This window comes from Enterococcus sp. AZ095a (genome assembly GCF_050546735.1).
Classification (GTDB): Bacteria; Bacillota; Bacilli; order Lactobacillales; family Enterococcaceae; genus Enterococcus_D; species Enterococcus_D entomosocium.
Genome location: NZ_CP172953.1, coordinates 2,111,372 through 2,167,853, shown reverse-complemented (window position 1 = coordinate 2,167,853; position 56,482 = coordinate 2,111,372). Strand labels below are relative to the sequence as shown.

General features: G+C 43.5%; 59 protein-coding genes, 1 tRNA gene and 3 other annotated features (2 of these 63 cut by a window edge). Of the genes, 51 read left to right on the top strand and 9 right to left on the bottom strand.

Annotated features, from left to right (window positions below; all coding sequences use genetic code 11):
* Positions 1–310: the 5' end (the start) of a helix-turn-helix domain-containing protein gene (locus IGJ26_RS10065; RefSeq protein WP_086299351.1), read on the bottom strand. The gene continues 881 nt to the left of window position 1, outside the view; 310 of the gene's 1,191 nt are visible here — the first part of the coding sequence; the start codon lies at positions 308–310; its stop codon lies beyond the left edge, outside the window.
* 167 nt (positions 311–477) lie between these two features.
* Between IGJ26_RS10065 and IGJ26_RS10060 the strand changes: the two genes are divergently transcribed.
* Positions 478–1,644 (top strand): glycerate kinase family protein, encoded by a 1,167-nt coding sequence (locus IGJ26_RS10060; RefSeq protein ID WP_086373064.1) that lies wholly within the window; start codon positions 478–480, stop codon positions 1,642–1,644.
* A gap of 69 nt (positions 1,645–1,713) precedes the next feature.
* On the opposite strand, the gene IGJ26_RS10055 is transcribed toward IGJ26_RS10060, so the two are convergent.
* Complete coding sequence (locus IGJ26_RS10055; protein WP_008378531.1) at positions 1,714–2,052, bottom strand: RidA family protein; 339 nt, start codon at positions 2,050–2,052, stop codon at positions 1,714–1,716.
* Between the two features lie 269 nt (positions 2,053–2,321).
* Between IGJ26_RS10055 and IGJ26_RS10050 the strand changes: the two genes are divergently transcribed.
* On the top strand, positions 2,322–4,886 hold the full coding sequence (locus tag IGJ26_RS10050) for an HAD-IC family P-type ATPase (RefSeq protein ID WP_008378529.1): 2,565 nt from the start codon (positions 2,322–2,324) through the stop codon (positions 4,884–4,886).
* Between the two features lie 16 nt (positions 4,887–4,902).
* Here the strand turns inward: IGJ26_RS10050 and IGJ26_RS10045 are convergent, their stop codons facing one another.
* A complete protein-coding gene (locus IGJ26_RS10045) occupies positions 4,903–6,354 on the bottom strand; it encodes a helix-turn-helix domain-containing protein (protein ID WP_005235280.1) in 1,452 nt (483 codons plus the stop codon).
* A gap of 812 nt (positions 6,355–7,166) precedes the next feature.
* Positions 7,167–7,379 (top strand) — a binding site (T-box leader).
* Positions 7,380–7,445: 66 nt separating this feature from the next.
* Positions 7,446–7,691: a binding site (T-box leader), on the top strand.
* Between the two features lie 58 nt (positions 7,692–7,749).
* Here IGJ26_RS10045 and trpE point away from each other — a divergent pair.
* Genes trpE through trpA form a run of 7 tightly spaced genes read left to right on the top strand, consistent with a single transcriptional unit; the run spans position 7,750 to position 14,159 of the window.
* Positions 7,750–9,156 (top strand): anthranilate synthase component I, encoded by a 1,407-nt coding sequence (gene trpE, locus IGJ26_RS10040; RefSeq protein ID WP_008378527.1) that lies wholly within the window; start codon positions 7,750–7,752, stop codon positions 9,154–9,156.
* On the top strand, positions 9,137–9,733 hold the full coding sequence (locus tag IGJ26_RS10035) for an aminodeoxychorismate/anthranilate synthase component II (protein ID WP_005235288.1): 597 nt from the start codon (positions 9,137–9,139) through the stop codon (positions 9,731–9,733). The genes trpE and IGJ26_RS10035 overlap by 20 nt, the downstream gene beginning before the upstream one ends.
* Positions 9,733–10,767 (top strand): anthranilate phosphoribosyltransferase, encoded by a 1,035-nt coding sequence (trpD, locus tag IGJ26_RS10030; protein WP_430599587.1) that lies wholly within the window; start codon positions 9,733–9,735, stop codon positions 10,765–10,767. The genes IGJ26_RS10035 and trpD overlap by 1 nt, the downstream gene beginning before the upstream one ends.
* A gap of 26 nt (positions 10,768–10,793) precedes the next feature.
* On the top strand, positions 10,794–11,552 hold the full coding sequence (gene trpC, locus IGJ26_RS10025; RefSeq protein WP_194199660.1) for an indole-3-glycerol phosphate synthase TrpC: 759 nt from the start codon (positions 10,794–10,796) through the stop codon (positions 11,550–11,552).
* The gene (locus tag IGJ26_RS10020; protein WP_008378521.1) at positions 11,549–12,196 is read left to right on the top strand and encodes a phosphoribosylanthranilate isomerase; all 648 of its coding nucleotides are present in this window, start codon (positions 11,549–11,551) and stop codon (positions 12,194–12,196) included. The genes trpC and IGJ26_RS10020 overlap by 4 nt, the downstream gene beginning before the upstream one ends.
* Positions 12,193–13,386, top strand: coding sequence for a tryptophan synthase subunit beta (gene trpB / locus IGJ26_RS10015; protein WP_016613400.1), 1,194 nt, complete (start codon positions 12,193–12,195; stop codon positions 13,384–13,386). The genes IGJ26_RS10020 and trpB overlap by 4 nt, the downstream gene beginning before the upstream one ends.
* Positions 13,383–14,159 (top strand): tryptophan synthase subunit alpha, encoded by a 777-nt coding sequence (gene trpA / locus IGJ26_RS10010; protein WP_086299357.1) that lies wholly within the window; start codon positions 13,383–13,385, stop codon positions 14,157–14,159. The genes trpB and trpA overlap by 4 nt, the downstream gene beginning before the upstream one ends.
* 151 nt (positions 14,160–14,310) lie before the next feature.
* Here the strand turns inward: trpA and IGJ26_RS10005 are convergent, their stop codons facing one another.
* Positions 14,311–15,168 carry a PhzF family phenazine biosynthesis protein gene (locus IGJ26_RS10005; protein ID WP_086299358.1) on the bottom strand — a complete coding sequence of 286 codons (858 nt, stop codon included), beginning with the start codon at positions 15,166–15,168 and terminating at the stop codon, positions 14,311–14,313.
* Between the two features lie 114 nt (positions 15,169–15,282).
* On the opposite strand from IGJ26_RS10005, the gene IGJ26_RS10000 reads away from it, so the two are divergent.
* On the top strand, positions 15,283–15,606 hold the full coding sequence (locus IGJ26_RS10000) for a hypothetical protein (RefSeq protein WP_016613398.1): 324 nt from the start codon (positions 15,283–15,285) through the stop codon (positions 15,604–15,606).
* Between the two features lie 39 nt (positions 15,607–15,645).
* On the opposite strand, the gene IGJ26_RS09995 is transcribed toward IGJ26_RS10000, so the two are convergent.
* From IGJ26_RS09995 to IGJ26_RS09985, 3 genes are all read right to left on the bottom strand, one after another.
* The gene (locus IGJ26_RS09995; protein WP_101699160.1) at positions 15,646–16,068 is read right to left on the bottom strand and encodes an HIT family protein; all 423 of its coding nucleotides are present in this window, start codon (positions 16,066–16,068) and stop codon (positions 15,646–15,648) included.
* Between the two features lie 340 nt (positions 16,069–16,408).
* Positions 16,409–16,482: transfer RNA gene (locus IGJ26_RS09990), tRNA-Arg, on the bottom strand.
* 145 nt (positions 16,483–16,627) lie between these two features.
* The gene (locus IGJ26_RS09985) at positions 16,628–17,326 is read right to left on the bottom strand and encodes an O-methyltransferase (RefSeq protein WP_008378512.1); all 699 of its coding nucleotides are present in this window, start codon (positions 17,324–17,326) and stop codon (positions 16,628–16,630) included.
* Positions 17,327–17,901: 575 nt separating this feature from the next.
* Here IGJ26_RS09985 and IGJ26_RS09980 point away from each other — a divergent pair.
* The 4 genes from IGJ26_RS09980 to leuD are packed head-to-tail and all read left to right on the top strand — an operon-like array spanning position 17,902 to position 22,433.
* The gene (locus tag IGJ26_RS09980; protein WP_016612263.1) at positions 17,902–19,422 is read left to right on the top strand and encodes a 2-isopropylmalate synthase; all 1,521 of its coding nucleotides are present in this window, start codon (positions 17,902–17,904) and stop codon (positions 19,420–19,422) included.
* Entirely contained in the window at positions 19,419–20,483 is a 1,065-nt protein-coding gene (gene leuB, locus IGJ26_RS09975; protein ID WP_194199658.1) for a 3-isopropylmalate dehydrogenase, read from the top strand. Before IGJ26_RS09980 ends, leuB begins: the two co-directional genes overlap by 4 nt.
* Positions 20,464–21,846 (top strand): 3-isopropylmalate dehydratase large subunit, encoded by a 1,383-nt coding sequence (gene leuC, locus IGJ26_RS09970; RefSeq protein ID WP_005235315.1) that lies wholly within the window; start codon positions 20,464–20,466, stop codon positions 21,844–21,846. Before leuB ends, leuC begins: the two co-directional genes overlap by 20 nt.
* A complete protein-coding gene (gene leuD, locus IGJ26_RS09965) occupies positions 21,846–22,433 on the top strand; it encodes a 3-isopropylmalate dehydratase small subunit (protein ID WP_005235316.1) in 588 nt (195 codons plus the stop codon). Before leuC ends, leuD begins: the two co-directional genes overlap by 1 nt.
* A gap of 17 nt (positions 22,434–22,450) precedes the next feature.
* Here the strand turns inward: leuD and IGJ26_RS09960 are convergent, their stop codons facing one another.
* A complete protein-coding gene (locus IGJ26_RS09960; RefSeq protein WP_008378509.1) occupies positions 22,451–23,104 on the bottom strand; it encodes a uracil-DNA glycosylase in 654 nt (217 codons plus the stop codon).
* A 169-nt stretch (positions 23,105–23,273) separates the two neighbouring features.
* Positions 23,274–23,344, top strand: a sequence feature (ribosomal protein L21 leader region).
* Positions 23,345–23,363: 19 nt separating this feature from the next.
* On the opposite strand from IGJ26_RS09960, the gene rplU reads away from it, so the two are divergent.
* The 37 genes from rplU to IGJ26_RS09775 all read left to right on the top strand — a co-directional run bounded on the left by rplU (position 23,364) and on the right by IGJ26_RS09775 (position 55,915).
* Positions 23,364–23,672, top strand: coding sequence for a 50S ribosomal protein L21 (gene rplU / locus IGJ26_RS09955; RefSeq protein ID WP_430599584.1), 309 nt, complete (start codon positions 23,364–23,366; stop codon positions 23,670–23,672).
* A gap of 26 nt (positions 23,673–23,698) precedes the next feature.
* Positions 23,699–24,043 carry a ribosomal-processing cysteine protease Prp gene (locus IGJ26_RS09950; RefSeq protein WP_005225752.1) on the top strand — a complete coding sequence of 115 codons (345 nt, stop codon included), beginning with the start codon at positions 23,699–23,701 and terminating at the stop codon, positions 24,041–24,043.
* 12 nt (positions 24,044–24,055) lie between these two features.
* The gene (gene rpmA / locus IGJ26_RS09945; RefSeq protein WP_003126181.1) at positions 24,056–24,349 is read left to right on the top strand and encodes a 50S ribosomal protein L27; all 294 of its coding nucleotides are present in this window, start codon (positions 24,056–24,058) and stop codon (positions 24,347–24,349) included.
* Positions 24,350–24,458: 109 nt separating this feature from the next.
* On the top strand, positions 24,459–24,923 hold the full coding sequence (locus IGJ26_RS09940) for a GNAT family N-acetyltransferase (protein ID WP_005235322.1): 465 nt from the start codon (positions 24,459–24,461) through the stop codon (positions 24,921–24,923).
* A gap of 463 nt (positions 24,924–25,386) precedes the next feature.
* On the top strand, positions 25,387–26,322 hold the full coding sequence (gene phnD / locus IGJ26_RS09935; protein ID WP_005235326.1) for a phosphate/phosphite/phosphonate ABC transporter substrate-binding protein: 936 nt from the start codon (positions 25,387–25,389) through the stop codon (positions 26,320–26,322).
* 95 nt (positions 26,323–26,417) lie between these two features.
* On the top strand, positions 26,418–27,206 hold the full coding sequence (gene phnC, locus IGJ26_RS09930; protein WP_005235328.1) for a phosphonate ABC transporter ATP-binding protein: 789 nt from the start codon (positions 26,418–26,420) through the stop codon (positions 27,204–27,206).
* A complete protein-coding gene (gene phnE, locus IGJ26_RS09925) occupies positions 27,203–27,985 on the top strand; it encodes a phosphonate ABC transporter, permease protein PhnE (RefSeq protein ID WP_005235330.1) in 783 nt (260 codons plus the stop codon). Before phnC ends, phnE (IGJ26_RS09925) begins: the two co-directional genes overlap by 4 nt.
* Positions 27,982–28,773: a phosphonate ABC transporter, permease protein PhnE gene (phnE, locus tag IGJ26_RS09920; RefSeq protein ID WP_016612248.1), complete on the top strand. Its 792-nt coding sequence runs from the start codon at positions 27,982–27,984 to the stop codon at positions 28,771–28,773. Before phnE (IGJ26_RS09925) ends, phnE (IGJ26_RS09920) begins: the two co-directional genes overlap by 4 nt.
* Positions 28,774–28,918: 145 nt before the next feature.
* On the top strand, positions 28,919–29,827 hold the full coding sequence (locus tag IGJ26_RS09915) for a diacylglycerol/lipid kinase family protein (protein WP_194199657.1): 909 nt from the start codon (positions 28,919–28,921) through the stop codon (positions 29,825–29,827).
* Between the two features lie 97 nt (positions 29,828–29,924).
* On the top strand, positions 29,925–30,458 hold the full coding sequence (locus IGJ26_RS09910; RefSeq protein ID WP_194199656.1) for a GNAT family N-acetyltransferase: 534 nt from the start codon (positions 29,925–29,927) through the stop codon (positions 30,456–30,458).
* 230 nt (positions 30,459–30,688) lie between these two features.
* Positions 30,689–33,463 (top strand): sigma-54-dependent transcriptional regulator, encoded by a 2,775-nt coding sequence (locus IGJ26_RS09905; RefSeq protein WP_051013021.1) that lies wholly within the window; start codon positions 30,689–30,691, stop codon positions 33,461–33,463.
* Positions 33,464–33,691: 228 nt separating this feature from the next.
* Positions 33,692–34,186, top strand: a complete 495-nt coding sequence (locus IGJ26_RS09900) for a PTS system mannose/fructose/N-acetylgalactosamine-transporter subunit IIB (protein WP_026008065.1) — start codon at positions 33,692–33,694, stop codon at positions 34,184–34,186.
* 68 nt (positions 34,187–34,254) lie between these two features.
* Entirely contained in the window at positions 34,255–35,247 is a 993-nt protein-coding gene (locus tag IGJ26_RS09895) for a mannose/fructose/sorbose PTS transporter subunit IIA (RefSeq protein WP_194199655.1), read from the top strand.
* Between the two features lie 30 nt (positions 35,248–35,277).
* Positions 35,278–36,081 (top strand): PTS mannose/fructose/sorbose transporter subunit IIC, encoded by an 804-nt coding sequence (locus tag IGJ26_RS09890; protein WP_008378492.1) that lies wholly within the window; start codon positions 35,278–35,280, stop codon positions 36,079–36,081.
* A gap of 20 nt (positions 36,082–36,101) precedes the next feature.
* Positions 36,102–37,013, top strand: coding sequence for a PTS system mannose/fructose/sorbose family transporter subunit IID (locus IGJ26_RS09885; RefSeq protein ID WP_005235347.1), 912 nt, complete (start codon positions 36,102–36,104; stop codon positions 37,011–37,013).
* 116 nt (positions 37,014–37,129) lie between these two features.
* Entirely contained in the window at positions 37,130–37,495 is a 366-nt protein-coding gene (locus IGJ26_RS09880; protein ID WP_005235348.1) for a DUF956 family protein, read from the top strand.
* A gap of 74 nt (positions 37,496–37,569) precedes the next feature.
* Positions 37,570–37,809, top strand: coding sequence for a GlsB/YeaQ/YmgE family stress response membrane protein (locus IGJ26_RS09875; RefSeq protein ID WP_005225767.1), 240 nt, complete (start codon positions 37,570–37,572; stop codon positions 37,807–37,809).
* Positions 37,810–38,023: 214 nt separating this feature from the next.
* Positions 38,024–39,088, top strand: a complete 1,065-nt coding sequence (locus IGJ26_RS09870) for a M24 family metallopeptidase (RefSeq protein WP_430599583.1) — start codon at positions 38,024–38,026, stop codon at positions 39,086–39,088.
* A 209-nt stretch (positions 39,089–39,297) separates the two neighbouring features.
* Positions 39,298–39,723, top strand: coding sequence for an Asp23/Gls24 family envelope stress response protein (locus tag IGJ26_RS09865; RefSeq protein ID WP_005225770.1), 426 nt, complete (start codon positions 39,298–39,300; stop codon positions 39,721–39,723).
* Positions 39,716–40,180, top strand: a complete 465-nt coding sequence (nusB, locus tag IGJ26_RS09860; protein WP_005235350.1) for a transcription antitermination factor NusB — start codon at positions 39,716–39,718, stop codon at positions 40,178–40,180. Before IGJ26_RS09865 ends, nusB begins: the two co-directional genes overlap by 8 nt.
* A 293-nt stretch (positions 40,181–40,473) precedes the next feature.
* The gene (locus IGJ26_RS09855; RefSeq protein ID WP_005235351.1) at positions 40,474–41,325 is read left to right on the top strand and encodes a bifunctional methylenetetrahydrofolate dehydrogenase/methenyltetrahydrofolate cyclohydrolase; all 852 of its coding nucleotides are present in this window, start codon (positions 40,474–40,476) and stop codon (positions 41,323–41,325) included.
* The gene (xseA, locus tag IGJ26_RS09850; RefSeq protein WP_194199654.1) at positions 41,326–42,678 is read left to right on the top strand and encodes an exodeoxyribonuclease VII large subunit; all 1,353 of its coding nucleotides are present in this window, start codon (positions 41,326–41,328) and stop codon (positions 42,676–42,678) included.
* Positions 42,659–42,880 (top strand): exodeoxyribonuclease VII small subunit, encoded by a 222-nt coding sequence (locus tag IGJ26_RS09845; protein ID WP_005235356.1) that lies wholly within the window; start codon positions 42,659–42,661, stop codon positions 42,878–42,880. Before xseA ends, IGJ26_RS09845 begins: the two co-directional genes overlap by 20 nt.
* Positions 42,877–43,773, top strand: coding sequence for a polyprenyl synthetase family protein (locus IGJ26_RS09840; protein WP_005235358.1), 897 nt, complete (start codon positions 42,877–42,879; stop codon positions 43,771–43,773). Before IGJ26_RS09845 ends, IGJ26_RS09840 begins: the two co-directional genes overlap by 4 nt.
* Complete coding sequence (locus IGJ26_RS09835; RefSeq protein ID WP_016620449.1) at positions 43,770–44,591, top strand: TlyA family RNA methyltransferase; 822 nt, start codon at positions 43,770–43,772, stop codon at positions 44,589–44,591. Before IGJ26_RS09840 ends, IGJ26_RS09835 begins: the two co-directional genes overlap by 4 nt.
* A gap of 97 nt (positions 44,592–44,688) precedes the next feature.
* Positions 44,689–45,138, top strand: coding sequence for an arginine repressor (gene argR / locus IGJ26_RS09830; RefSeq protein WP_005235362.1), 450 nt, complete (start codon positions 44,689–44,691; stop codon positions 45,136–45,138).
* 15 nt (positions 45,139–45,153) lie between these two features.
* A complete protein-coding gene (gene recN, locus IGJ26_RS09825; protein ID WP_087663984.1) occupies positions 45,154–46,827 on the top strand; it encodes a DNA repair protein RecN in 1,674 nt (557 codons plus the stop codon).
* Positions 46,828–46,923: 96 nt separating this feature from the next.
* Positions 46,924–47,655: an alpha/beta hydrolase gene (locus IGJ26_RS09820; protein WP_008378480.1), complete on the top strand. Its 732-nt coding sequence runs from the start codon at positions 46,924–46,926 to the stop codon at positions 47,653–47,655.
* Between the two features lie 399 nt (positions 47,656–48,054).
* A complete protein-coding gene (locus tag IGJ26_RS09815) occupies positions 48,055–48,909 on the top strand; it encodes a phosphate ABC transporter substrate-binding protein PstS (RefSeq protein WP_008378479.1) in 855 nt (284 codons plus the stop codon).
* Positions 48,910–49,006: 97 nt separating this feature from the next.
* Positions 49,007–49,927: a phosphate ABC transporter permease subunit PstC gene (pstC, locus tag IGJ26_RS09810; protein ID WP_005235375.1), complete on the top strand. Its 921-nt coding sequence runs from the start codon at positions 49,007–49,009 to the stop codon at positions 49,925–49,927.
* Positions 49,927–50,811, top strand: coding sequence for a phosphate ABC transporter permease PstA (pstA, locus tag IGJ26_RS09805; protein WP_008378478.1), 885 nt, complete (start codon positions 49,927–49,929; stop codon positions 50,809–50,811). Before pstC ends, pstA begins: the two co-directional genes overlap by 1 nt.
* A 13-nt stretch (positions 50,812–50,824) precedes the next feature.
* On the top strand, positions 50,825–51,631 hold the full coding sequence (gene pstB, locus IGJ26_RS09800) for a phosphate ABC transporter ATP-binding protein PstB (RefSeq protein WP_005225783.1): 807 nt from the start codon (positions 50,825–50,827) through the stop codon (positions 51,629–51,631).
* 31 nt (positions 51,632–51,662) lie between these two features.
* Positions 51,663–52,421, top strand: coding sequence for a phosphate ABC transporter ATP-binding protein PstB (gene pstB, locus IGJ26_RS09795; RefSeq protein WP_005235379.1), 759 nt, complete (start codon positions 51,663–51,665; stop codon positions 52,419–52,421).
* 11 nt (positions 52,422–52,432) lie between these two features.
* On the top strand, positions 52,433–53,110 hold the full coding sequence (gene phoU, locus IGJ26_RS09790) for a phosphate signaling complex protein PhoU (RefSeq protein ID WP_008378477.1): 678 nt from the start codon (positions 52,433–52,435) through the stop codon (positions 53,108–53,110).
* A gap of 525 nt (positions 53,111–53,635) precedes the next feature.
* Positions 53,636–55,198, top strand: a complete 1,563-nt coding sequence (liaX, locus tag IGJ26_RS09785) for a daptomycin-sensing surface protein LiaX (RefSeq protein ID WP_016612240.1) — start codon at positions 53,636–53,638, stop codon at positions 55,196–55,198.
* 49 nt (positions 55,199–55,247) lie between these two features.
* A complete protein-coding gene (locus IGJ26_RS09780) occupies positions 55,248–55,556 on the top strand; it encodes a PspC domain-containing protein (protein ID WP_086332457.1) in 309 nt (102 codons plus the stop codon).
* Positions 55,556–55,915: a phage holin family protein gene (locus IGJ26_RS09775; protein ID WP_005225788.1), complete on the top strand. Its 360-nt coding sequence runs from the start codon at positions 55,556–55,558 to the stop codon at positions 55,913–55,915. The genes IGJ26_RS09780 and IGJ26_RS09775 overlap by 1 nt, the downstream gene beginning before the upstream one ends.
* Positions 55,916–55,978: 63 nt before the next feature.
* Here the strand turns inward: IGJ26_RS09775 and IGJ26_RS09770 are convergent, their stop codons facing one another.
* Positions 55,979–56,482 carry the 3' end of a M3 family oligoendopeptidase gene (locus tag IGJ26_RS09770; RefSeq protein WP_194199653.1) on the bottom strand. Its footprint extends 1,197 nt past the window's final position, so only the last 504 of its 1,701 coding nucleotides appear in the window; its start codon lies beyond the right edge, outside the window — the gene reads right to left on this strand; its stop codon occupies positions 55,979–55,981.

The window sequence follows — 56,482 nt, the reverse complement described above, 5'->3', positions numbered from 1 at the left end:
GTTTGGTAAAACTTTGAGCAAGAGCGAGAACTTCCGTTGGTGTTTTTGTTTGGAAGGCGTCTTTTAATAATTGGTAGATTCGCTGGATCTCTTTAGGTGATAGCTGCGAATCTAAAATCAATAATTCATCGACGCTGCAATCAAAATACGCCGCTAATAAGGGCAGTGAAGTGATATCTGGATACGTCTGTCCCGTTTCCCATTTTGAAACGGATGCTTTTGACACGTTCATAAATGCTGCTAATTCTTGCTGCGTAACGCCTCTGTGTTTTCTTCTCCGGGCGATTTCCTCGCCAATTGGTAAGTCCATAGTACACCTCCGATAGGTTTGTTTGATATACTTCTATCATAAGAGGAGAAGGGATAACTTACAATGGATTACTAGTTAACTTTTGGTTGATTTGATTAACCATAGGTTGATTATTAACGTAGGTGCCCCCATCTCTGACAAAGAGATGATCTAGAAGGAGAGGCAGAATGATGAAAATTATAGCAGCGATTGATTCCTTCAAAGGAAGCGCCACTTCCGCAGAATTAAATCAAGCGGTCTTAAGCGGGTTTTCAGACCAGTGGGAAAAATGTAGTATTCCCATCGCTGATGGGGGAGAAGGCTCGATGGCAGCAGTTTTTGCTGCGTTTGGAGGCAATTACGAAACGGTTCCAGTGACCGACCCATTAGGTGGTAAGTTGCAAGCCCGTATGTTGGTCACAAAAATCAATGAAGAAAAAATCGCTTTGATTGAATCTGCGGAAGTGATCGGATTGCAACTCGTGGAACCTAGTGACGAGACCACCCGCAATAGCTCTTCTTTTGGTTTAGGCCAAATGGTCTTAGCAGCTTGCAGACAAGGAGTGAAAAAAATTTACCTGACCCTTGGCGGTAGCGGCACTTCTGATGGGGGCGTAGGCTTTTTACTTGCGTTAGGAGCAACCATTCAAAGAAACGTGCGAATGGAAAACAATCCTTTGCTACAGGCAGAATCTCTGGAGCTCAGCCAGTTGAACCCTCTGCTTGCACAAATTGACCTGTTTGCTTTAGCCGATGTAACAAATCCTTATTCAGGTGAACAAGGATTTGCGTCAGTTTTTGGTTCACAGAAAGGGGCAACCAAAGAAACGATCCAGCAGTTGGATCAACAAGCAAAGCGTTTGGCTGAACACATCAAGCGGACCACGGGGATCGATTTGGAAGTCCCTGGTGCTGGTGCAGCTGGGGGCCTTGGTGGTGCGGTTTATTTGGCAGGTGGTCAGTTGGTTCCGGGATTTTCGACGATTGCTTCCTTGATTGGATTTGAGGAAAAAATCAAAGGAGCAGACTTATTGATCACAGGTGAAGGTCGTATCGATGGCCAAACAGCTAGGGGGAAAGTACCCTATGGTGTCGCTTTGATCGCTCAAAAACGCCAACTCCCAATTGTTGCAATCTGTGGCTCCCGAACCGAACGTCTCGGTGAACTGTCGCAATTGCTTCCAACAGTCTTCAGTATCCAACAAGGACCAGTTTCCTTGGCAGAAGCGATGGAAAAAAAGCGAACCTTGATTAATGCTCAACAGATTGCTCAAGCCATCGCCGGCTTTGTGGAGCAGTGGCAAAAAAAGACCGGATCAGCTCCTTCAGAAGTCACTGATTTTCCAACCAAATAAGAAGCAAACACCAAAAAACTTCGTAGGGAAGGCAATCGCCAGTACGAAGTTTTTTGGTGTTGCGCCTTTTTAAGCCAAGGTGGCTTGTGCTTCAATCTCCACTTTAAATTCAGGGGCAACCAAGCCGGCAACGATGACGAGACTCATGGCCGGTTTGTTTTCTGCCAAAATGGTTGTGAATGCCGTACGGACAGCAGCTAAGTAAGCAGCATCCGTTAAAAAGACGGTCATCTTGACCACTGATGACCAAGACAGTTGATTGGCTGATAAATGCTCTTCGATTTTCTTCAAAACGATGGCTGTTTGCTCTTGCGGGTCCTCAGGTGTGGCTCCGTCTTGTGACGGCGTTTGACCAGAAATGAAAAGAAAAGGTCCCTGCGTGATTTTTGTATCGGTATAGATTGCCATTAATTTGGCTCCTTTCTTCTATCTTACCTTTGGATGATAGGGACAGATAGCAATTGATTGGGTGTGTCTTAGTTTACTTGATTACACCTGCAAAAACAATCAACAAACGTTTTCTGTTGGTTTTGTGAAACCACGGGACGAAGCCGCCCTTCCCCTTTAATAAAAACACTCATTTTTTTCAGGCTCCACTGAAATTATCGCCAGAATTTTATGGTTTTAATGTCTTATACTATGTTCAGATCAAATAAATAAACAAGGAGGAAAAAAATATGAATTGGTACAAAAACACAACAGAAGAACTATTACATACGTTGCAAACAACACGGCAGGGCCTTTCCTCCGAAGAACGCAACCAGCGTTTAGCAAAGCAAGGTGAAAATAAAATTACTGAGGCTGCGCAGATCCCTACATGGAAGAAAGTCGGCAAGCATTTTACAGACTTACTGATGTTGGTCTTAATCGTCGCAGCCGTTTTAAAAGGGGTTTCGGGTGATTATATCGAAAGCGGCATTATTATGGCGGTCGTCGTCATCAATGGATTAGTCGGCTACTGGCAAGAGCGTAAAGCCCAAGAGTCACTGGATGGGTTGAAGCAATTCATGGGGCAAGAAGCAACAATTTATGTTCATGGCCGCAAGAAGAAAATTGCTGTTTCTTCCTTAGTAAACGGAGATTTAGTCGTTTTAGGACCAGGAGATGTCGTACCAGCAGATATGCGCTTGATCGAAACCCATGATCTTGTGATTGAAGAGTCTATCTTAACCGGCGAATCTGAGCCAGTTCAAAAAATGACCGAACCCATTACTCAAGAAAGTACGATTGGTGACCAGCGGAACATGGCGTTTTCTGGTACCCATGTAGAAAGCGGAACTGCCAGCGGGATCGTCGTTGAAACAGGAGACGATACACAAATCGGCCAGATCAATCAAGCAATTCAGTCTGTGAAAGCGCAAGAAACCCCGTTGATCAAAAAAATGAAGCAATTGAATCACCAAATCTTTAAAGGCATTATCGGATTAGTGATTTTCTTGATCTTCTTTACTACCTTCCGCTACGGCTTTGATCTTGATCTCTTGTTCTCATCAGGTATCGCATTAGTTGTAGCAATGATTCCTGAGGGCTTGCCAGCCGTGCTGACCATGATTTTATCGATGGGTGTCAAGGAAATGTCTGAGGAGCAAGCAATCATCAAAACGATGCCATCAGTGGAGACACTAGGTGCCATGACGGTGATTTGTTCAGACAAAACAGGAACCTTGACCAAAAATGAAATGACGGTCGTCGATGTCTTAGTTGAGTCAAACGTGGATAAAGCAACGGCGCTTGATATCATGGCAAATTGTCAAGATTTGAAGCAAGACGAAGGACAAAAGGCGGCTGAACTCGTTGGAAACCCAACCGAAAAAGCCTTGTTACAATACGCAGAATTAGCGCAGCAACCATTGCGTAAAACAGTCGATAAAATTCCTTTTAGTTCCTCTTACAAGTACATGGCAACACGCCATCAAAATCAAGAAGAGCCGAATGACTCGGTAGTGTTTGTCAAGGGTGCGCCCGAAGTGTTGCTTGAGAAAAGCCAACTGACTTCAGATCAAAAGCAATGGTGGTTAGATGAAAGTGCAAAATTAGCAGCGAAAGGGCAGCGACTGATCGGCTTTGCGCATCTGACGCTGTCGGCACAGGAGTCCTTGTCCCACGAAGCACTCATCAATTTAACCTTTGTTGGGATCGCTGGCATCATTGATCCTCCGAAAGACAGTGCCATCAAAGCGGTAAAAGAGTGCTTGCAAGCGGGCATCCAAGTCAAAATGATCACAGGAGATCATGGCAAGACCGCTCAAGCTATCGGCAAGCAAATTGGATTGAAGCACACGAATCACGTGTTGGAAGGGCTGGAAATCGATCTGCTGTCTGAGGAGGAGTTGCAGCAAGCAGTCCAAAAGACAGATATCTTTGCTCGAACGACCCCAGAGCATAAATTACGGATCGTTAGTGCTTTGCAGGCGAATGAAGAGATTGTCGGAATGACCGGCGATGGTGTAAACGATGCACCAGCGCTGAAAAAAGCCGACATTGGGATCGCTATGGGGATCAAAGGCAGTGAAGTAACCAAGCAAGCAGCCGATATGGTTTTGGCAGACGATAATTTTCATACGATCGCCAATGCCGTCCGAGTGGGTCGACGGATCTACGATAATTTGAAGAAAACCATCAACTTCTTCTTACCAACGGCTGTTGCACAAGGATTGATCGTTATTGCGGCACTCTTGTTGAACCGACCACTGCCACTGACACCTGTACAAATTTTATGGGTAAATATGGTGACAACCATCACGCTTTCTTACGCACTCGGTTTTGAGAAGGCAAGTGCGGATGTCATGAATCGACCACCACGGCCAATCAAAGAAGGTATCTTATCTTGGTACAGTCTGTTCCGCATCTTCTATGTCTCGCTGTTAATCATGATTCCTTCCTACGTCTTAGCGATTCAGTTTGAAGGAACGGTCCTTCAACAAAGCATGCTACTGCAAAGTATCGTCTTTGCTCAAGCAGTCTACTTACTGAACTGTCGTGAGCTGGTAAAGCCGGCGTTGAATCGCCAACTCTTTGCCAATAAAGCACTCTTAGTCTCCCTGGCACTACTGATTGTATTGCAGGCAGCGATTTTCCTAACACCTATCGGACACCAGCTTTTAGGGATTGGTTCTTTGACGCTGATGCAGCAGTTGAGCATTGCAGCCAACGGGGCACTTCTTTTCACAGTCGTCGAAGGTGAGAAATTTATTACAAACAAGCTGCAAGGACGTCAAAAAGCTGCCCCAGTGAAACAATAAAGGCAGCTTGATGATTCTAGTGATAACTTAAATAATAGGTTTGAATGAGCTCAGTCACTTGATTGAGCTCATTTTTGGTCGGTACCATCGATAAATAAAAGACTGGGACAGGGGCATCATCTAATGGGAAGTTTGACAAAACAAAATCAACGTCGGTTGCCGATAGCCCTTCTAGTTGACCTGGTTCGATCGCCGATAGTAGAATACGTGCTCCGAGAAAGTCATTCAATTCTTGCATAAGGTAAGCTTTCCATGCTGGCTCCCCTTGAAAGATAAAGTATCCCTTTGCCCGGATAGGGTTGATTTGTAAAATAGCCTGTTGGATCAACAAGGTGGTGGTTGACCATAAAGGAAAACTCGTTTCCCTTTGACTGTTTGTCTGTTCTTCTAAAAAGTCATGGATCGTTGCTTCTATCGGTAGCGAATAGGGCTGATTCAAGCGCTGGATCTCGTGAAATTCTAACCCAAACCATTCTGAGAGTTTGGCAGACTCTTGCGTTTTGATCAAGAGCAGCAACAGATTCTCAATCAGCTGCGTCCCGCTAGCGAGAGGTAGCTGCAACGAGCGGGCTAATTGTTCGACAAAATGGGTCGTTTTATCGTGAATGGTTTGATACGTTTCAAGAGTCGCTTGAATCGTTTGGGACCAATCGTTATTGTAGTTCCAGCTTTCTAAAAAACAGTAGAAGCTAAAGAAGTGTTCGCTGCATTCTAAATATACGCCTTCTTTTTGGTAGAGATAACTTAATGGCTGTTGGAAAAGACCGTAGAGGGGATCATCCCCATTAAATTCGAAGGAATCCATGCGGCAATTGGCCTTGATACGGATTGTATTGATAAAAAACCAGCAAGTACCGAAGATTTGTTCTACGTCGATTTGGAGTTTATCTTTGCCCAGACGCTGTAAAAAATGTTGATAGTGGGACTCATGAATTGTATATTCCTCAAAAAAGTAATTGTTATGGGTATAAGGCAGTAAAAGTCGATGGAAAAAGACCCGAATATTGATCTCACTTCCTTCAAAGCGGATCACGCGATTTGTGATGCGAATCCGTAAGGAAAAATCCGTCAAACTTTTATTTAATTTTGTAATATGCCGCCGCAAAGTTTCATAGGAAGTTCCTGCTTGGCCAAGAATTTCTTGCGTGCTAAGTTCGCTGGAAAAAAGCAATGCTTTCATTAAAGAAACACCGATCGATTGAGGGAAAAACGTTTCCCATAGCTGACTCATCAACAATGGCCCATCATGGGTCAAAGCAAAGCCATTACTGGCGGCTTCAATCTGCCAACCTTCGGGTAATTGTTGACGAATATAGGTTATATCAGAAAAAACCGTTCGTTCCGTCGTATCGATCAATTTTGCTAGTTGCTTGGCAGTGATCATTTTGTGATTCGCCAGTTGTTCCAAGAGAAGGATCTGACGTAATAAATCCTTCTCGGTAATGATTTTTTTCATCATCCCATCCATGACAAAAACTTCCTTTCTGAGTCTTTCGTGTTCTTTTTGATTTTATACGAAAAAGGCAAGTTTTGCTATTTCCAATTCACCGAATGATGTTTTTCTATTAAAAAAGATGGAATGGGTATCCTTCTGAGTAACTGTCTAAAGGAATGAGGTTTTTTATGTGTTTTAACGGTTAGAGGTCTATCATATGTTCGTATTTCTTCATTCGCAAATACAAAGAATAACTTTCTTTCGATAATTTTATTTTTGAGGAAAAAAGACTCTTTTTGCGAGAGGCGTAGAGTTTTCGATGGAGAGCAGAGTCGATGATCCATTCAATTTCTGCTTGTTCTTCCTCTGATAAATCGGCATTTTTCTCATTGGATTGAATGAGAGAGTAAGTAAATTCTAAGCAGCTCATTTTATAAATAAAGGTGGAGAAATATAATTTGTCTATGTGCATTTAATCACCCTTTCTTATATCCGGTTCAATCATATAGAATAATATTTTGAATAACAATTCTGTTTTTTCATGATGTCATGAAAATTTTGGGTAAATGTCGATTTTTTGGTAAAAGATAGCGAATATTTCGTAGCTTGATCTTCACGAAAGGGTTATAAAAAAACAAATATTATTTAAATGAATCAGCAACTATAATTAAGTAATCTGAAAGAAGTGAAGGGCATTTTTGGCCTAAAGAATGTGTCGTCATTTTGGTTAAGACAAACCGTTGCAGGATGTTTTCTTGTTTTGTCAAAAGGAGTCAAAAAAATAAAATTCGCTTTTTCCTGTTGACAGATCAACAAAAGCCGCGTAATATAGCTACCAATAACTCATTAAGACTAAACAAAAGAGAAGTATGAGGACGTTCGTCTTGCAGAGAGCTGATGGTGGTGCAAATCAGCAGATTGACGCTTCAGAAATGGACTTTTGTGTCGAAAGGCTGAAATCAGTAGGCTTTTTCCGGGAACTCCCGTTACAGAGAACGATCGTTGATAGACGATCTAGAGAACCAATTGAGGTGGCACCGTGAGTAATCGCCCTCAGGCAGACAAGTTTGTTTGCCTGAGGGCTTTTTTGTTTTTCTTGCCCTTCAACCAATAAAAAAATAAACGTAAAATCAAACTAAGAGAAGTACTTGAGTCTTTTTTGGTTACAGAAAGTCGGCGGTGATGAGAGTCCGGCACCAAGAAATCAAGGAAATGGCCTTAGCCGATCATTTTTTGAACCCTTTTTTGGCAGTAGGAAAATGCGAGAACTCCCGTTATAGAGGAAGACCGTTGTTTGACGGTTGATAGAGAAGAAGTTGTTTATTTGGGCAACTTCAATTGAGGTGGTACCGCGATCATTCGCCCTCAAGCAGACGTTTTTATGGCGTTTGCTTGAGGGCTTTTTGTTTACAAAGAAAGGAGCAGCTTATGTATCGAATGGAACGAATCAACAGCGATTGTTTGACACCTGTCTCAGTTTTTCTACGGATTCAAGGGGCGCATAAATGTTTATTGGAAAGTATTCCCAGAGAAGAAGATACCGGACGCTATTCGATCCTCACCTTTGATCCTGTTCAGAAACTGACCTTTAAGGATGGTGTTTTTGAAGTGGAGGATCTTTTGAAAAAAACGGTCAACAAGTACCCGTGTCAGGACCCTTTAAAAGAAATGGAAGGGTATGTAGTCAAAAAGGAAATTAGCGCTTTACCGAATCTACCGCTGCAAAGTGGGGCTATCGGGTATGCGGGCTATGATATCGCCGCTTGCTATGAAGACATCGGACAACTGCCCGCAGATGAATTGCAAGTGCCTGATATGGCCTTTTGGCTTTTCGAAACTTTTCTCGTTTTGGACCATCAGACGGAAACTTTAACGATCATTCTTGAAAATTGCTATAGCCAAAGAGGACCCGTCGAGATGGAGCAGGTAATGCAAGCAGTGAAGCAGCAGTTAAGGACACCAGTCGCCGCTGAGACCCGTGTATTGTCAAACGAAAAACTGCAGTTTACCAGCAATGTCACACAGCAAGCCTTTGAAGCGATCGTTCAAGAGGCGAAAGCCCGAATTACGGCGGGAGACATGTTCCAAGTCGTTCCTTCGCAACGTCTGAAAGCGTCATTTAAACAAGAGCCCTTTGACTATTACCGCAAACTACGAGTGACAAATCCTTCCGCGTATCTCTATTATCTTGATTTCGATCACGGATTTAAAGTGATTGGTAGCTCACCTGAAAGCCTGATTCGCGTTCAAGGCGACGAAATCACCACGAATCCGATCGCTGGTACCCGCAAACGAGGTGCAACCAAAGCAGAAGACGAAGCTTTGGCAAATGAACTATTGGCAGATGAAAAAGAACGTGCAGAGCATCAGATGCTTATCGATCTTGGGCGCAATGATTTAGGGCGGATCGCTGAACATGGGACGGTTCATGTTCCTTTATACATGGTGATCGAGAAATACCGCTATGTCATGCACATCGTTTCGGTAGTGGCTGCCAAGCGCAGAGCAGGTGTGACGGCAATGGATGCCTTGAAAGCAACCCTGCCAGCAGGCACGGTCAGCGGGGCACCAAAGATTCGTGCCATGACTCGCATCTATCAGTGGGAAGCTGTTCGAAGAGGGGTCTATGCTGGTGCAGTTGGTTATTTTTCACGAAATGATCAAGCGGATTTTGCCATCGGGATTCGGACATTGGTATTGAAAGACGAGATCGCTTATGTCCAAGCAGGGGCGGGGATCGTTTATGATTCTGATCCTTCATCTGAATACCAAGAAACATTACACAAAGCCAAAGCACTATTGGAGGTGTCAGCCAATGATTTTACTCGTCGATAATTATGATTCCTTTACGTATAACTTAGTCCAGCAATGTCCAGCGGATACGATCGTCTTGCGAAATGACGATCCAGAGCTTTTTATTGTTGCTAAAGAAGCAGATGGCATCATTTTTTCCCCGGGACCAGGGCGTCCCGAAGAGGCAGGATTCATGATTTCTTTGATCAAAACATACCATGATAGCAAGCCGCTTTTAGGCATCTGCTTAGGTCATCAAGCCATTGGTGAAGCGTTTGGTGCCAAAGTGGTCCAAGCACCAGCTATTATGCACGGCAAGCAATCGACCCTTACGTATCAGAAAAAAGGCGTATTCGAAACCTACCTAGGAGACATGACTGTCATGCGCTATCACTCGCTTGTCATTGAGCCAGCGACACTTTCAGCGGAATTTGAGGTGTTGGCTGAAACAGAAGGGATCATCATGGCGATTCAGCATCGCGAAAAACCAATCGTAGGACTCCAATTCCATCCAGAATCAATGGGAACAAACGAGGGGGCATTTTTCATAGAACAGTTTCTTAAACTCGTCTCGGATAATACAGAAAAAACACAAGATGAAAAAAGGAGGAATCTTTAATGCAAGCACTAAAAAAGCAGCCGCCGCAACAAATCACTCAGCAATTATTTAATGGCCGTCATTTAAGTTATCAGGAGATGCGCCACTTTGCTCAAGGAATTTTAAGCGGGGTGTTTTCAGAAAGTCAATTGGGGGCAGCGTTAGTTGCGATGAAGATCAACGGCATCACAGCCGCCGAATTGACTGCTTTAGCAGAAATTATGTTAGAGCATGCCGTGACCATTCCTTATGAAGGAGGAGACACCATGGACAATTGCGGCACTGGTGGCGACCACGCCAATAGTTTTAATGTCTCCACTACGGCTGCCTTCGTTTTAGCAGCTGGGGGAATCACGATGGCAAAACACGGCAATCGCAGTATCTCTAGTCGTTCAGGCAGTGCCGATGTCTTAGCATGCTTGGGGGTGGCAATTCAAGCATCACCAGAAAAAATCGCCGATCTATTAGCGACAGTCGGCATCGCTTTTCTCTTCGCCCCGTCGTTGCATCCGGGCATGAAAGCAGTGATGAAAATACGGCAAGAATTAGCGACACCAACGATTTTTAATCTATTAGGCCCTTTGATCAATCCTGTTCCGTTGACTACGCAACTGATCGGTACTTACGCTGGCGAGAGCTTGGTAGACACCGCTCAGGCGTTAGGCAGTCTTGGTCGGCAACGAGCAATGGTGATCCATGGATGTAATGGGATGGATGAAGCCAATTTGGCTGGTGAAACGGCGATCAGTTTTTATCACGAAGGAAAGGTGACGAATTTTTCTTTGGATCCGCAAGCGTATGGCTTTACGCCAGCACCGATCGAGGCGATCGTCGGCGGAGATGCGGCTCAAAACGCCGCGATCTTAACAGCAGTTTTGAAAAATGACCCTTCCGTTTATCTAGAGACAGTGGTCTTAAATGCAGGGTTAGGCTTTTATACCAACGGCAAAGCCGCCACCCTAGCGGAAGGCTTTGCGATGGCACGAGCGTGTATCGCTTCGGGTGCGGCCTACGACAAACTGCAGATGCTGATTCGTCAGTCAAATAGCCATTAACTACGAGAGCTGTAAGGAGGAGAATCATGGATTTTTTAGAAACGATCATCCAGAAAAAAGTTGAAGAAGTTGCCGCGATGCCACAAGAAATCGAAAAGGTCGTAGCGAAACGTCCATCATTTTATCAGCAAGTCAAGGACCGACCACAAAAAATGCACCTCATTGCTGAAATCAAGCGTGCTTCACCCTCAAAAGGAGACATCAACCAAGGAATCGACCCAGTCACACAAGCGCAAGCTTATGAAGCCGCGGGTGTCAGCGGGATTTCCGTTTTGACCGACCAGCAGTTTTTTAAAGGCTCGCTGGCAGATCTTGAAGCAGTCAGTAATGCCGTTTCGGTGCCTATACTATGCAAAGACTTTATTATCGACAGAAAACAATTGATTCGCGCCAAGAATGCGGGTGCCAGTATTGTTTTATTGATCGTGGCCGCTTTAAAACCAGAACGCTTAGCCATACTTCATCAAGAGGCAATAGCACTAGGGTTGGAAGTACTCGTTGAGACTCATAATGCGGCTGAATTTCAACAAGCCCAAGCCTTAGGGGCCAAAATCATCGGCGTCAACAATCGTGACCTAAAAACCTTTGACGTTTCCTTGGATGTCAGTGTTGCTTTAGCACCTCAGCCGTCAGAGGCGGTTTACATCAGTGAATCTGGTATTCGAACTTCCTCCGATGTGCTGCAGCTTGCACCGTTTTATCATGGAGTCCTCGTTGGAGAAACGTTGATGAGAAGCAATCGAATTGCTGAAACAGCTGCAGATTTGCAGGTGAGCCGCCGATGACCAAAGTGAAAATTTGTGGACTCACCGAACGGCTGCATGTCGAAACTGCCATCAGTGCAGGAGCAGATTACCTTGGCTTTGTTTTTGCCGAAAGCCGTCGGAGAATCGATCCGACACAAGTCCGCAAGATAACGGAGCAAGTACCCCAAAATGTAGGGAAAGTCGGGGTTTTCGTTTCTCCAAGTTTTGAAGAAGTGCAAGCGGCAATTCAAGCCGCCCAGCTGACAGCGATTCAGCTCCATGGAAAGGTTCTGCCATCTTTGCAAACAGCCATCCAGACAGGCATTTTTGCGCATCAAAAGATCGCAGTGATCCAAGCCTTTGATGGAGAAGCAGAGACTTTAGAACAAGATTTCCTAAGCTGCGATGCAGATTTTGGGTTATTGGACGCTCCAGTAAGAGATCACCCTTATGCTGGCGGCAACGGCCAATCCTTTGATTGGCAAAAAGCGGCGAGAAAACCGCTACCGTTGTCTGAGCGATTTTTTATTGCTGGCGGTTTGCACGCGGAAAATGTAGAAGAGGCGATCCAACTTTTTAGGCCTTATGCTGTCGATGTTTCTTCAGGCGTTGAAACCCAGGGGAAGAAAGACAGTCGGAAAATCGAACAATTTATTTACTTAGTAAAGGAGAAGATAAAATGACCCAATACCCCACAGAAGCAGGTTTTTATGGTTCTTTTGGCGGGCAGTTTGTGCCAGAGACATTGATGTATGCAGTCAAGCAATTGGAAACTGTCTATCGTGAAGCACAAGCGGACGCAAGTTTTCAAGTAGAATTACAGGAATATTTGCAAGAGTATGTAGGAAGAGAGACCCCCCTTTATCATGCACAGCGCTTGTCACAACACTTAGGCGGTGCCAAAATTTATCTGAAGCGAGAAGATTTGAATCATACGGGCGCCCATAAAATCAATAATGCGCTAGGGCAAGTGTTATTAGCAAAGCGGATGGGGAAAAAGAAAGTGGTAGCGGAGACCGGTGCTGGACAGCATGGCGTCGCCACAGCGACTGCGGCCGCGTTGTTCGGTATGGAATGCACGATTTTTATGGGTGCGGTAGATGTTCAGCGGCAAGCACTAAACGTCTTTCGAATGGAATTGTTGGGAGCAAAAGTGGTTTCAGTCACTTCAGGCAATCAGACATTGAAAGATGCTGTCAATGAAGCGCTGCGTTACTGGGTCGCAACCGTCGAGGACACCCATTACGTGATGGGTTCCGTACTCGGTCCGCATCCTTTTCCAGAGATCGTTCGAGATTTTCAAAGTGTGATTGGCAGTGAGACACGACGGCAACTATTAGAAAAAGAAGGACGACTACCGACGACAGTCGTTGCTTGTGTTGGCGGCGGCAGCAATGCGATGGGAATGTTTTACCCTTTTATCGATGATCAGACCGTTCGTTTGATTGGCGTTGAAGCAGCTGGGAAAGGTGTGGATACTACTGAGCATGCGGCGACCTTGACGAAAGGCAGTATCGGTATTTTACATGGTACCAAAATGCATCTGCTGCAAGACGATGATGGGCAAGTGATCGAACCTTATTCGATTTCAGCTGGTTTGGATTATCCAGGGGTCGGTCCCGAGCATTCTTACTTGAAGGAGATTGAGCGAGCGGAGTATTTCGCTGTCACTGATGAAGAAGCCGTTGACGCCTTTTATCTCTTGTCTCAAATCGAAGGCATTATTCCTGCTTTGGAAAGTGCTCATGCCGTTGCCTATGCCCTAAAGCTAGCCCCAATCATGACACCCGAAGAACGCTTAGTGATCTGCTTGTCTGGGCGAGGGGACAAAGATGTTCAACAAATCAAAGACCGGAAAGGAGCAGCGAAATGACCAGCAAAACATTGACGATGAAACTAAAGGAGCGCCAAAAACAAGGCAAGCCACTATTTGTTCCTTATATTATGGCGGGTGCCAACGGACTGGAACGCCTGCCAGAAGAAATCGAACTGTTGACGACACATGGCGCCGCCACCATTGAAATCGGCGTGCCCTTTTCAGACCCAGTCGCAGATGGAGCGGTCATCCAAGCGGCTGGAATGCAGGCATTAGCCAATGGGACCACTTTAAAAAAGATCATTGCTTTGCTGCAAACAATCCATTCCGAGGTTCCACTGGTATTGATGGGGTATGCCAATTCATTCTTTCATTATGGGATTGAACAGTTAGCAAATGAGTTAAAAGCGACAAATGTGAAAGGGTTGATTATTCCAGATTTACCTTTTGAACATCGATCACTAGTAACGCCTACTTTTGATGCGGCGGATCTCGCGCTGATCACACTGGTCTCTTTGACCAGTCCTCCAGACAGAATTCAGACGCTGATCGAAGACGCAGAAGGATTCGTTTATGCTGTGACAGTGAACGGTGTCACTGGAGAAGATCGCCAATACAACGAACAGCTGGATCAGCATTTGCAAGCCATTTCGGAAAAAAGTCCGATTCCAGTATTAGCTGGTTTCGGGGTCTCGACCCATGCAGATGTGCAGCGCTTTGCCAGTGTGTGTGAAGGGGTAGTGATCGGTTCAAAAATCGTAGCAGCGCTACAAAACGAGCCACTGCCTAAAGTCAGTGAGCTGTTAGCAGAACTTGTTGGTAAGCCATAGAAAACAATGTGAAGGAAAGAACCCGAATTGGGTTCTTTTTTTATGAGAAAACTAGTATTCGAGGTACTGATGGGCTGCTATGGAAAAAAACGTAATGTGTGAAGAGGAAAAGAAAAAAGGCTGATTGAAGATCAGCCCCAAATTGTCGTGATTATGCCAGTGTATTCGTGTCGATGGTTACTGTCTCGCAAAAATGCCCTCTGCCCCCAACGTAAACATGTTGGATTTCCTTTCGCGAAGTCGTAACGAGTTTGACAAAGATTTCAGAAGGTTCACCTAAATTGCTGCCTTGTTCAAAGCGATACACTTCTTTTTCGAGGGCACACTTTTGATACAAGAAGCAAGCCAAGGCGGCATTGGAAGTGCCTGTGGCAGATTCTTCATTGATGTCAAACAATGGGGCAAAGTTACGGCAAACGATTCGTTCTTTTTCCATTGCATATAAGTGCATGCCAACTACTTGTTGAAGCGCACTTACTTTTTTTATTTCCTCAAAATCAGGTGCAACTTGCTGCAACTGGGCCGTTGTTTTGATTGGAATAAGGATATCCTTTAATCCAGTAGAAACGATTTGAATAGGAATTTGATCATTGATAGCATTGGTATCAAAACAGTCAGTTAATTGTTCTAGTGAAAGCACATCTGAAAACAGTGGTTTGTTCTGTTCCATGAAAATGACACCGTCTTTGATGGTGATCGACAAACGTCCGGCGTTGGTGTCGATGCGATACTGTTGCCTGGAAAGTTTGTTTAGATACGATAATAGTGCAAAGGAGGCAATTGTTGCATGTCCGCATAAGTCAACTTCTTCTTTTGGCGTAAAATAGTCAAATCGGAAATCGGCCTGCGGGGATTTCGATAAAAAAGCTGTTTCTGAAAAGCCTAACTCTTTTGCGACGGCTAACTTTTGTTGTGGCGTAAGAGGCTGTTCCAACAAGACGACTCCAGCCTTGTTGCCACCTGTTTGATTTTTACTAAAACCGCTTGCGATATGTACCGTTATCTCCATAGGACACCTACTTTCTTTATTCTTGTCAAGCATAGCATAATTTTTGCAGGGATAGGTTAAGAAAACGGATTGGTTAAGCGTGTTATACTGAAGGTAAGACAGAGGAGGGACTATATGAAGAGAGCGATGATCCTTTACCCAATCATTTTTGTAGACTTTCCCTTCGGATATGAACACCAAGACTTACGTCAGTTGATCGACACGGTGATTTATTTGAAAACACCACTAGATATTGCTTTTGCTCGTCAGATTAAACGGGATTATACGAACGAATCAAAAGAAGCGATTTTGACTTGGGCAGATACTTATCTTTCCTATGCAAGGGAGCTATTTGTTTTACACGAACAGATCATTGCTGAAACAGCCGACTATGTACTGGATGGTGCTCTACCAGCTGATCAGCTAGCAGAACAAGTCAAGTATTATCAAGTATTTTAAGAAGCGCTTTTAAGCAAGATTTAGTCTACTGGGTTTTGTTTAATCTACCTTACTATCTGTTTCAGAGGTCAAAAATGCCGCTGCTTCCTCTAAAGAGAGCGCTGCTCCATTGAATGTGGGCCACGCATTGATACCGTCACATTTTTTTCTCGGAATCAAGTGAAGATGAAAGTGAGGGACTGATTGACCCGCTGCTTGATTTGCTGCGCTTAGCAAATTAATCCCATCAAATCCTAAGCGAGTGACACAATGATCTGCTATTTTTTGAACCGTTTGAATGAGGTGAGCAAGAAGAACGGGGTCGCAATCTAAAATACTGGTGTAATGTTTTTTAGGAATAACCAGCATATGATAATCCACGTCTTTGGCATGATCAAGGAAGGCGCAAACACTGTCATCTTCATAGATTACATGGCTTTTTATTTTTCCAGAGACGATGCGGCAAAAAGGACATTCTTCCATCAAAATTCCTCCTATGGAATAAATTTTGTTAGTTGTGTTCGAGAAGTATAATATCTAAAAATGTGAAGCTACGGGATTATGGGAAACCATAAACGATCTTTGTAATTAAGCCGCTCTTTGAGAGGATAATATCATATTTATTTAGCAGTTAAAACTATATGTGATAATTAATGATGTTTTAGATAATTAGTTAATAGGTTGTTTGCAAAAGAAAAGCTCCGTGCTGCTGATTTGTGGTAAAAGTGACGTTTGAAAAAAGTGGTTTTTAAAAATTTATCAAAAAAAATCGCTAGGAATCAAGATTCCTAACGATCTGCTAGTGCAATGCACGATAATATAACGTTCCAGGAGGGATTCGAACCCCCGACCGTTCGCTTAGAAGGCGAATGCTCTATCCGGCTGAGCTACTGGAACAAATAATTTTCAGCGAATGCTCACTTCGCCTAAGCTGTTGAAATCAATCAGCAACAAATAACATTATAGAAAAAGGGCGCAGCAATGTCAATCGCTTTTCGCCCTTTTCTTATTTTTTCTTTGAAAAAAGGAAGCGCAGCTGCCCTCAACCTTTCTCAGGTTCCTCAAGAATTACGCTATCTGCTTCTTTCGTAATGAGAATCACGCCATCTCCCAAAGGGACAAGCGTGGAGGTCAGCTGAGGATGGTTCATCACAGTATCCAAGAAAAGATTCAATTTGCGATGGATCGCTCGCTGGTTGCGAGGAATTTCTTCGATGGGTTGTAGAATCGTTCCAGCTTGAAATACGTCATCCACCATCAGCACACCGCCTTTGCGTAATAGACGCAGACATTCTGGTAAAAATTCAATGTATTTTGATTTGGCGCTGTCCATGAAGATAAAATCATAAGGGCCACTCAATGTAGGTAGAACGTCTGCCGCTTGTCCTTCTAATAGCGTGATTTTTTCTTCATTTCCTAAGCGAGCGTAAGTTTCTTTGGCTTTGCGGATCATGACGTCAAAGCGATCGATCGTTGTGACATGACCATCTTTCACACATTGCGCCATCAAGCTTGAAGAAAAACCGATCGCTGTGCCGATCTCAAGGATTTCTTTTGGCTGGAGTTGTCCTAATAAAAACTGCAAAAAGACCACTGTTTCATGTGGGATGATTGGCACTTCTTTTTTATGAGCGGCTTGCTCGATTTCACCAAGTTCGCCGGGTAATTGTTTTTGTTTTTCACGCATAAACGCCACTAGTTCAGGTTTGACTACTGGACGATGCATCATTTCGTTGCGCATCTTCATCCTCCTAATTTATCGCTGTCCCCTATTATACGAATAACTCACCTTAAGTTCAATCTTTTCGAGTCTTTGGAACAACAAAAAAACCAGTCATAAGACTGGCAGGATAAAGGGGTGAAAAATATTTTTGGGATATTTCTATCATAACGGTGTTATGTGGAGGTTTGGTTAAAATCCTGTGAAGATCTCGTCAGGTTCTGCTTAAATTTTCATCAAGAAGAAAAGCAACCCATCAACAGGGCAAAAACGAACTTTTTATCGAAATATTCAGAAAATTCAGGGAAAAGTGTTGACAGAGGAACCTGCTGTTTGGTATCTTCATAACAAGATAAAAAAAGTGATAGGTGACGACGATGGATAAACGATTGAAACAAACAGCTGCATTTTTATTATTATTATCGTAAGGACTCTTTTTCTATGACCCGCCTTTTTTAAGGCATCATTTGAAGAGTCCTATTCGCATTGCATGAAGGAAACCCTTTATGGAGTGCTTTTTTTATACCATTTTTTCAATTGTGTTTGAATGAGGTCGCGCCAAGCGTGCTCCTACCACTGCTAAGGAGGAAATAGTGATGAGAAAAATCCAGTTTTTTGATACGACATTGCGAGACGGTGAACAGACCCCGGGAGTCAACTTTAATACGAAAGAGAAGGTTCAACTGGCGCTGCAATTAGAAAAATGGGGCATCGATACGATCGAAGCAGGTTTTCCGATTGCATCAGAAGGAGATTTTCAAGCAGTCAAAGCGATTGCTGGGGCGGTGACGAAAATGACCGTTGCAGGACTTGCCCGTTGTCAGAAAAAAGACATTGATCGTGCCTATGAAGCTCTTTATCAAGCCGTCGATCCACAGATCCATGTCTTTCTAGCAACGAGTAAGGTGCATCGCCAGTACAAGCTGAATATGACGAAAGCAGAAGTACTCGCTTCCATCAAAGAACATGTGGCTTATGCGCGTGAACGCTTTGAAAAAGTTCAATTCTCGCCAGAAGATGCCACCCGCACCGATAAAGCCTTCTTGCTTGAGGCGGTTCAAACAGCGATTGATGCCGGCGCGACGATCATCAATGTGCCCGATACAGTAGGGTTTACCAATCCTACGGAATATGGAGCGCTTTTTGCCTATTTGATCGCCAATATCAAAAGCGAGCAGCAGATCACTTTTTCTTCCCATTGTCATGATGACTTGGGAATGGCGACAGCCAATGCGCTGGCGGCTATTGAAAATGGTGCTGATCGGGTGGAAGGAACGATCAACGGGATCGGCGAACGAGCTGGCAATACTGCATTAGAAGAAGTGGCCTTGGCGTTGCATATTCGCAATGATTTCTATCAGGCTACCTCCAACATCAAATTAAACGAAACAAAACGAACCAGCGATCTGGTGGCACGTTTGTCAGGAATCACGGTACCGAAAAACAAAGCGATCGTCGGAGGCAATGCTTATGCCCATGAATCAGGGATTCATCAAGATGGCGTCTTGAAAAATCCTGAGACCTACGAAATTATTACCCCACAGTTGGTGGGGGTAGAAACCAACTCGTTGCCTTTAGGCAAACTTTCTGGCCGCCATGCGTTTGTCGATAAAATGCAGCAACTGGGCTACCAGTTTGACCAAGAAGAAACCAACGAATTGTTTAAACGCTTCAAAGAATTGGCAGATAAAAAGAAGCAAGTGACCGAACAAGATTTGCTGGCTTTGGTGGCCGATCAAGGCCGCAGCCAAGAAGGCGGCTGCGAGTTGGACGCCGTTCAGCTACAATACGTGTCCAATGGCCATCAAGGAGCAGTGGTTTCTATCATCAAAGACGAGGAAAAACAAGTGGCATCAGCCATCGGTGCCGGCAGTATCCAAGCTATCTACAACTCGATCGATCAGATTTTCCAGCAGCAGCCGAAGTTGTTGAATTATGAGATCACTGCCTTGACCAGTGGGGAAGATGCGCAAGCGGAAGTGCACGTGGTCATTGAATGCCAGGAAACCAATGAAAAAATCAGCGGGATCGGCTTAGACTTTGATGTCTTGCAGGCGTCAGCCAAAGCATATGTACAGGCTAGCGCAGCTCTAAAGAATCGAGGTGTCCTTGTTTGAAAAAGATCGTGGTTTTAGCAGGAGATGGCATCGGACCAGAAATTATGGACAGTGCCCTTGCGGTATTGAAAGCGGCTTGTCCTGACCATCTCCAGCACTTTCATTTTGACCAGCGGCCATTTGGTGGAGCGGCGCTGGCACTTACTGGAGAGCCATTGCCGCAAGAAACACTACAAGCTTGCCAGCAGGCGGATGCGGTCCTTTTAGGAGCCATCGGTGATCCAGCTTGGGAAAACGCACCGACAACACCCGAGAAAGGACTTTTGAATCTGCGTCAAGCGTTAGGTCTATACGCCAATATTCGACCCATCAAAGTAGTTGATGCGGTGATTGCTTTGTCTCCCATTAAAGAAACGATCCTTCGAGGGACAGATTTTGTCATCGTTCGTGAGTTGACTGGCGGTATCTATTTTGGCGAAAAAGCAGAAAAACCTGAAGAAGCCTACGACATCAATCATTATCACCAAGCAGAGATTCGACGGATTTTGCGTAAAGCCTTTGAGATCGCCCGTACGCGGAAGAAGCGGGTTCTCTCTGTCGATAAAGCAAATGTGTTGGCGACTAGCCGGCTTTGGCGCCGATTAGCGGAAGAAACGGCACAGGAATTCCCAGATTGTCAGTTGACTCATCAATATGTTGATTCCGCCGCTATGAAAATCATCCAAAATCCCAAAGACTTTGATGTAATCGTGACCGAAAATCTCTTTGGCGACATTTTAAGTGATGAAGCCTCGGTTTTGCCGGGGTCATTAGGGGTGCTACCAAGCGCAAGCCATGGCGCAGAAGGGGTTTCTTTATATGAACCGATCCATGGCTCGGCACCGGATATTGCTAGGCAAAATTGTGCCAATCCGGTTTCCATGATTTTGTCTGTCGTGATGATGCTAAGAGAGTCCTTTCAAGAGGAACAGCTGGCAGATACCATCGAAAGTGCGTGTTATGAGGTAATGAATGCGGGGATCTTGACGCGTGATTTAGGTGGGACGGCAACGACAACTGCCTTTACAGAAGAGGTTATTGCACAGTTAGGAGTGAGCAATTATGGGGAAAACGCTGTTTGATAAACTATGGGATCGGCATGTGATCACAGGAGAAGAAGGGCAGGCGCAGCTGCTTTATGTCGATCTGCATATGATCCATGAAGTGACGACGCCGCAAGCCTTCGAAGGATTGCGGCAAGCGGGACGGACAGTTCGCTGTCCCGAAAAAACCTTCGCAACAATGGATCATAATGTGCCTACCAAAGATATTTTTACCATCACCGATCTGGTTGCAAAAAAGCAAATGGATACGTTACGTAAAAACTGTCATGATTTTGGGATCGAATTGTGTGACAATGGCTCTGCCAACCAAGGAATTGTCCATATGGTTGGCCCAGAAGTAGGCTTGACCCAACCAGGAAAAACGATCGTTTGCGGTGATTCCCATACTGCCACCCATGGTGCTTTCGGCGCGATCGCATTTGGGATCGGTACGAGTGAAGTGGAGCATGTCTTTGCGACACAGACGATTTGGCAGACAAAACCGAAACGCATGGGAGTTGAGATCACCGGTCAGCTGCAGCCGGGGGTGTACGCCAAAGATATTATTTTGGCATTGATCGCGACGCATGGCACAGATTTTGGTGGTGGCTATGCCGTAGAATTCTTTGGCGAAACGATCCGCAACCTGACGATGGAAGAGCGCATGACCATTTGCAATATGTCGATCGAAGGTGGGGCAAAAATGGGCTTGATCGCACCTGATGAAACGACCTTTGCTTATGTGAAGGATCGACGCTTTGCGCCACAAGCGTTTGCCAGTGCGGTGACGGATTGGCAAACCCTTTATACCGATGAAGGTGCCAACTATGATGCCCTGATCACCTTAGACGCAGCAACCTTAGAACCTTACATCACTTGGGGCACCAATCCAGAAATGGGAGTACCGGTCAGCGAAACGTTTCCTGAAGTGCGAGATCACAATGATCAGCAAGCCTATGAATATATGGCACTGCACCCCGGACAGACGGCTGCCGATATCCCCATCGAATACATCTTTATCGGATCGTGTACCAATGGTCGTTTGTCTGATCTGCAAGAAGCAGCGGCGATTTTGAAAGGTCAGACCATCAAAGAAGGGGTCACTGGCATTATCGTTCCTGGTTCACGCCCTGTTCGTAAAGCAGCGGAAGCTATCGGTTTAGACAAAGTCTTTATTGAGGCTGGTTTTGAATGGCGGGAGCCTGGCTGTTCCATGTGCCTAGGAATGAATCCTGATAAAGTACCAGAAGGCGTCCACTGTGCCTCCACGTCAAACCGCAATTTTGTTGGACGGCAAGGGAAAAACGCTCGGACGCACCTTTGTAGTCCAGCAATGGCGGCAGCAGCTGCGATTCATGGGCGTTTTGTCGATGTACGAGAAGTGGTTGGAGGTGTTGGTTAATGGAAGCTTTTACGCAATTTGAAGGTACGACGCTGCCTTTGATGAATGACAATATCGATACCGATCAAATCCTACCGAAAAATTATTTGAAGCGCGTCGAAAAAACGGGGTTTGGCGAATTTTTATTTGACGATTGGCGCTATTTGCCGCAACGCAAGCCTGATCCAGCATTTATCTTGAATGATCCAGCATATCAGACCGCTCAAGTCCTCGTCACTGGTGATAATTTTGGTTCTGGCTCTTCTCGAGAGCATGCGGCTTGGGCGCTGTTGGATTACGGCTTCAAAGCCGTGATTGCTGGTAGCTTCGGTGATATTTTCTATATGAATGCCACCAAAAACGGGCTGCTGCCCATCGAGCTGCCTTTGACTGTTCGCCAAAGGATCGCCTCGCTGCCTGCTTCTGAAAAAATCAGCATCGACTTGCCGAGGCAATGTGTGATCGTTGCCGGGGAGGAGCATTTCTTTGCAATCGATGCTACCTGGAAACACAAATTGATCCACGGTCTCGATGAGATCAGTATCACCTTGCAGGAAGCGGCGAAAATCACCGCCTATGAGCAGACGATTCCAGCGTATTGGCAGTAGGGCTAGGGGACTGGTCGTTATTCGTTGGCTGGTATTTGTGAAAGAATGTTTCTTAACCCTCGCCAATCAGCTTCGATTTGCGGAGTCAACGTCCGATTATAAAAGATCGCAGCGGGATGATACATCGGCACGATCAGATATTCTTTTTCCGACCATTGATAGCCATCCTTTGTCGGATTGCTTTCTTGAATTTTGGAACGGATCACTTCGCCATGGTGGTCTTTGATATAATAGGCGTTGCCTAATAATCGCTGTAGTCCGATATTGCCAACAGTTGCAATGACGGGCGGATCCACGATGGACAACTCGTAGTCAAGCAGTGGTGCGTGTAGCAAGACTTCCTTTTTGGTAGGTGTCCGATTGGGATGGACGATCTCATGGGCACCGCTGCGCTTGTTGATTCGTTCTTTGACGGAATATGGACGGCTGCGGACAGCGCTGGTGATGTAGACATCCTCACGGGTCAAACCGGCTAAAGCCAACGATTTCATCAATTCTTTTCCTGCTTGTCCGCTAAAAGGAATAAAATTCTCGATTTCGGTTCGACCAGGGGCTTCACCAACGATCATCAATTTGGGCTGCAGCGGTCCTTGACCTGGAACAAATCCTTCCAACGGATAACTGCGGGATGCCTGTTGAACGGCAGTGGCTAATTCTTTGGGGTATTGCATGAAAACTCCTCCCGTTCTGTTTCGCTTGTGCTCTTTCTTCTATAGTAATAGAAAATAAAAAATGCACAAAAGGAAATGACTAGTAGCAAAAGAATTCTGTCTTTTCCTTAATTAGTGATTGACTTTAGGAAAACATTTTGATAAAGTTAATCTGTTGTAATTGTGGACTCCACAGCTACAACCGCACAGAACAAGTAGTAAGTACGAAAGTCACTTGGGATGGCGAGTCTAAGTATATTATAAGGAGGTGCTGTAGAGCATGTACGCAATTATCAAAACTGGTGGGAAACAAGTAAAAGTTGAAGTGGGTCAAGCAATCTACGTTGAAAAATTAGACGTTGAAGCTGGACAAAAGGTTACTTTTGATGAAGTTATCTTATTAGGTGGCGAATCAACAAAAGTGGGTGCCCCAATCGTTGCAGGAGCAACTGTTGAAGGAACTGTTGAAAAACACGGCAAACAAAAGAAAGTCGTAACTTTCAAATACAAACCTAAAAAACATTCACACCGTAAACAAGGTCACCGTCAACCTTACACAAAAGTTGTTATTGACGCGATCAACGCTTAATTCTTACGAAAAGCAGGGTAACGAATATGATCAAAGGGACATTCAAACGAAATGACTCTGGTCGGATTGTTTCTTTTGAACTAGCTGGACACGCACAAGCAGGAGAATACGGCAAAGACATCGTCTGTGCTGCAGCATCCGCTTTAGCGATCAGTGCAGTCAATGGGATCGATGCTTTGGCTGGCGTTGCGCCAAAAGTTGAAGCAGATAACGAAAATGGTGGGTACTTATTAGTCACGCTGCCTTCTCGTTTGACCCAAGAGCAGTCGAATATCGCACAAATTCTTTTAGAAAATTTGTTGATCGGCTTGCAATCAGTTCAAGAAGAGTACAACGATTATATCCAAATCAAAACTACTAAAGAAAACTAGGAGGTGCATCTCATGTTGATGAAAATGAATTTGCAATTCTTCGCTCACAAAAAAGGTGGGGGTTCTACTTCTAACGGACGTGACTCTCAATCAAAACGTTTAGGTGCGAAACGTGCTGACGGTCAAACCGTTTCAGGCGGATCAATCCTTTATCGCCAACGCGGTACTAAAATTTACCCAGGGGTAAACGTAGGTATCGGTGGAGATGATACATTGTTTGCAAAAGTTGACGGCGTTGTTCGTTTCGAACGTAAAGGCCGCGACAAAAAACAAGTATCTGTTTATCCAGTAGCGCAAGAAGCATAAGAAAATGACATCCAGATTACGTAAAAGTAACCTGGGTGTTTTTTTATACACCGATGAAACCGTTTTAACGAAATAGTTATTTATAATGGCTTAGATAAGGAGTGAAGCAATGATTCAATTAAAAGAAATCACGAAGGAAAACTATCGTGCGTGCATGAATTTGAAGACAACGAAGGAGCAAGAAGATTTTGTTGCGCCCAATTGGTACTCAATGTTAGAGGCGATCTATGAGGAACCACGTCAGGCATTTGCCCTCTACAATGGTGAGGATATGGTCGGCTTTCTCTTATTTAGTTTTTACGAAGCGGATGAGGATTATCCAAAAGCTTCGTGGTGGATCGAGCGGTTTATGATCGCAGAAAAATTCCAAAATCAAGGGTTAGGCAGTCAGGCGTTTCTTGCTGGGTTAGATTGGTTCAAAACCCATATCCAAGCGCAAGAATTAAGGATCTCCGCTGTAGATGGCAACGAGATCGCAACAAAGCTTTACGAACGAAACGGCTTTGTCTTGACAGGTGAAATGATTGATAACGAGCATGTACTCTTGTTGCAGCTGCCAACGGATCAAGGGTAAATGACTCTTTCTACAGTAAAAAATGAGGTCAAAAGCAGAGGTTCTTAAGGGGATTCTCTGCTTTTTTTATTGGTGTTTTTCCGGTCAAAAAAGTGTGCCGTCATTTTCTGGCTAGATTTTTCAAGAAATTTTGTGCACTTAGGGTAAGAATTACGAGTATATCCATGCTTTGTTGTTCACAAAGTTCCTTTTGCTATTAACGGAATCTTTACACGTTGACAACACAAACCTTATATTCATTTGATACTCTGAGGAAGTAGAACAAATGGAAAGAAACTTTCGAAAAACGTTGATTATTGAGAATATGCTCACGAATGATTTTGGTCGAAACACGAACATTATCAAAAAAGAAAACGTTCGTAATTCGAAAAAGATTGTTTTTGATTCGTTGGTTTTTTATAATCAAAAAGGAAAGTTCGGAATTCCGTGAGTTCGATTTTTTTAATGAAAAGGAGAAAAAGTGATGAAAGTTTGGAAGAAAACGGCAATGTTTGGTTTAGGTTTGGTGGCAGCAGTTACGCTGGCGGCATGTGGCTCAGGTGGAGCAAGTACTGACTCGGCGGCTGAAGAAGCAGGATATGTACCAGAAAAGTTGACCGTTCAATTTGTTCCATCACAAGCAGCAGAAACATTAGAAGCAAAAGCAAAACCACTTGAGCAATTATTAAGTGATGAATTGGGGATTCCAGTCACTGTGAGTGTTTCCACTGACTACAATACAATCGTCGAAGCAATGGCTTCGAAACAAGTAGATGTAGGCTTTTTACCGCCGAATGCCTATGTTTTAGCAAATGAACAAAGCAATGTTAAGGTGCTATTACAAGCACAGCGTTATGGCATCAAGCAGCCTGGTGGGGAATCAACGGATGAATTGGTTGATAGCTATCGCTCAATGATCGTCGTAAAAAGCGGCAGCGATATCAAAGAGTTGGAAGATTTAAAAGGCAAAACGATTGCCACGCAAGATGTTACTTCTTCTGCCGGTTATGTTTGGCCAGTAGCAGAAATGAAAAAAGCAGGCATCGATATCAATACGGATGTGACGACTGTTCAAGTCAAAGGCCATGACCAAGCGGTCTTATCTGTCTTGAATGGCGACGTTGACGCAGCGTTCGTTTTTGAAGATGCCCGCAACACGGTCAAAAATGATTACCCAGAAATCATGGATGAGGTAGAACCAATGTACTTTACCGAACCGATCCCGAACGATACGATCAGTGTCCGCAGCGACATGAGTGAAGAGTGGGACAAAAAAATCCAAGATGCCTTTATCGCGATCGGTAAAGATGAAGAAGGAAAACAAATCATCTCTGATATTTACTCTCATGAAGGATACGTTGTTTCACAAGACAGCAATTTCGACATCGTAAGAGAGTATGCGGAACAAGTCGGACAATAACTAATAGATGAATAGATCGGGAGGGTACCGGTAGTTGAGGTACCCTTTTCGAATGGAAAGCAATTTTTACCTAATGGAAAGAAAGTAGGAGAATCATGGCTCTAGAGAACGAAACGATTATTTCATTTCAGAATGTGACCAAGCAATACCCAAATGGGGTATTAGGTTTGAAGGACTTAAACATCGATATCAAAAAAGGGGAATTTGTCATCGTAGTGGGTTTATCAGGAGCAGGAAAATCAACGATGCTGCGCTCCATCAATCGACTGCACGAGATCACGAGTGGCGAGATTTTAATCGATAGCAAGTCGATCACAAAAGCAAAAGGAAGAGAGCTACGCTTGATTCGTCGAGACATTGGCATGATTTTCCAAAGCTTTAATTTGGTGAAACGTTCGAGTGTCTTGCGAAATGTCTTAACTGGGCGAGTAGCTTATCACCCAACGATCAAAATGTTGCTTGGTTTGTTCCCGCAAGCGGATAAAGAGCTGGCTTATCAATCGCTGCAGCGGGTCAATTTAGCAGAAAAAGTCTATACTCGAGCCGATGAATTGTCTGGCGGTCAGCAGCAGCGGGTTTCGATTGCCCGTGCTTTGACGCAAGAGCCGAAGATTATTTTAGCGGATGAACCGGTTGCTTCCTTAGATCCTTTAACCACTGAAAAAGTCATGAATGACTTAAAACGGATCAATCAAGATCTGGGGATTACCATCGTAGTCAATTTGCATTCTGTCCAATTGGCAAGAGAGTACGGCACGCGGATCATCGGGTTACGAGATGGGGGCTTGGTTTTTGATGGCCCTGTCAGTGAAGCGACCGATCAGCGATTGAAACAGATTTATGGCAGCGAGATCATAGAAGAGCAGGAAGGGGCAGGACAATGACGACAAATACGTTGCCGAAACGCAGCGGACTATGGAAAAATGTTCTTTGGCTCGTCATTTTTTTAGTGGTATTGTTCGTTAGCGGCTCTATTTCAGGCGTTGATTTGGCACGGTTCTTTAGCAATAGCAGTCAAATGAATGTCATTTTACAAAAGATGGCTCATCCTGATTGGGCATATGCCAAAATCATTGTAGAGCCGATTTTGCAAACCATCCAAATGGCGATCATCGGCACGACCTTTGGTGCACTGGCGGCTTTTCCGTTTTCACTTTTAGCAGCACGAAATATCATGACGAATCATTGGATCAGCGGTTGTTTCCGTTTTGTTTTGAATATCATTCGGACGGTACCTGATTTGATGCTGGCGGCTTTATTTGTTGCCATTGTCGGAATCGGTCCCGTTGCCGGGGTGATCTCCATCTCTGTGTTTTCTTTTGGGATGATCACCAAATTGTTTTATGAATCGATTGAAACGATTGATGAAGGTCCGATCGAAGCAATCACGGCTTCTGGAGGATCGAAGTTTGACATCATCCGCTATGCAGTCGTACCGCAAGTCATGAGCCATTTTCTTAGTTACTTGCTTTATGCCTTTGAGATCAATGTGCGGGCATCGACGATTCTTGGGTATATCGGCGCAGGCGGAATCGGTGTTTTCTTACAACGATCTTTAAGCCAATTTCGATATGACCAGACGTCGATTATCGTCTTAGTGATTTTTGCAGTTGTTTTGGTGATTGATACCATCAGTAATAGATTAAGGGAGCGATTGTTATGATGTTGCCAGCAGAACCGAAAAAGAAAAAAATACGGAATTGGCTGATCGCAGTAGTCGTTATCCTCCTTTATATTTGGGCTTTCGCTGGTATACCTTTTGCCGGCGTTAAAGAAAATGTCGGTCAAATTGTCGGCTCAATCTTTTATGGCCTGATCCATCCTGATTGGGGCTATGTTTATACCGGTGATGGCGAAGATTTGATCAGCTTGATGATCGAAACCGTTGCGATCGCCTTTGTAGGTACGTTTTTATCCTCAATATTAAGTATTCCTTTTGCCTTTTGGGCGGCGCGCAGCAAAAACAGCCCTCGCTGGCTATCAGGTTTCGGTAAAATCGTGCTGACGGCGATTCGAACGTTTCCAGAAATCGTCTTAGCGATCATGTTCATCAAAACAGTGGGTCCCGGATCCTTTGCTGGTGTTTTGGCAGTTAGTGTCCATTCCATTGGGATGTTGGCGAAACTCTATAGCGAAGCGATCGAGAACATGGATCACGGTCCTTCAGAATCGGTCGTTAGTGCGGGAGGAAATCGTTGGGATGTGTTAGGCTTTGCGACATTGCCACAATTGATTCCAGAATTTCTTTCTTTTACCTTGTATCGTTTTGAACTGGCTGTCCGTTCAGCTTCGATCTTAGGGATCGTAGGGGCAGGTGGGATCGGTACGCCGATGATCTTTGCCATCAATGCGCGATCATGGAGCCGTGTAGGAATCATTTTATTAGGGATCGTTGTGACGGTCACGATCATTGATTTTATTTCTGGGCGCTTGCGTAAACGATTGGTTTAATAAAATGAGGTGCGTACTCGAAAAAACACAGTCTGCATAGGCTGTGTTTTTTTGCAGCGGATAGGCGGATGTCGTTTAAGACAGGTTTCGTGAAACTTGTTATACTGGATTCATAGAAAATGAACCCAAACAAGGAGGCTGTTTTATGAAAGCATTATTGATCGTCAATCCAAGTTCTGGTGGGGAACAAGCGAAAGAATTTGAGGAGATGGCAGAAGAAAAGCTGCGGGAAGCTTTTTCAGAAGTCGTTGTCAAACATACCGAAAAAGAAGGAGATGCTACACGTTTTGCCTCTGAGGCAGCAGCAGAATTTGACAGTGTCTTCGCAATGGGCGGTGATGGTACCGTCAATGAAGCGGTCAATGGCTTAGCCCCTCATGACAAACGACCAAATTTTGGTTTCTTCCCGCTGGGAACAGTAAATGATTTAGCCAGAGCATTAGCGATTCCACTAGATCCTAAGGAAGCCATCGAATCATTTGCAGTGGATCACACCCGCAAAATCGATATTGGGCAGGTTAATCAAGACTATTTTACCAATGTAGTGGCGATTGGTATGATTCCAGCGGCGATCAACAATGTGGAAGTTGAAGAAAAAACCAAGCTGGGAAAAATGGCCTATTTTGTTTCTGGTCTACGGGAAGTGCGGAAAAATGAAAGTCATCCGTTTGAAGTGACCGCCGAAAATAATGGCGAAAAAACGACAATCGAGGTTGAAAGCAGTACGATGATCGTTGGTTCATCCAATACGATCGGCGGTTTCGAATCTCTTTTGCCTAAAGCAAGTACCGATGACGGCAAATTACATCTGATCTACTTAAAGGATACGAATCTTTGGGAAACTGTCAAAAGCGTGCCTGAGCTTCTCAAAGGAGTTACGGAATCAAATGATGTTCTTGGTTATCAAACTTTTGATAAAGCAACGATTCGTTTGACGGATGGGGCAACGATCGAAACGAATGTCGATGGTGATCCAGGACCTGAATTGCCAATCGCAGTAGCGGTGCTGCCGCAACATCTTACCGTGTATTGCGGAGTTGAAAAAGCCCGCTAAATCATTCATAACTAGGAAACGATCCGTCTAAAGCGGATTGTTTTTTTTATTCAGAAAGAGTATACTGGGAAAAAAATTTACTGAAAGAAGGGGTTCTATGACGATACGTTCTGCCACGATTGCAGATGCCCAAGCCTTGACAGCAATCTATGCTTATTATGTAGAAAATACACCGATTACCTTTGAAACGGAGGTGCCATCGGTTCAAGAATTCGCGGAACGCATCGCCAAGACCTTGAAACGCTACCCGTATCTCGTTGCAGAAGAGGCTGGTGGAATTGTCGGTTATGCCTATGCGTCAGCCTATAAAGAACGGGCGGCGTATGATTGGACCGTTGAAGTAACCGTTTATTTAGCGCCGGATGCCAAAGCAAAAGGGCTCGGCACCGCTCTTTATCAAGGGCTTGAAGAAAAATTAAAAGCGCAAAACGTGGTCAATCTGACTGCGTGTATTACAGGAGGCAATCAACAAAGCGAGGCTTTTCATGAGAAGCTTGGGTATCGGAAAGTTGCTGATTTTGCGCATGTCGGCTATAAGTTCAATCAATGGCACGATGTGATTTGGATGCAAAAAGAACTGCAATGGTTTCCTGATCAGGTGCCAACGTTCATTCCCAATGAAAAAGCCTAACACATCCTGACTTTTGAATATCTTTTTTTGGCAAAATGCTTTATGCTGAGAGTAGCATGTGAAAGGACGTTCTATTGTTCTTTCGAACAAAGTATTTTGCTTTTTCTGTGTGGAAAAAAAGTTGCTTTTTTATAGAAAAATGAGTAAAGTATTCAAGTGGAAAAAACAAGGAGGCGAAGCTGTTGGGCAAGCGAATCGAACGGATTTATCAATATATCGTCGAAAATACGATGAGCGGCTTAGGGGAAAAGAAGGGGTTGTCTACTTCAGAAGTTGCCGATCATTTAGCCATTCAGCGCAGTAATGCCAGTAAGGATTTAAATAAGCTTGTTAAAGAAGGGCGCGTCGAAAAAAGCGACTCGCGGCCTGTTCGTTATTGGGCGGCAGGGGTCGATCCCAGCAGTAAGGAAAAGTATGTCCCAAGCTACAAAGAAAGTCGCCCGCAAAGAGAAAAAGCCTTCCCTCAACGAGTACAAGGAAAACCCTCTGACCGAGATATTTTTGCGACGATCATCGGTGCCAACGGAAGTATGAAAAACGCTGTTGAGCAGGCGAAAGCAGCGATCTTGTATCCGCCGAAAGGGCTAAACTGCTTGATCACAGGGCCTACTGGTTCTGGGAAAACGTACTTTGCCCATGCGATGTTCCAGTTTGCCAAAAGCAATCAAGTAATTGCCGATGACAAAGAATTGATCGTCTTTAACTGTGCGGACTATGCAAATAACCCAGAGCTTTTGATGAGCCATTTGTTTGGTTATGTACGAGGGGCATTTACGGGTGCCGATCAAGAGAAGATTGGTATTATTGATCAAGCGGATGAGAGTATGTTGTTTCTCGATGAGATCCATCGATTGCCGCCAGAAGGGCAAGAAATGATTTTTTACTTTATGGATCATGGTACCTTTAGCCGTCTAGGAGAGACGGGCAAAAATCATCAAGCGAATGTCCGAATCGTTGGAGCGACTACCGAAGACCCCAACTCAACGCTATTAGATACCTTTACCCGACGCATTCCCATCAATATTCAACTGCCCTTTTTTGAGAAACGACCCGCATCAGAAAAAGTCGATCTCGTTCGGGTATTAGTCGGGCAAGAGGCGACCCGTATTCAGCGGACGATCTCCTTGACAGAAGATGTGGTCAAAGCGTTGATCGGTAGTGTCAGTTTTGGGAATATCGGTCAATTGAAATCCAATGTCCAGCTAGTCTGTGCACGTGGCTTTTTGAATCATATGCAACAAGATGAGATTGAAATCGATTTGATCGATTTACCAGAAGGGATTCGTTCAGGATTGATCGTTTTGGGGAATCGCCGCAATGAGCTGGCAGAGCTTTCTAAGATCCTTGAACCGAAGATCAGCATTCAACCGAATCAAAACTTAAACAATATTCAATCAGATTCCTATGAATTGCCTTATAATCTTTACGATATTATCGGCGACAAGGCTGCTCTGCTAAAAGCAGATGGGTTAGATCAAGAAGCGATCAATCATTTTATCTCAACAGATATCAATGTTCACTTAAAGTCTTTTTATAAAGATCACGGGTTTTCCTTTAACTCGGTCAATAAACTAAGTGAATTTGTCGATCAGAAAGTGATCAGTGTAACAAATCAAATCTATGAGCTGGTTCGACAACGCTTAAATTATGATTTTCAGCAAAATTTCATCTATGCCATGAGCTTACACATCAGCTCGTTTTTGAAAAAAATCCATTTGGGAGAAGAACGACAAACCAATGACAATATTCGTCAGATGGTAGCTGACTATCCTCAAGAGTTTGAAGTCGCCAAAGAAGTCCGCGATTTTATTGGTGATAGTTTCCAAGTGGCGATTCCTGAGAGCGAATCTTATTATTTAGCGGTTCTTCTGGTTTCTCTTAGAACCTCTCATTCCTCTGGGAAAATCGGCGTCGTCGTTGCAGCCCACGGCAACAGCACAGCCAGTAGCATGGTACAAGTGGTCAAACAGTTGCTGGAAGTCGATCAAGTGACAGCGGTGGACATGCCATTAGATATGCCACCAGCTGTGGCGTTGAAAAAAATCGTGGATAGTGTACGGGCAGTCAATGATGGCAGTGGGGTGATCCTCTTAGTCGATATGGGGTCCTTAGCGACCTTTAATAATGAAATCCAGCGAGAAACGGGTGTGGCTGTTCGAACAGTCGATATGGTGACCACCTCCATCGTCCTAGAGACGGTCCGTAAAGCGTCAGTGATCGGCACGGACCTCGATCAGCTCTATGATTCATTACGGAAGTTCCGCGGGTATGGAGCGGTCACTGTGGAAGAACCAGTGACACAAAACCACCATCCTAAAGCGATTCTAGCGGTCTGCGCTTCGGGAAAGGGAACGGCGCAGCGCATCAAAGAATTGATCCAAAGCTCATTGTCAAAACGTCAAAACCAAAATGTCGAAGTGGTGACGTTATCGGTGGCGGATCTGAGGACGGACTTGGATCAAATTCAACAGCGCTATCGACTGATTGCCGCAACAGGGATCATCGATCCCCATATCGACGCACCGTTTATTTCATTAGAACGTTTTATCGACCAAGATGTTGATCTTTTGTTGGATGATATCCTATTAGAGAACGATTTGAGTTTTGAAGATGAAGTGCAGCTAGATGATCGGCAGGCAAAGGAAATCTGTGTCCGGTATTTAGAGGAAAACTTTACCTATATCAATGCGAAAAAAGTAGTAGAGCCGTTGTGGAAATTTGGCGAAGAGATCATTCACGATTTGGATTTGGTAGGGGCGCAGCAAGGCTTTCAGATCAATTTTGTGATGCATGGCGCAGGTATGCTGGAGCGGATCTTACTGCGGCAGCCATTGACTGTTTCTGAAATTGATTTAGCAGCGATGGAGGAGAATCCGCTTTATGGCCAATTGCATGTGCATGTCCAATCGTTTTCACGCTTGATGAATATCGAAGTGCCTAAGACTGAAGAGTACTATCTGCTAGAGCTGATCAAAAACCATCACGAAAAAGAAATGTATTTTTAATTCTTACAAATAATACAGATACACTAAAAAAGATACAGTATTTTTTAGTGTATCTTTTTTAGTGTATTATCTGAATGCTGATTCTTAAAGTTTTTCAAGAATAGTGTATCGGAAAAACTTGGCACGCTTCTTGCTTCTATATAAGTGGATACAGGAGGTGATTGAAAAAAGAACAGATCCTCAATATGAAAAGCGGATCGATGGATGTAGGAGGCTTGCACAATGGGAATGGATATACGTCTTGCCCGAATCGACGATCGGTTGATTCATGGTCAGGTCGCCACAGCTTGGTCGAAAATGACTGGTATCAATCGAATCATCGTGGTCAGTGATGAAGTCGCAAATGACCAATTACGAAAGTTTCTCTTGAAAGAAGCTGCTCCACCAGGGATCAAATCCAATGTGGTGACAGTAGCGAAAATGCTTGAGGTGGCGCATAACACATTATTTAATACGCAAAAAGTCATGTTATTATTTACCAACCCTCAAGATGTCGTGACTCTGGTTAAAGGAGGCATTGACATTCGTTCCGTCAATATCGGCGGTATGAGTTTTTCAATGGGAAAACGAATGATCACTAATTTCGTGTCAGTCAATGATCAAGATCTTGCTTCATTGCTTTACTTGCAAAACCAAGGCATTGAAGTGGAGATACGCAAAGTTCCAGCTGATCGTAAAATCTTTTTGAAGGATATTTTGGAAAAAGAAGGTAGTCACCCTTAGTTTTTCGATGTTGTTTTTTCTTTCGTATTCGTGTCACATTTTTCAATTTTGATATAGGAGGTAAAAAGATGGTAGGAATTATCCTAGCAAGTCATGGAGAATTTGCTAACGGCATTTTGCAATCTGGTTCAATGATCTTCGGCGAACAAGAAAATGTTAAAGCTGTTACATTGATGCCAAGTGAAGGTCCGGATGACATCAAGGTAAAAATGCAAGAAGCAATTGCTACATTTGACGATCAAGAAGAAGTATTATTCTTAGTTGATCTTTGGGGTGGTACTCCTTTCAACCAAGCGAACAGCTTGTTTGAAGATCACAAAGACAAATGGGCAATCGTTGCTGGTATGAATTTACCAATGGTGATCGAAGCCTATGCTTCACGTTTTTCAATGAATACAGCGCATGAAATTGCTGCGCATATCGTTGAAACAGCTAAAGAAGGGGTCAAGGTCAAACCAGAAGAACTTGAACCAGAAGAAGCTTCAGCACCAAAAGCAGTGCAAGACGATCAACCTAAAGGATCACTTCCTCCGGGAACTGTTCTAGGCGATGGCAAAATCAAAATCGTACTTGCTCGTGTCGATTCACGTTTGTTGCATGGTCAAGTTGCTACAGCTTGGACAAAATCAGTGAATCCATCTCGGATCATCGTTGTTTCTGACGCGGTGGCAAAAGATGACTTGCGTAAAAAACTGATCGAACAAGCAGCTCCTCCAGGAGTAAAAGCGAACGTCATTCCAGTGGACAAAATGATTGAAGTTTCTAAAGACCCTCGTTTCGGGAATACGAAAGCTTTACTATTATTTGAAAACCCACAAGATGTATTACGTGCTGTTGAAGGTGGCGTTGATATAACTGAAGTGAACGTTGGTTCAATGGCTCACTCTGTTGGGAAAGTTGTTGTAAGTAAAGTATTGTCGATGGGTACAGATGATGTGAATACATTTGAAGATTTGAAAGAACGCGGCATCAAATTCGATGTGCGTAAAGTACCAAATGACTCTCGAGACAACATGGATGAAATCTTACGCAAAGCCAAAAATGAATTGGCAAATAAATAGAAACGTATTCAACTAAATAGGAGGTCTATCATGACTATTATATCTATGGTATTAGTAGTACTCGTTGCCTTTTTAGCTGGTATGGAAGGGATCTTGGATGAATTCCAATTCCATCAACCGCTAATCGCGTGTACTTTGATCGGTTTAGTGACCGGTAATTTGGAAGCATGTATCATTTTGGGCGGATCATTACAAATGATCGCACTTGGATGGGCAAATATCGGTGCCGCTGTTGCACCTGATGCTGCATTGGCGTCTGTCGCATCTGCAATTATTTTAGTTTTAGGTGGACAAGGAACTGCTGGTGTTGATACAGCGATTGCCGTTGCGATCCCTCTAGCTGTTGCTGGGTTGTTCTTGACAATGATCGTTCGTACATTGGCTGTGCCAATCGTTCACTTTATGGATGCTGCTGCTGAAGAAGGCAACATTCGTAAAATCGAAATGTGGCACGTGATCGCTGTATGTATGCAAGGGGTTCGTATTGCGATTCCTGCAGCTGCATTGTTGGCTATCCCTGCTGCAACTGTTCAAAACTTCTTAGAATCAATGCCTGCATGGTTAACTGATGGTATGGCTATCGGTGGTGGTATGGTTGTTGCCGTTGGTTACGCAATGGTTATCAACATGATGGCAACTCGCGAAGTATGGCCATTCTTTATTATCGGTTTCGTAATCGCAGCTATCTCTCAATTGACATTGATCGCTATCGGTGCCTTGGCAGTAGCAATCGCATTGATCTACTTGAACCTAACTAAAATGGGCGGATCATCAAATGGAGGCGGCGGCAGCAACACTGGCGACCCTCTAGGCGATATCTTGAATGACTATTAGAATCGAAGGAGGAGAAAAAAATGGCAGAAAAAATTCAATTAAATAAAAAAGATCGTTTAGCCGTAGCATGGCGCTCTACCTTCATTCAAGGTTCATGGAACTATGAACGTATGCAAAATGGTGGTTGGGCATTCTCAATGATTCCAGCAATCAAAAAATTATACAAAACAAAAGAAGACCGTGCCGCTGCTTTGAAGCGTCACTTAGAATTCTTTAATACTCACCCATATATCGCATCACCAATCTTAGGTGTAACTTTAGCGTTAGAAGAAGAACGTGCCAATGGCGCGCCTGTCGATGACGTAGCGATCCAAGGGGTAAAAGTTGGGATGATGGGTCCTTTAGCCGGTGTCGGTGACCCTGTGTTCTGGTTTACTGTACGTCCGATGTTAGGTGCATTAGGTGCTTCTCTTGCTTTAGGCGGAAACATCTTAGGCCCAATCATCTTCTTCGTTGCTTGGAACATCATCCGTTGGGCATTTATGTGGTACACACAAGAATTCGGCTACCGTGCTGGTTCTAAAATCACAGATGACCTTTCAGGTGGTTTGCTACAAGATGTAACAAAAGGTGCTTCTATTTTAGGTATGTTCGTATTAGGGTCACTTGTTCAACGTTGGGTATCGATTTCCTTTGCACCAGTTGTCTCAAGCGTACCGCTTGATGAAGGTGCTTATGTCGACTGGGCGAACTTGCCTTCTGGTTCAGCTGGTTTGCAACAAGCCTTCCAACAAGTAGCTGAAGGCCGTGCATTGACTGATACAAAAGTAACAACATTGCAAAACAACTTGGATCAATTGATTCCTGGTTTAGCTGCACTATTGCTTACTTTGTTATGTATGTGGTTATTGAAGAAAAAAGTTTCTCCAATCGTCATTATTATCGGTCTATTCTTAGTCGGTATCGGTGGACACTTGATCGGATTGTTATAATCTTTTCAATGATAGGTGCTTGGGGAGACCCAAGCATCTTTTTATTTATTCGCCAAACATGCCGCAAACACGTATAATAGGTAACGATAAGACGATATAGAATGGAGTAAGCGCAAATGGTACAATCCCTTAATACAAAAGTTGATTTGACGATCGATGCTACGTCTTTTTTAGGTATCAATGAATACGGCAAAATAATGATCGGCGATAATGCCTTTGAGTTTTATAATGATCGTGACAAACGCAAGTTTATTCAAATTCCTTGGGAAGATGTCGACTATGTGATCGCTTCGGTCTTGTTCAAAGGACGCTGGATCCCACGGTATGCGATTCGGACCAAAAAGAATGGGACATATACCTTCTCATCAAAAGAACCAAAAAAAGTTCTGCGGGCAATTCGCGAATACGTTGACCCAGATCATATGGTCCATTCTCTTGGCTTTTTCGATATCTTGAAACGGGCAATTACCCGTAGAAAATAACAAGAGAGCATATGTTTTTCCAATTGATTCTCAATATGTTACCCTTTTTATAAGAAAGTTTAGGAGGGGTTATTATGCACTTTTTATGGACATTGATCGTGGGAGCGGTCATCGGTTCAATCGGTGGCGCTATCGCAGGAGAAAAACGCGGTTGCATTTTTGATATCGTGGCAGGACTTGTGGGCGCATCAATCGGACAAGGTTTATTCGGCACTTGGGGACCGCAAGTGGCAGGAATGGCAATCGTGCCAGCAATCATTGGGGCAGTCATTTTCGTGGCTGTCGTATCATTCTTTTTGGGACGTAAAAGATAATTATCAAAGAAGCAATCCGTTGATTGGGTTGCTTTTTTTGTGGATTAAAGTTATCTAGAAAAGAACAACGAGAGAGCCAACTAGAGTCTTTTTAAAACACCATTCTTTAGGTTCGTATTGTTTGATTTTTTAGAAAACTTTTCGCTTACTTTCCGCTTTTTCTGGAAGTTTGTTATAATACTATCGTATAGAACAAGAAAGTAGGGAACGATACATGTTAAGAGTTGAAAAATTACGTGAAGCAATGAGAAAAGATTCGATTGATGGGTTCTTGATCACCAGCCCATACAATTTGCGTTACTTGACAAACTTTACTGGTACAACTGGTTTAGCAGTCATTACGTTGGACAAAGCTTTTTTTGTAACAGATTTCCGATATACAGAGCAAGCAGCTGCCCAAGCCCAAGGATTTGAGATCGTAAAAAATAGTGGACCGATTTTTGAAGAAGTTGCAACTATCTGCCAAAAGGAAGAAATCAATGTCTTAGCATTTGAAGAAAGTTTCGTCAGCTTTGCTGAATACTCCGTCTTAGAAGACTTGATTGAGGAATCCTCATTAGCTCCTGTATCTGGTATGATCGAGGCATTGCGGGAAGTCAAAGATGAGGAAGAGATCGCATTGATCCAACAAGCCTGCCATATCGCCGATCAAGGGTTCGAACATATTTTGAAAATGATCCGCCCAGGGATGTCCGAAATCGAAGTGGCGAATCAGTTAGATTTCTTTATGCGTTCATTAGGTGCCACAAGCGTATCTTTTGAAACGATCGTGGCCAGTGGTCTTCGTTCAGCAATGCCCCATGGGGTTGCCAGTGAAAAAGTGATTGAACAAGGCGATCTGATCACGTTAGACTTTGGCTGTTACTATCAAGGCTATGTGTCTGATATGACCAGAACTTTTGCTGTGGGGGATCCTGGCGATAAATTGAAAGAAATCTATCAAATCGTGCTAGAAGCACAAGAAAAAGTCTTGGCAGCAGCAAAACCTGGAATGACCGGAATTGAACTAGATGCGATCGCCCGGGATCACATAGCTTCCTTTGGCTACGGGGATGCTTTTGGTCATTCAACAGGCCATGGGATTGGTTTAGAAATCCACGAAGGACCAAATGTCTCCTTCCGTGCTGATAAAGCATTTGTTGTCGGAAACGTCATTACAGATGAACCAGGCATCTATCTTCCAGGAATTGGCGGCGTTCGTATCGAGGATGATCTTTTGATCACTGAAACTGGTAATAAAGTGTTGACACATTCACCGAAAGAATTGATCATTCTCTGATTCATCGACCTTGTTTTTCAGAAAATTCATTGAGAATAGTGGGTTATTATAGATTCTCAGTGCAGAAAATGATAAACTTAGAGCGAGAAGAAACACTGTGCCATGGATGTTATTGATTGAATCAAGCGCTGGCTTGCTTCAAACGGAAAAAACGAGCGATTTTTTTACAAACAATACGGTACAGCTGTTTAGAATGGAGGCAAAAACGTATGAATGAAGATAAAAACCTTGTATTAAATGCAAGTCCTGAATTAGGCGAAATCGTCATCGCGCCAGAAGTGATCGAGATCATTATTGGGATCGCTGCTTCTAAAGTGGAAGGTGTCTATGGAATGCGAGGAACACTGGCAAACAGTGTCACTGAATTACTAGGCCGCGCAGCTCATGGCAAAGGAGTCTACTTAACGATCGATGAAACAGGGATCAAAGTGGATATCTACTGCTATATCACTTATGGGATGTCAGTGCCTAAAGTGGCAATGGAGATCCAAGAACGGGTCAAACAGCAAGTCTTATTTATGACAGATGTGCAACTGGCTGAAGTAAATGTTCATGTTGTGGCAGTCGTGCCAGAAAAAGTAGATTTACCAGACATCGAAGAATTATTTGGAAACGACGAGGAAGAAAATGAGTAAAGAATTATCACGGCATGAAATACGGAAAATGGCGTTACAAGCTTTATTTCCACTAGACTTTAACAAAGATTTAACGAAACAAGATGCCATCATGCATGCCATCGAGTTGGAACACCATGAATTGATTGATGAAGAACAAGAGCATTTTGTCCCTGTTTATTTAGATCAATTAGTGGCAGGTGTCTGTCATTATAAAGAAGCCTTGGATGAAGTCATTCAAAGTCATCTAAAAGCCGGTTGGAAAATCCAGCGTTTATCAAAAATGGACGTGACGATTTTACGAATCGCTTTGTATGAAATGATCTATGTGGATAATGTGCCGAATCGTGTGGCTTTGAATGAAGCGATCGAATTAGCGAAAACCTTTAGTGACGATCAGTCAAGAAAGTTTGTCAACGGTATTTTATCGACTGTCAATCAAGAGCTAGAAACAAAAAACAACCAAGTAAGTGAGTAATTTTTAGCCTTAACACTATCGATCAAAAGAAAACAGCCTTTTTTCGATCGAGGCAGAAACCGAACGATTTGTGAGCAACCGCCTTGTTTTGACGGTCCTGCTTGATCGTTCGGTTTTTTTGCATACACTTTGTCGGTTTGCCCTCGTTTTTTCCGAAAAAAGGGAGCGTTAGACGGTGTTTTTCTTTTCAGAAAATGCTATGATAGAAAACATGAAGAAGCAGATCGACAAACGATTGGTGCGTTTCTTTTTACAAAATAAGTCAGTATAATCAGGTTGGAGGAGTTGTCAGAATGGGTACATTGATCAATGGAAAAGAATTGGCTGAAAAAATGCAAGCAGCGTTTCTTTCAGAGACAGCAACACTAAAAGAGCAGGGTGTGACACCGGGATTAGTTGTTTTACTTGTTGGAGAAGACAAAGCAAGCCAGACTTATGTGAAAAATAAAGAACTAGCTGCGGCGAAAATCGGCATCAATTCCCGTGTTGCCCGCTATCCTGAATCCATTACTGAGGCAGAATTATTAGCAGAAATCGAACAGTTCAATAACGATGATGCCTTTCACGGCATTTTGGTTCAACTTCCTTTGCCAAAACATATCAATGAAGAAAAAGTGCTGTTAGCCATCAAACCGGAAAAAGATGTCGACGGTTTTCATCCAATCAATTTAGGAAAATTATTTGCCGGTGTACCTGACCGAATTCCTTGTACCCCTTATGGCATCATGAAAATGTTTGCCGCATATGGGATCGAATTGGAAGGGAAAAATGCTTTAGTTATCGGCCGCAGCAACATTGTCGGAAAACCGATGGCGCACTTGCTCTTAGGGGCAAATGCCACCGTGACTATTGCTCATTCAAAAACCAAAAATCTGCCTGAGTTAGCGAAGCAAGCGGACATTTTAGTCGTGGCGATCGGCCGCGGTCATTTTGTCACAAAAGACTTCGTAAAAGAAGGGGCCGTGGTGATCGATGTAGGAATGAATCGGGATGCCAATGGCAAGTTGATCGGCGATGTGAAATTTGATGAAGTCGAACCGATCGCTAGCTATATCACCCCGGTACCTAGAGGTGTAGGACCAATGACGATCACGATGTTGATGGCCCAAACGATCGAGGCAGCAAAGGAGACAATGAAAAACTAAATGGCGCAAGAATATTTAACGGTGACCGCATTAACAAAATATATCAAGCGTAAGTTTGACGTCGATCCGTATTTAGAGCGGGTTTATTTGACGGGGGAGATCTCTAATTTTCGTCGTCGCCCCAATCACCAATACTTTAGTTTAAAGGATGATGGTGCAAAAATTTCGACCGTCATGTTCAAGGGCGCTTTTGACAAGCTGCGCTTTCAACCAGAAGAGGGCATGAAAGTCATGGCGGTTGGACGTATCACCTTGTATGAGGCAAGCGGAAATTACCAGATGGTGATCGATCACATGGAACCAGACGGTGTCGGTGCCCTTTATCAAGCCTATGAACAATTAAAGCAGAAATTGGCAGCGGAAGGATTATTTTCTGCACCGAAGCAGTCGTTGCCGAAATACCCGAAACGCATCGCAGTCTTGACCAGTCCTAGTGGGGCGGTGATCAAAGATATCATCACGACGACCCAGCGGCGTTATCCCATTGCTCAGATCGTTTTGTATCCAACCGTGGTACAAGGCAACAAAGCCGCGGATGATGTGGTGAAAAATATCCAACGAGTCGAAGCCGATGGTACCTTTGATACTATGATCATCGGACGTGGGGGTGGGTCGATTGAGGACCTCTGGCCTTTCAATGAAGAACGAGTGGCAAGAGCCATTTTTGACGCAAAAACCCCCGTTATTTCTTCAGTGGGGCATGAAACTGATACGACAATTGCCGATTTAGTGGCGGATGTGCGGGCGGCAACTCCGACCGCAGCTGCCGAATTAGCAGTGCCCGTCCTATCAGAAGAGATTTTGCGGATCGAAGAAAGACAAGCCCGATTAGAGCAAGCTTTTATGCACCAGATCCAGTACAAACAAGAACGCTATCAGCGAGTGATTGGATCATATGTTTTTCGACAACCAGAGCGCTTGTATGAGGCACAGTCCATCAAACTCGATCAGTTGCAGCAGCGGATGCAGCAAGGTCTGCAAACCTTGCTTTATGACAAGGATCGCCATGCACAGCAATTGATTTCACGGTTAGCACAACAACAACCAAAAGCGCGATTGCAAGCTAGCAACCAAGAGGTCAGTTATCTTTCCCAACGCTTAATGAAAGCCATGAAAGATATTTATGCAGCAAAAGAAAATCAATTTGCAAATGCAGTCCAATCTCTTGATTTGCTAAGCCCACTGAAAATCATGGGTCGGGGCTACAGCTATACCACGAAAAATGAGCAGGTGATCAAATCGATTGATACGATCGAGCCAGAAGACCAGCTGACGATTCATTACCAAGATGGCCAAGCACTTGTCGAAGTTATTAGTACAGAAGGAGTTAATCATGGCAAATCCAACATTTGAAGAATCATTACAAGAATTAGAACAAATTGTAACCCGTTTGGAACAAGGGGATGTTCCCTTAGAAGAGGCACTAGATGCTTTTCAAAAAGGGATGGTTTTGAGTAAGCAATGCAAGGACACTTTGAGTAAAGCGGAAAAGTCCTTAACAAAAATGATGACAGAATCTAACGAAGAAGTGCCTTTTGAAGAGGAAAACCAATGAGTGCTTTAACAGAATTCACAAAAGAACACGCCCCATTGATTGAAGAAGTCATGGAGCGCTTTGTCAAAGAACACACCTCTGATCAACGATTGTTTAAAAGCATGCAGTATTCGATCCAAGCTGGCGGCAAACGTATTCGCCCGCTTTTATTGGCAGCAACAGTCGCCGCTTTTCACAAACCCGTCAATACCGCGGTGTACCAGTGTGCGGCAGCCCTAGAAATGGTGCATACGTATTCGCTGATCCATGATGATCTTCCAGCAATGGACAACGATGATCTGCGTCGAGGCAAACCTACCAACCATAAGGTTTTTGGTGAAGCTTTAGCGATTTTAGCTGGAGATGGTCTTTTGACGGCTGCATTTCAATTAGTCGCTATGGCGGAGATCGAAGCCAATCAAAAAGTCTTGCTGCTGCAGCAATTGAGTAAAGCGGCGGGAACACAAGGCATGGTCGCCGGCCAAGCAGCTGATATTCAAGGAGAAAACCAAGCCCTTAGTCTTGAGGAACTGATGTCCATTCATGAACGGAAAACTGGAGAATTGATCCGCTTTGCGGTGATTGCTGGAGGTGTCTTAGCCGACCAGACGGAAGAAGTTCTGCATGAATTGGATCGCTTTGCCCAGCATATTGGGTTAGCCTTTCAAATTCGCGACGATCTGCTGGATGCCACTAGTACGACCGAAGAGCTAGGCAAAGTTGTCCGTCGAGATGACGAATTGGCGAAAAGTACCTATCCTGCTTTACTTGGCTTAGCAGGCGCGCAGCAAGCCTTGACAGAAGAATTAGGCAAGGCCAAAGAAATTCTGGCGCAATTAAGTCAATACGGTCAATTTACGCCGGATGTTTTGTTGGCATTTGTGGAACGATTTGAGATTCGAGGGAACGCATGAAGAAAGAACGAGTAGATGTTTTAGCTGTCCAGCAAGGCCTGTTTGAGACCCGCGAGCAAGCCAAACGGGGAGTGATGGCTGGATTGGTGTACAAAGAAAAAAATAATGAGCGCCTAGATAAGCCGGGAGAAAAAATTGCCGCAGATACACTGCTGCAGATCAAAGGCAAAAAGCTGCCTTATGTTTCTCGTGGTGGTCTCAAGTTAGAAAAAGCACTCAAAGTCTTTGATTTTGACGTAACCGATAAAATCATGTTAGACATCGGCGCATCCACCGGTGGTTTTACTGATGCGGCATTGCAAAATGGTGCCAAAAAAAGCTATGCATTGGATGTCGGTTACAATCAGTTAGCCTGGAAGCTGCGGCAAGATGAGCGAGTGATCGTAATGGAGCGGGTCAACTTCCGTTATGCAAAACCAACTGATTTTTTAGACGGTCTTCCAGATGCCGCTACGATCGATGTTTCTTTTATTTCACTTAAACTGATTTTACCCCCGCTATATGATATTTTGGTAGCGGATGGCGAAGTGATGGCGCTGATTAAACCGCAATTTGAAGCGGGCAAAGAAGCAGTCGGGAAAAATGGGATCGTTCGTGATCCCAAAACCCATGAACGAGTTTTGGAGGAAGTACTAGCATTTGCTAAGAAAACAAACTTCGATGTCTTAAACCTAAGTTTTTCACCAATCACTGGTGGCGAAGGGAATATCGAGTTTATCGTACATTTAAAGAAAAGCCTGCAAGAAGGTACCGCAGCAGGGATCGATATCCCGAAAGTTGTTGCATCAGCACATGAGACCTTTCATCAACCAAAATAAAGAATGGAAGAGAGTGGACATTTTACTTGTCGGCTCTCTTTCTTTCTTGCGCAAAATAGGATAAAATTAGTAGGAATTCATTCAGGAGGAACAAGAGATGAGAAAAAAAGAACGGCATCGCTTGATTACACGATTGTTAAGTGAACAAGATATTCAGAAACAAGAAGATTTTGTCGAGTTGTTAAAAGATCGCGGCGTCTCAGTCACACAAGCAACCATATCAAGAGATATCAAGGAATTGAAGTTAGTGAAAGTTCCTTCCCAAAAAGGCGGCTATCGCTACAGTATCCCACAAGAGACAACGGAAGACGTGAGTGGTAAACTTGATAAAATCCTAAAAACGGCTTTTGTTTCTGTCGATCGAATGGACAAATTTGTGATCCTGCGCACACTGCCCGGCAATGCCTCGGCTTTGGCGAATTTAATCGATAAACGTTATGCCAAGGAATTATTTGGCACGTTAAACGATGATGACAACGTCTTGATGATCACTAGAACAGAAGCAGATACTGAGAACCTATTCAGGGATTTCCAACGTTACGTTTAGAAGAGGAGGCAAGGGATGCTTTTAGAATTGTCGATCCAAAATTTTGCGATTATTTCCAACTTGCACTTATCTTTCCATGAGGGAATGACGGCACTGACAGGTGAGACAGGTGCCGGGAAATCAATTATTATCGATGCGATGGGTTTGCTAGCAGGCGGTAGAGGTTCCAGCGACTATTTGCGTCAAGGAGCAGAGAAATGCCGTTTAGAAGGGATCTTCGAATGGCCGAATCAGCAGGAGTTCAAAGACTTGACCGCAGATTTAGGTATTGATGAAGAAGAAGTTTTGATCGTACAACGAGATATCTCTCAATCGGGGAAAAATATTTGTCGTGTCAATGGTCGAACCGTTACCTTGTCGGTTTTGCGTCAAATCGGTTTATTCTTGGTCGATATCCAAGGACAAAATGAGCATCAAGAGCTGCTGCAGCCAGAAAAACATTTGACCTTGATGGATGGGTTTGGGGATGATAGCTTTAAAGCGGAGCTTGCGGATTACCGTCAAGCCTATCAAAGCTATCGCTCTTTAGAAAAACACGTCAGGACCATTCAAGAAAATGAACAGCTATATGTCCAGCGAATGGACATGTTGCGTTTTCAACAAGAAGAAATCGCCCAAGCAGAATTGATGGAAAATGAAGAAGAACTGCTGATCGATGAACGAGAAAAACTGACCAATTATCAAAAAATCGTGGATGCTCTAGGGCAAAGCTATGGTGCCTTATCTGCCGAAGAAGTCAATAGCCTAGATGGGGTCAGTGTAGCTTTATCCGAGATCCAGTCAATCGCCCATCTTGATCCGGCTTACGAAAAAATCAGTGAAGCGATCCAAAGTGCGTATTACTTGTTGCAAGATGCAGCCACTGATATTTCGCGGCAAGTCGACAATCTTGAATTAGATGAAGGCCGACTGGAAGAAGTCATTTCGCGGCTGGAAACGATTCGTCAATTGAAGCGCAAATACGGGGAGTCGATTCCTGTGATTCTTGCTTACTATGATGAGATCAGTAAAGAAATCAGCGAGTCTGCCTATACAGAAGGTCAGTTGGAGCAATTAGAAGAAGAGCTTGCCCAAAAAGCTGAAGCAGTTTGGCAGCTGGCGGAAGCCTTGCACGTCAAACGACGTGAACTGGCTCATCGTTTAGAAAAAGAAATCGTTCAAGAGTTAAAAGAGCTGTACATGGAGCACGCACAATTTGAAGTACGGTTTGCACCTGGCTCAAAACAATTGAGTAGCAGCGGATTTGACACCGTAGAATTTTATTTGACCACAAATCCTGGTGAAGGCATGAAGCCGTTGGTGCGGGTTGCTTCTGGGGGAGAACTTTCACGGATCTTACTGGCCCTCAAATCAATTTTCTCTCGGAAACAAGGAATCACCAGTATTGTTTTTGACGAAGTTGATACTGGGGTCAGTGGCCGAGTAGCCCAAGCAATTGCTGAAAAAATCGCCAAGATCGCAGCCAATTCGCAAGTTTTGTGTATCACTCACTTGCCGCAAGTAGCTGCTGTAGCGGATAATCAATATTTTATTGAAAAAGCAATTCAAGAAGGACGGACAGAAACCCACGTCCGTAAACTATCTAAAGAAGAACGGGTGGCAGAGATCGCCCGTATGCTCTCAGGTGCAGAAATCACCGATTTAACGATCGAACATGCACGAGAACTATTGGCACTTGCACACCGATAAAAATTGGGAAACATTCGTAGAAAGATTCAGGAGATGATGGACCAGCAAGTTTCGTCTGCCATCCTTTCCTGATCTTCTTTTTTGCAGGAGGATATGATGAGAAAAAGAACAAAAGTTTTGATTGGTGTATTGGTCACCGTTGTTATTTTAACTATTGCCGGTTGGATCGGTTGGCAACAACTACACTACCCAGCAGTTGATGCTGCAGTCACAGCTGCGAAAGAGGCAGAAGATGAGGGGAATGTCCTTTATTTTGCTGGAGATGAAGAAAAGCCATTGGTCATTTTCTATCCCGGCGCCCTTGTCGATGCGGAAAGCTATAGTGTATGGGCAGCAGGTTTAGCGGAAAAAGGCTATCCTGTCGCGATCGTTAAAATGCCCTTTAACATGGCTGTTTTATCAGGCAATCGTGCAGAAGAGGTCTTGAAAGAAATTCCCCATAACTCCTATGTCATTGGTGGTCATTCATTAGGTGGGGTAATGGCGAGCCGTTTTGCAGCGAATCAATTGGCTGCAAACGACAAGGATTTAAAAGGGGTCTTTTTCTTCGCAAGCTATCCCGATGAAAAAGGGTCTTTGGCTGATCAGTCGATTTCTGTGCTATCGTTGACAGGGAGTCAAGATCAGGTGGTCAATCAAGAAAATTGGCAAGCTGCCCGCAGCTTCCTTCCAGAATCTACCACGTTCCAAACGATCGAAGGCGGCAATCATGCTGGCTTTGGTACCTATGGGTTACAAAAAGGAGAAGCCGCTGCTGATTTATCAAATGAAGCACAGCAAAAAGCCATCGTTGAGCAGATGGCTGCGTGGCTAAGTGAATTAGAGTAAAAAAAGACGGCAGAAGATGCATAGAAATGCTTCTTTCTGCCGTTTCGATTCAACAGACATTTTGGGGAAATGTTGATGAAATCGTGAAAACGCTGAACATAACAACATATTGTACTTGATTGGGGAAGCAAGATTAATAATTATGTTCTTTTAAAATACGTTTCCTCTCACAGTATAGCATAGCATACCTTCTGGATGCACGTAATTTAATTAAGAAATTCTGTCATTTTTTTTACGAAACAGTTATTTTGAGAAAGAAAAAAAGCGTTTTAAATAAACGAACGGACGCTGTTCCAGAAAAAAAAGCAAATAATAATTTTCATTAAATTCAACTAATGGTAAAATGAAAATAATTGATTTTTAAGATCAATGACTTACGAAAGTACAAGGAGCGTTATGATGAAAAAATTTAAACTTCTAAGTCCTATTATCGGATTGGTTATTTTACTCTCAGGATGTGCAAGCTGGGCAGATAGAGGAGAATCGATCACCGCAGTCGGTTCCTCTGCTTTGCAGCCGCTAGTAGAAACAGTTGCAGAAGAATTTCAAAACTCAAATCCAGGACGGTTCATCAATGTCCAAGGAGGCGGAAGCGGAACTGGACTAAGTCAAGTCCAAGCCGGTGCAGTCGATATCGGAAATTCTGATTTGTTTGCGGAAGAAAAGCCAGGAATCGATGCTGATGCCCTTGTTGATCATCGGGTGGCAACGGTGGGAATCACACCAATCGTTAACAAAGGAGTTGGTATCACAGACATTTCCACAGAAGATCTAAAAAATATCTTCTTAGGAAAGATCACCAATTGGAGCGAAGTCGGTGGAAATGATCTGCCAATCGTTTTATTGAACCGGGCGACAGGTAGTGGTACGAGAAGCACATTTGAAAAATGGATCATGGATGGCGAAACCGCTATTCCTTCTCAAGAGCAAGATTCTAGTGGGATGGTACGCTCGATCGTTTCTGATACACCAGGGGCTATTAGCTACGTTGCATTTTCTTATGTGACTGATGAAGTCAATGTCCTTTCAATTGATGGCGTTGAACCTACGATTGAAAATGTGACGACGAATGATTGGAAAGTTTGGGCGTATGAGCATATGTATACAAAAGGAGAACCAACCGGATTAACTGCTGAGTTTTTAGAATATATGCTTTCTGACGAAGTCCAAGAGCATATCGTTGGGGATCTAGGCTATATTCCAATTTCCATCATGCAGGTGGAAAGAGACTGGGAAGGCAATATTGTTGAATAATCTTTACACAAAATTTACACAAGCTTTAACAGAAATTGATGTTGAACCGATAAACTAATGGTTATGAGTTTAGTTTGATTTTTGAGGAGGAACCCTCGTGGAAAATGTAAAAGAAGTGTTAACAAAAAAATCTAAGCGCGCAAGAATGGAACAAAGAGGAAAACTAATCAGTTTTCTTTGTATCGCGTTGATTGTTTTGGTTGTGATCTCCATTTTTTATTTCGTTGCTAGCCGAGGATTAGCGACATTCTTTGTAGACAAAGTCAATGTGTTTGACTTTTTGTTTGGTACCCAATGGAATCCGAGTGCTGTGGGACCTGATGGACAACCGTTAGTTGGTGCCTTGCCGATGATTCTAGGATCGTTCTTCGTAACGTTCTTATCAGCGATCGTGGCAACACCTTTTGCCATCGGTGCAGCCGTCTTTATGGTAGAAATCTCACCTCGTAATGGAGAGAAGATCTTGCAGCCGGTCATCGAACTTTTAGTCGGTATCCCTTCAGTTGTTTATGGATTCATCGGTTTGTCTGTCGTTGTACCAGCAGTCCGCTCCGTTTTTGGCGGTACTGGTTTTGGGATCTTGGCAGGGACGTTTGTCCTGTTTATCATGATCTTACCGACAGTGACTACGATGACTGTCGACGCTTTGCGGGCAGTTCCACGGCATTATCGTGAAGCTTCGTTAGCTTTAGGTGCGACTCGCTGGCAAACGATTTACAAAGTTGTTTTACGAGCAGCTGTTCCTGGTATTTTAACAGCGGTTGTTTTTGGAATGGCGCGGGCGTTTGGTGAAGCATTGGCGATTCAAATGGTTATTGGTAATGCGGCATTGATGCCAACTAGCTTAGTGACACCAGCTTCAACATTGACTTCTATCCTAACGATGGGTATCGGAAATACGATCATGGGGACAGTCCAAAATAATGTTTTATGGTCATTAGCCTTGATCTTGTTATTGATGTCCTTACTATTTAACATTGTTATTCGCTTTATTGGGAAGAAAGGAGCCTTGAAATAATGAATGCAAAACGTTCAGATAAAATTGCTACCGGCGTCTTGTATGCCGTTGCTGGAATCATTGTTTTGATTTTGGCTTCCTTATTACTGTACATTTTGGTTCGGGGGGTTCCTCACATTAGCTGGGAATTTCTGACCTCTTCTTCAAAAGCGTATCAAGAAGGCGGCGGGATCGGCATCCAATTGTTCAATTCCCTTTACTTGCTTTTAGTAACAATGATCATTAGCTTCCCGATTTCTTTAGGAGCGGGGATCTACTTATCAGAGTATGCAAAGAAAAACTGGTTAACGGATATCATTCGGACATCGATCGAGATTTTGAGCTCACTGCCTTCAGTGGTTGTCGGTCTCTTTGGTTTCTTAGTCTTTGTTATTCAGTTTGGTTATGGCTTTTCAATTATTTCTGGTGCCTTGGCATTGACCTTCTTCAATTTGCCACTATTGACGAGAAATGTAGAAGAATCACTTCAAGCAATTCATTACACGCAACGTGAAGCAGGCTTGTCTCTTGGTTTGTCACGTTGGGAAACGGTCACACGCATCATTGTTCCAGAAGCAACACCAGGGATTTTGACTGGGGTCATTCTAAGTTCTGGTCGGATTTTTGGTGAAGCGGCAGCGCTGATCTATACTGCAGGACAAAGTGCACCGGCCCTTGATTTTACAAACTGGAATCCATTGAGTGTTTCCAGCCCGATCGGTCTTTTCCGACAAGCGGAGACGCTGGCAGTCCATATTTGGAAAATCAATACAGAGGGCACGATGCCTGATGGCGCACAAGTTTCAGCTGGAGCTTCGGCAGTATTGATCATTGCCGTCTTGCTATTTAACTTTGGCGCCCGTGCAGCTGGCAAACGGTTGTACAAGAAAATGACGTCAGCATAAGGAGAATGACAGTATGAACGATTACAATTGGGATGATCGAAATATCATTACCTTCGATAAACCAGAAGATGTGGCGCTTTATACCACTGACTTGCATGTATGGTATGGATCAAATGAAGCCATCAAAGGCATTGATCTACAATTTGAAAAGAATAAAATCACCGCATTGATCGGTCCCTCTGGTTGCGGAAAATCAACGTATCTGCGTTCCTTGAATCGAATGAATGACGGAATCGCAAATACGAGAGTCACAGGAAACATCATGTACAAAGGGGTCGACGTGAACACGAAAGAAGTCGATGTCTTCGAAATGCGTAAGCGGATCGGCATGGTTTTCCAACGACCAAACCCTTTCAGTAAATCGATCTATGACAACATCGCCTTTGCTTTGCGACGTCATGGAGAAAGAAACAAAAAGAAATTGGATGAAGCAGTCGAAACCAGCTTGAAACAAGCCGCACTTTGGGATCAAGTAAAGGACAGCTTAGACAAAAGTGCTTTGGCATTGTCCGGTGGACAGCAGCAACGTCTGTGTATCGCTCGAGCAATTGCGATGAAACCAGATATTTTGCTTCTAGATGAACCAGCTAGTGCCCTTGACCCCATCTCAACCGGGACAGTGGAAGAAACTCTTATCAACTTGAAAAACGACTATTCAATCATCATCGTGACCCACAACATGCAGCAAGCTGCTCGGATCAGCGATTATACCGCCTTTTTCTACTTAGGAAATGCGATCGAGTACGATGAGACCCGTAAGATATTTACTCGTCCAAAAATTAAAGCAACAGAAGATTACGTATCCGGTCATTTTGGCTGAGCCGATTCGATCAGTAAACGGAGGCAAAACAATGGCAGAAGAAATTATTACATCGAAAGATCTGCATTTATACTACGGAAAAAAAGAAGCATTAAAAGGAATCGACCTTTCCATCAAAAAAGGCGAGATCACTGCGATGATCGGTCCTTCAGGTTGTGGGAAATCGACCTACTTGCGTTCTCTTAATCGAATGAATGATTTGATCCCTGGTGTGACAATTACAGGAAGTGTTGTCTATAAAGGGAAAGACATTTATAGTCCGAAGCAAGACATCGTTGATTTGCGTAAAGAAATCGGGATGGTTTTTCAGCAACCGAATCCATTTCCCTTTTCAATTTACGAAAATGTGATTTATGGGTTAAAATTAAAAGGAGTCACGGACAAGGCGATTCTTGATAAGACGGTAGAGGAAAGCTTGAAAGCAGCGTCTGTCTGGGAAGATGTCAAAGATAAGCTTCACCAAAGTGCGCTATCTTTATCCGGTGGACAACAGCAGCGGGTATGCATCGCTCGGGTATTGGCTGTCGATCCAGAAATCATTTTGCTGGATGAACCAACCAGTGCGTTAGACCCAATTTCATCTGGGAAAATCGAGAATACCCTTTTGGCACTGAAAGAACGCTATACCATGATCATCGTGACTCACAACATGTCACAAGCTTCAAGAATCTCAGATAAAACCGCGTTCTTTTTGGACGGCAACTTGATCGAGTTTAATGACACGAAAAAAGTGTTCCTAAGTCCAAGCAAAAAAGAAACAGAAGATTATATCTCAGGAAGATTTGGTTAGGAGGAAAAGGGATGTTGCGTACACAGTTTGAAGAAGAATTATTAAATCTACACAATCAATTTTATGAGATGGGGATGCTAGTCAGCAGCGCGATCCACAAATCCGTACGAGCATATGTCAGACATGATAAAGCAATTGCTCAAGAAGTGATTGAAAATGATTTGGCGATCAACAATATGGAAGTTCGTTTGGAGAAAAAGAGCTTTGAAATGATTGCTTTGCAACAACCAGTAACCACCGATCTACGAATGATCATTACTGTAATGAAAGCCAGCTCTGACTTGGAACGAATGGGAGACCATGCAGTATCGATCGCGAAGTCAACGATTCGGGTCAAAGGTGAAACACGGATCGCCGAAATCGAAAAAGAAATTTCTGATATGTCGGATTATGTGAAGAAAATGGTCGATAATGTTTTAGTTGCCTATGTAAAAACTGACCAAGAAGATGCCCGTATGATTGCCCAAATGGATGATCGGGTCAATGAGTATTACAAAGACATCTATTACAAAACGATCGAGAGTATGAAAGAAAATCCGGAAACCGTTGTTAGTGGAACCGATTATTTATCTGTTGCACAGTACTTAGAACGTATCGGTGACTACGTAACGAATATTTGTGAATGGATCGTGTATCTTGCTACTGGGAAAATCAGTGAATTGAATACAAACCGTACGGAAATGATTTAAGAAACCAGCTTAGGTTCTTGATCACTTATCTCTTTTAAAAGAGATGGGACAGACCGCCGAAAGAAGTTGACCTTTAAGGAGTAACTTCTCTCGGCGGTCTTTTTGATTTGGAAGAATCACTGAAATAGATGACGTGAACAAGATAGACAAATTATAAAATGGCTTCCCTAAAGATGGACAATGGAAATCGATTCTATCGTACCCGAATTTTTCAAGTTGAACCTTCTGCTCTTTTCATCCCCGACCCGCAGTGAAATGAACAATAGATCATTTACTCTAGCAGGCCTATTCCTCAAGGCTGCTATTAGCTGAAACTTTTGTTTCCAATGGTTTTTCGTGGTACTGTTAAGATAAGGAAGATCGTTTTGTGCCTAAAGTAATGAAGAAAAGTGCCGGTTCTGCTTGCCAATCTGCAGATTGAGAAAAACTTGGTACTTAAGACCTATGACACTTTTGCAAAAACAAGGCATAATAGGTTCGTAAGCTAAACTTGCAATCACACATTTGCTGAAGGAGGCAATTTCCATGAACGAAAGAGAACGTATATTGGATCTAGTAAAAAAAGGTGTGCTTTCTACAGAAGAAGCCTTAGATTTACTAGAAGGTATGGCAAAAGCCAAAGACGAAAAACAAATTAACAAAGCTGCTGCTGAGGTAACCGCGGATAAGAATGCGACAAGCCCATTTGATGATACTGAAAATGACGATGAGATGTTCACGTTTGACGGCGAAGAAAAACTTCGTCAAAACGAAGCGCAAGACAAAGAAAATCTTGAAAAGATTCTTGATGGCTTAGCAACGGAAGCCAACCAAGCATCTGCTGAGTTGGACGAAATCAATGCTGAAATTCTTGGCGTCAAAGAAGAATTAAAAGAAGCGCAAGAAACTCTGATGCAATTGAATACCAAAGAAGAATTGGATCAATTGTCAGAAGAGGAATTGGCAACACGTCATGAAACAGAAGCGACCATTACTGGCTTAGAAGAAACGTTAGATGGCTTAACCGAAGAAAAAGCAGAATTGGAAGCAAAACTAAAAAATATTCGCAAAGACCAATGGTCTCAAACGAAAGAGAAAATCTCTCAAAAATTAGATATTCCAGAAGATTGGAAAGAGCAAGCGACCGATACTATCAATCAAGTAAGTGAAAAAATGGTCGATGCCAGCACCCACTTCGGACACTTCTTGAAGAAAACGGTTCGAGCAGTAACGGATTCTGTTAACGACAACATGGAATGGAAAGATATCAACTTGAAAGTTCCCGGTGTTGCAGCGACGAAATTTGAACACACATTCAGCTATGACGAAACGGCAGCGACATTGATCGATGTGAAGTTAGCCAACGGCAATGTTTCCTTCCAATTATGGGATGAACCAGGTGTCAAAGTAGATGCCAAAATCAAACTATATGGTAAAATGGATGCGGCGGAGCCTTTCGATGCTTTTGAAGCAAGAAGCCAAATCAATGTCGATGATGAACGCATCTCCTTCCAAATTCCAAACAAACGCATTCGTGCCGATCTGGTTTTCTATTTACCAAAACGTACCTATGATCATGTGGCAGTAAAACTATTGAACGGAAATGTTACATTCAATGAATTGGATGCAAAAGATGTTTATACAAAATCAACAAATGGCAATATCGATTTCCGCAAAGTAAACGCATCGATGTTAGAGATTGAAGGCGTGAATGGAACGATCACTGTTCAAGAGGGTGAGATTTTAGATGCCATCATCGAAACAGTGAATGGCGACGTGACGTTGACAGCCACACCACAAAACACCGGTATTTCTTTAGTAAACGGCAATATCCGTGTGACCTACAAAGAAGAAACGGTCCAAAAATTAAACGCCAGCTCTGTAAATGGCAATGTTAAAGTAGCATTACCTGCAGGGATCGGTTTTGAAGGGATCGCCAAAACAAGTTTAGGTAGCATTAACAATCGCTTAAGTGAGATGGAAGTTGTACGGGAGAAAAAAGAACGCCTAAACCAACTATTGCAATTCCGTCGGGTTGCCGATAAAGTCGCACAAATCGATCTATCCACAACAACAGGAAATGTCTTTATCAAAGATACAGATAAATAAGAATAGTTGAGTATACACTCATTAAAGAAAAGAAGGAAGGTGTAGATAAATGAACAAAAAATTAACAAAATCAGCCAATAACGTTGTCATTACAGGGACTCTAGGGGGTCTGGCAGAATACTTACGAATTGATCCAACTATCGTTCGCGTGATCTATGTCTTTCTATCTTTAGTGACTGCTGCGTTTCCTGGAATCACTTTATATATCATCATGGCGGTCTTGATTCCTTCAGGACGCAAGAGCACCTCAGGATATGGTCATGACAATCGATATTACAAACAAAACAAATACAATGAAGCAAATCGTCCCCGTAAAGAAGCGGAAAAGGTAGAGGATGAGGACTGGAGTGACTTCTAGTGTCTTATTTTCAACGGCTTATCATGAATACACTGACGTTTGTCACATTGGCGGTTCTATTACCAAATATGATCCACGTTCAAAGTATTATGACTGCAGTGATCGCCAGTTTTGTACTGTCGATCCTGAATGCTTTGATTAAACCAATTCTGATCGTCATTTCATTTCCATTGACTTTACTGACGCTTGGGTTTTTCACCTTTGTGATCAATGCGCTCATGCTGAATTTGACTTCGTATTTTGTTGGGTCAGCCAACTTCGGCTTTTCCTCGTTTGGGGCTGCTTTATTAGTGGCACTGATCATGTCAGTGATCAATATGATCGTGACCGAACACCATATCGAAAAATATTCACGTTAAAAAGACGTTTCACGTTTTCTCCTACTAGCTACGAAGCTAGTGGAGAAACGGAAACGTCTTTTTTTAGTTTAACTGTTCTTCTTTGATGGCTGACAGATACGTATCTACTGCCTGTAACGTTTCATCAAGCGCTCCTTTTTCAAAAGGTGAACGTAGATGAGCCAGAGCCAGGATCTCAAGAAATGTTTTCGTGCCGCCGACTTCGCAAATGGCCAAATAATCTTGCCAAGCGGTTTCGTCTTTTGCCACGATGAATCGATACCAAAATTGGAACGCACACACTTGTGCCAATGTGTAATCGATATAGTAGAAAGGTGATTCAAAAATATGCCCCTGTCTGAACCAATACAAGCCACGATCAAGGTCTGGATACTCTGAATAATCCCGTTCTGGACAGTATTGGCGCTCTAATTCCCGCCAACGGGCTTTGCGCTGTGATGGGGTCCATTCAGGATGCTCATAAACCTCTTGTTGGAAGTGATCCACTAAAACGCCATAAGGCAGAAATTGCAGGCTGCTAGCAAGATGCGCAAATTTGTATTTTTCTGTTTCTTCTTCGAAAAAGGC

What these genes read in the sequence shown, in the direction of transcription:
- IGJ26_RS10060 (WP_086373064.1), top strand. Translation starts at nt 478, where the DNA reads ATGATGAAAATTATAGCAGCGATTGATTCCTTCAAAGGAAGCGCCACT.
- IGJ26_RS10055 (WP_008378531.1), bottom strand. Translation starts at nt 2,052, where the DNA reads ATGGCAATCTATACCGATACAAAAATCACGCAGGGACCTTTTCTTTTC.
- IGJ26_RS10050 (WP_008378529.1), top strand. Translation starts at nt 2,322, where the DNA reads ATGAATTGGTACAAAAACACAACAGAAGAACTATTACATACGTTGCAA.
- IGJ26_RS10045 (WP_005235280.1), bottom strand. Translation starts at nt 6,354, where the DNA reads ATGGATGGGATGATGAAAAAAATCATTACCGAGAAGGATTTATTACGT.
- trpE (WP_008378527.1), top strand. Translation starts at nt 7,750, where the DNA reads ATGTATCGAATGGAACGAATCAACAGCGATTGTTTGACACCTGTCTCA.
- IGJ26_RS10035 (WP_005235288.1), top strand. Translation starts at nt 9,137, where the DNA reads ATGATTTTACTCGTCGATAATTATGATTCCTTTACGTATAACTTAGTC.
- trpD (WP_430599587.1), top strand. Translation starts at nt 9,733, where the DNA reads ATGCAAGCACTAAAAAAGCAGCCGCCGCAACAAATCACTCAGCAATTA.
- trpC (WP_194199660.1), top strand. Translation starts at nt 10,794, where the DNA reads ATGGATTTTTTAGAAACGATCATCCAGAAAAAAGTTGAAGAAGTTGCC.
- IGJ26_RS10020 (WP_008378521.1), top strand. Translation starts at nt 11,549, where the DNA reads ATGACCAAAGTGAAAATTTGTGGACTCACCGAACGGCTGCATGTCGAA.
- trpB (WP_016613400.1), top strand. Translation starts at nt 12,193, where the DNA reads ATGACCCAATACCCCACAGAAGCAGGTTTTTATGGTTCTTTTGGCGGG.
- trpA (WP_086299357.1), top strand. Translation starts at nt 13,383, where the DNA reads ATGACCAGCAAAACATTGACGATGAAACTAAAGGAGCGCCAAAAACAA.
- IGJ26_RS10005 (WP_086299358.1), bottom strand. Translation starts at nt 15,168, where the DNA reads ATGGAGATAACGGTACATATCGCAAGCGGTTTTAGTAAAAATCAAACA.
- IGJ26_RS10000 (WP_016613398.1), top strand. Translation starts at nt 15,283, where the DNA reads ATGAAGAGAGCGATGATCCTTTACCCAATCATTTTTGTAGACTTTCCC.
- IGJ26_RS09995 (WP_101699160.1), bottom strand. Translation starts at nt 16,068, where the DNA reads ATGGAAGAATGTCCTTTTTGCCGCATCGTCTCTGGAAAAATAAAAAGC.
- IGJ26_RS09985 (WP_008378512.1), bottom strand. Translation starts at nt 17,326, where the DNA reads ATGCGCAACGAAATGATGCATCGTCCAGTAGTCAAACCTGAACTAGTG.
- IGJ26_RS09980 (WP_016612263.1), top strand. Translation starts at nt 17,902, where the DNA reads ATGAGAAAAATCCAGTTTTTTGATACGACATTGCGAGACGGTGAACAG.
- leuC (WP_005235315.1), top strand. Translation starts at nt 20,464, where the DNA reads ATGGGGAAAACGCTGTTTGATAAACTATGGGATCGGCATGTGATCACA.
- leuD (WP_005235316.1), top strand. Translation starts at nt 21,846, where the DNA reads ATGGAAGCTTTTACGCAATTTGAAGGTACGACGCTGCCTTTGATGAAT.
- IGJ26_RS09960 (WP_008378509.1), bottom strand. Translation starts at nt 23,104, where the DNA reads ATGCAATACCCCAAAGAATTAGCCACTGCCGTTCAACAGGCATCCCGC.
- rplU (WP_430599584.1), top strand. Translation starts at nt 23,364, where the DNA reads ATGTACGCAATTATCAAAACTGGTGGGAAACAAGTAAAAGTTGAAGTG.
- IGJ26_RS09950 (WP_005225752.1), top strand. Translation starts at nt 23,699, where the DNA reads ATGATCAAAGGGACATTCAAACGAAATGACTCTGGTCGGATTGTTTCT.
- rpmA (WP_003126181.1), top strand. Translation starts at nt 24,056, where the DNA reads ATGTTGATGAAAATGAATTTGCAATTCTTCGCTCACAAAAAAGGTGGG.
- IGJ26_RS09940 (WP_005235322.1), top strand. Translation starts at nt 24,459, where the DNA reads ATGATTCAATTAAAAGAAATCACGAAGGAAAACTATCGTGCGTGCATG.
- phnD (WP_005235326.1), top strand. Translation starts at nt 25,387, where the DNA reads ATGAAAGTTTGGAAGAAAACGGCAATGTTTGGTTTAGGTTTGGTGGCA.
- phnC (WP_005235328.1), top strand. Translation starts at nt 26,418, where the DNA reads ATGGCTCTAGAGAACGAAACGATTATTTCATTTCAGAATGTGACCAAG.
- phnE (WP_005235330.1), top strand. Translation starts at nt 27,203, where the DNA reads ATGACGACAAATACGTTGCCGAAACGCAGCGGACTATGGAAAAATGTT.
- phnE (WP_016612248.1), top strand. Translation starts at nt 27,982, where the DNA reads ATGATGTTGCCAGCAGAACCGAAAAAGAAAAAAATACGGAATTGGCTG.
- IGJ26_RS09915 (WP_194199657.1), top strand. Translation starts at nt 28,919, where the DNA reads ATGAAAGCATTATTGATCGTCAATCCAAGTTCTGGTGGGGAACAAGCG.
- IGJ26_RS09910 (WP_194199656.1), top strand. Translation starts at nt 29,925, where the DNA reads ATGACGATACGTTCTGCCACGATTGCAGATGCCCAAGCCTTGACAGCA.
- IGJ26_RS09905 (WP_051013021.1), top strand. Translation starts at nt 30,689, where the DNA reads ATGAGCGGCTTAGGGGAAAAGAAGGGGTTGTCTACTTCAGAAGTTGCC.
- IGJ26_RS09900 (WP_026008065.1), top strand. Translation starts at nt 33,692, where the DNA reads ATGGATATACGTCTTGCCCGAATCGACGATCGGTTGATTCATGGTCAG.
- IGJ26_RS09895 (WP_194199655.1), top strand. Translation starts at nt 34,255, where the DNA reads ATGGTAGGAATTATCCTAGCAAGTCATGGAGAATTTGCTAACGGCATT.
- IGJ26_RS09890 (WP_008378492.1), top strand. Translation starts at nt 35,278, where the DNA reads ATGACTATTATATCTATGGTATTAGTAGTACTCGTTGCCTTTTTAGCT.
- IGJ26_RS09885 (WP_005235347.1), top strand. Translation starts at nt 36,102, where the DNA reads ATGGCAGAAAAAATTCAATTAAATAAAAAAGATCGTTTAGCCGTAGCA.
- IGJ26_RS09880 (WP_005235348.1), top strand. Translation starts at nt 37,130, where the DNA reads ATGGTACAATCCCTTAATACAAAAGTTGATTTGACGATCGATGCTACG.
- IGJ26_RS09875 (WP_005225767.1), top strand. Translation starts at nt 37,570, where the DNA reads ATGCACTTTTTATGGACATTGATCGTGGGAGCGGTCATCGGTTCAATC.
- IGJ26_RS09870 (WP_430599583.1), top strand. Translation starts at nt 38,024, where the DNA reads ATGTTAAGAGTTGAAAAATTACGTGAAGCAATGAGAAAAGATTCGATT.
- IGJ26_RS09865 (WP_005225770.1), top strand. Translation starts at nt 39,298, where the DNA reads ATGAATGAAGATAAAAACCTTGTATTAAATGCAAGTCCTGAATTAGGC.
- nusB (WP_005235350.1), top strand. Translation starts at nt 39,716, where the DNA reads ATGAGTAAAGAATTATCACGGCATGAAATACGGAAAATGGCGTTACAA.
- IGJ26_RS09855 (WP_005235351.1), top strand. Translation starts at nt 40,474, where the DNA reads ATGGGTACATTGATCAATGGAAAAGAATTGGCTGAAAAAATGCAAGCA.
- xseA (WP_194199654.1), top strand. Translation starts at nt 41,326, where the DNA reads ATGGCGCAAGAATATTTAACGGTGACCGCATTAACAAAATATATCAAG.
- IGJ26_RS09845 (WP_005235356.1), top strand. Translation starts at nt 42,659, where the DNA reads ATGGCAAATCCAACATTTGAAGAATCATTACAAGAATTAGAACAAATT.
- IGJ26_RS09840 (WP_005235358.1), top strand. Translation starts at nt 42,877, where the DNA reads ATGAGTGCTTTAACAGAATTCACAAAAGAACACGCCCCATTGATTGAA.
- IGJ26_RS09835 (WP_016620449.1), top strand. Translation starts at nt 43,770, where the DNA reads ATGAAGAAAGAACGAGTAGATGTTTTAGCTGTCCAGCAAGGCCTGTTT.
- argR (WP_005235362.1), top strand. Translation starts at nt 44,689, where the DNA reads ATGAGAAAAAAAGAACGGCATCGCTTGATTACACGATTGTTAAGTGAA.
- recN (WP_087663984.1), top strand. Translation starts at nt 45,154, where the DNA reads ATGCTTTTAGAATTGTCGATCCAAAATTTTGCGATTATTTCCAACTTG.
- IGJ26_RS09820 (WP_008378480.1), top strand. Translation starts at nt 46,924, where the DNA reads ATGAGAAAAAGAACAAAAGTTTTGATTGGTGTATTGGTCACCGTTGTT.
- IGJ26_RS09815 (WP_008378479.1), top strand. Translation starts at nt 48,055, where the DNA reads ATGAAAAAATTTAAACTTCTAAGTCCTATTATCGGATTGGTTATTTTA.
- pstA (WP_008378478.1), top strand. Translation starts at nt 49,927, where the DNA reads ATGAATGCAAAACGTTCAGATAAAATTGCTACCGGCGTCTTGTATGCC.
- pstB (WP_005225783.1), top strand. Translation starts at nt 50,825, where the DNA reads ATGAACGATTACAATTGGGATGATCGAAATATCATTACCTTCGATAAA.
- pstB (WP_005235379.1), top strand. Translation starts at nt 51,663, where the DNA reads ATGGCAGAAGAAATTATTACATCGAAAGATCTGCATTTATACTACGGA.
- phoU (WP_008378477.1), top strand. Translation starts at nt 52,433, where the DNA reads ATGTTGCGTACACAGTTTGAAGAAGAATTATTAAATCTACACAATCAA.
- liaX (WP_016612240.1), top strand. Translation starts at nt 53,636, where the DNA reads ATGAACGAAAGAGAACGTATATTGGATCTAGTAAAAAAAGGTGTGCTT.
- IGJ26_RS09780 (WP_086332457.1), top strand. Translation starts at nt 55,248, where the DNA reads ATGAACAAAAAATTAACAAAATCAGCCAATAACGTTGTCATTACAGGG.